Consider the following 41731-nt stretch of genomic DNA (forward strand, 5'->3'; position numbering starts at 1 on the left):
GTCCACCACCTGATCCACCGACAGCCCAACCCGCACGAACCCGTTCCCCGCCACAGACCCCCGGACCCGCCGCGCGATCACCCACGGATCAACCCCCAGCCGCAACGCCACAGGACTCTCATAAACCCCGGCACCCCGGCTGAAAACAACGACATCCTCAGGCACCGACACATCAAGCTCACCCTCGGCCACGGCGTCCCGCACCGCACCCGCAAGGGCACCGCTCACATCGGCTGGAGTCACACCGGTGAGACTATCCGGCAACCGCGGCGAGCTTCCGCACGGTCTGGATCAGCTGATTCGGGTCGAACGGCTTGGTCACGTAGGCGTCGACCCCGATCTCGTTCCCCCGGCGCACATCGTGCTCCTGCGCCCGCGCCGTGATCATCACGACCCTGATGTGCGCGGTCTCCGGATCCTCCCGCAGCCGGACCGCCGTCACCCACCCGTCCAGCCTGGGCATCATCACGTCCAGCGTGATCACGTCGGGCCGCACCTGGGCCACCTTCTCCAGGCAGTCCTGACCGTCCACCGCGGTCGACACCTCGAACCCCTCCAGTTGCAGGTTCACGGCGATGAGCTGGCGGATCACCTCGTCATCATCGACGACCAGCACGCGTCCCAGTGGCTCGGTCACGGCCTCGAAGTTAGCCCACTCCACCCCCGTGTCGCACGGCGAACGTCCACGTGCGCGTCACCCCGCCAACCCTGGTAATCTTCTACCGCGCCGCCCAAGGGCGCACGCCCCCTTAGCTCAGGGGATAGAGCAACGGCCTCCGGAGCCGTGTGCGCAGGTTCGAATCCTGCAGGGGGCGCCCAGAAGATGGGAACAGGCGGCCGTCGTTTCGGCTCTGTTCCATCTGCATCTCAGATCCTCGTTCCGTGATGCTCTCTGTGGTCTTGGTGAGCATCCTCACCGTATCTTCTCGGACCGTCACGCGGAACGTGGCCTCGTGGCTAGTCCGGTTGTAACGGATCTGAAGCTGGAAGGCGTCGTAGAGCTGGCGCTCCAGGTTCTCGGGCAGCTTCGATAGGTTGAGGCGGAGTTGCGGGATGAGGTTGAGAAGGTCGGCGTCGTCATTGGCCGGGGGCGTGTCGGCGTTGAGGCGGTCAAGCTCTGCTTGCTTGGTGCGCCGGGTGGCGTTCAGCTCAGCGAAACGTCGCTGGATGGACTGCCGGTAGTCGTGGTCGGAGTCGGCATCGCCGGTGGTTTCGAAGCCTTCTAGCTGGGTGATGAGGTTGTCCTGGCGGCGCCGCAGTTCGGTCAGCTCCCGCTTGAGTTGGGTGCGGCGCTTGGTGGCCGAAGAGTCCGCCTGCCTGGTGGCTGAAGTCCGGAGTTGGTCGCGAAGGTGCTGCTGACGGCGAGGGCCGAAGATCCGTTCGGCGAAGAAATGGCGGACGCCGTCCAGCAGGGTCTCCTCCCGGATCCACAGGCTCTTGGGATGGTCGCGGTACCAGTCGGCGCGGTCCTTGTGGTGCTGGCGTTCGGGCTGGCAGGCGAAGTAGGCGATGCCGTGCCGGGTCTTCCCGAACATCCGCCGCCCGCACAGGTCACAGCAGACATACGAACGCAGGCGGTAGGAGCGTTTGGTCTGCGGGTGTGTGCTTCTGGCGTTGGTGGGGCGGGAGCCCTGGCGTTGCTGGGCCACTGGTGAGGCGGCTTCGAACAGGTCTTTGGTGACCAGCGGCTCGTGTGTGGGACGGGGTGACCAGATCCATTCGCCGGGCTCGTTGTGGCGTCCGCCCTTTTTGGAGGCGCGGCGGTTCCACACCATGTAGCCGGTGTACTTGGGGTTGGTGAGGATGCCGCGGACCGCCGAGCCGGTCCAGCGTCCGACCGCACGGCGTGGGTCGACCGGTTCTGGGGGTGGATGGCTAGCGAGATCGGTGTTGAGCCGGTCGGCGATGTCCTCGTAACCCAGGCGCTGCAGCGCCCGCATCTGAAAGATGGTCGTGACGGTGGGGCCTTTGGCGGGATCGGGGATCAGGCGTGTTTTTGTCTTGCCTTCTGCACGTCTAGCCGGCACAGGGTGGGGGCGCCTGTCGGCCATGTAGCCATAGGGCGGGCGCCCGATGTTCCAGCCCTGCTCGGTGTGTTCACAGAAGCCATCCCAGGACAGTTCCAGCATTTGCACGACGTACCATTCGGCGATGGCCTGGTTGATACGCCGGGTGAGGATGGGAGCCGCACGCTTGCGGGCACGTCGGCCGTTTCCGCTGTCAGGAAGGATGGGCTCGTTGGCCGCCAGTAGAGGGACGCCGTTCTGTTCCAGCTCGTATTCAATCTTGGTGCCAAAGTAGGTGCGCCGAGCGACCCGGTCGATTCCCTCACAGATCACCGCCACGAACCGGCGGTCGGTGCGGGAAGCCTCTGTCAGCAGGTCCTGAATTCCGCCATCCCGGGGGATCGGAATATTGAACTGTTCGTGCGCGCGGCCGTAACCGCGGTCGTCGAGGTCTTTGCGGCCGGACTCCACGTCGTAGAAGTGCGCCACGATGACGTAGCCGCTGGGCAAGGCGTCCCGGGACTTACGCAGTTGCCGAGGAAGCGACAGCGACGGGTCCTGCTGGTCATCGGTGGATGTACGTCCCAGCCACGCGACCGGTACTGGTAGCCCGGCCTGGGATGCTTCGCCAAGCGGATCGGACTTGTCGTCAGCCTCAAGCCATGGGAGGACCACTTCCCCGTGGCCGTTGTCTCGGTGATCTACTCCTGCTGATCGGTATGCTGGCCTAGCCATTGAAGAATCTCTCGGATCACTGCTAGTTGAAGGGCTTCCAACGCTTGACCCTCGCTGCCGCTCACTGCGACGAATTCGACACGAGTCGAGAGCTGCCGTCCGTCTCCCTGGTCAGCGCCGATGACATCCTGAGAGTCTGCAGCATATTGGCTGTTCGGCGCGTTGCATCTAACCAAGTGGTTAGGGTCTTGTCCCGCTGGGCTCATCGCATATCGCTATCGCCGTGGCCACTCTTCGCCCGAAGCCTGCGCTCTGCAACGCGGCATAGTTCCAAGTCTTGTTCCACGCCGATGAAGGGTCGGCCGAGGTGCCGGGCGGCAATTCCAGTAGTGGCGTCTGCCGCGAACATGTCCAGGACAGTGCCGCCTGGACGGCACCCCGCGGCGATACAAGTGAGCGGCACCTCGATCGGCAGGGTGTGCCGCTCCGGTCGCGGCGGCAACGACCAGACGTCGCCAACGGGTTCGAACGGCAACACTTCGGGTTCTTGCCGCTTTAGCGGCTGCCGTGCCGCACGGTCTCGGTCGCGGCAATGGCCGCTCACTCTGCCATCCCTGCTGCTTCCGTCCCGATCTGCGTGCCGCCGGTTGTGCTGCCAGCCAGAGTCAGGTGCAGACCGTTCGCGGCCGTGTTCGGAGGATGGATTGTCGCCGAGTCCGGGTTCACCGGTCAGGCGGTCCGGAGGGCGACAGACGGTGCCACGGTCGAAGTAGTACCGGTCCGACTTGACCAGCAGGAATATCAGCTCATAGGAGAGCGGGAATCGGTCGGTTGCCGCAGACCGGCCGAGAGAGAACTGCTGCCAGACGATGGCGTTGCGAACGATCCATCCATCGTCCTGGAGGGCGAACGCCAGCTGCCATGGCAGGCCGATCAGGGAGGTGGCGGGCACTCCCCTCATCGTGTGATCGCGGATCCGGCGACGGTGTCTCCCCTCCTGTAGGCCATCCGATCCGGTTTGGTCGGCGTAACGGTCGCCGGTAATCAGCCAGGCGGTCCCCCGGTCGTTCAGCACCCGGTGAGCTTGGGCGAAGAGCCGGCGCAAGGCGGCGAGGTAGAGGGCCGGGGTGGGTTCGCGGCCGTAGCGGCTCGGGCTGGCTGTGGGCTCATCGCGCGGTGGTGGTGTCCACAGCGGTGGGCTGGTGATGATGCAGTCGGCGGATTCGGCCGACATCTCGGCTAGCACCTGGCGGGCGTCTCCGGTGTACAGGGCGTGGGTCTTGTCGTGCCAGTAGGGGTCGCGCACCTGATCGGTCCCTCCTATGCATTGAATGGTCTGCGGTATCTGGGCGCGATTGTCGGCACGGGCCACATAGGAACCTCTTAGAAGGGGCTCTACCTCGGCTGTTTGCCGTGCCGTCGTGCTCCGAGCCGGATTGCCGTTGCCGCCGCACTGTTCGGTTCGGCAATGGATTGCCGTCCGCAGCGCCGGAGTCGTTGCCGTCCTCGCGGACGCTGATCTGACGTTGCCGCCGCGGCACCGACGATCAGGGGCCGTGCCGTGCCGCGTGTCAGGAGAACTCCGGCCGACTGCCGAGCACCGGCAAGCCGGAATTGAGTCTGGTCGTGCCATGGGCTGCTCTGCGGCCTCATAGGCGGCATATGGCCGTCGGAGTCAGGGCGTTGAGATGTCGCATAGGCCCCTCTGACCGATCGGTGGACCGCGTCCGTTCTGAGGTCTCTATGCGGGGGTGTGGCGTCCTGGTGAGCGCCGGGGCCCTGCCAGCGGCCGATCCGCCCGCCCCATGCGGGCCGGGGCCACCCTTCCGGCCACATGACCGTGGCCGGAAGCCTCCGCTGGCCCGGCCCGCATCCCCCCGGTCGCTGCGGGGCTCCGGCCACGTCCATCAAGGAGGTGGCTGGATGCGCTCCACGATGTTCCGGTGGGTGGCGCTGGCTGCGGCCGTGCTGGCCGGTGTCCTGCTGGTGTTGTTCGCGGCGCCGGACGCGTTTGCCGATGGGTTGGCGGCGCCGCCGCAGGATCTGAACACGGTGATCAACCGGATCACCAAGTGGCTGGTGGGGTTGCTGGTGGCGCTGGCGACCTTGTTCCTGACCGTCGGCTTCACCCGCTATCTGCTGGCCGGTGGTGATCCGGGCGAGGTCGGCAAGGCTAAAGACACCTTGAAGTACGCCGCGATCGGCTACGGCGGCGCGGTGATGGCACCGGTGCTGGTGGCCATCCTCAAAGGCTTTGTGGGCGGTTGAGCAGCGATGTCTACCGCTCTGCGCGCCCGCGCCGCCGTCATCGGGTGCTGCGCTGCCGCATTGATCGCGGTGGCTGTGGCCGACGTCCCCGCACACGCCACCGTGACGACCGTGCCGGTGGGCGAAGTGGCCGCCGAACCAACGCCCACACCGAGTTCCCCGCCGGCGCCGTCGGCTCCACCAACCAGCCCTAGCCCCTCGACATCCGCTTCTCCCAGCCCGACGACCTCGGCGCCAGGCAACCCGAGTTCCCCACCGGGCGTGCCGACAAGTCCAGAACAGGTTTCAGGCGAGTGCGGATGGTTCGACGTCGCGTGCAAGGCCAAAGAGGCGATCAACAACTGGTTCAAGGACCTGGTCTCCTCCGCGATCAATCCGGTGTTCGGGTTTCTGGGCAAATCTCTTCTGGTTACTCCGCGGCTGGACCAGACCAGCCGGGTGCAGGGATTGTGGACCGGGTCGCTGGTGGTGGCCAACTCCTGTTACGTGCTGCTGGTGCTGGTCGGCGGGCTGACCTTGATGGGCCGCCAGACCCTGCAGAACTCCTACGCGGTCAAGGACATCGCGCCTCGCCTGGTGGTCGGCATGGTGGCCTCCAACACCAGCCTGATCTTGATCGGGCAGTCGATCGAGTTCGCCAACGCGTTGTCGGCGGCGCTGCTGGGTCAGGGGGTGGATCCGCAGCAGACGGCCGATCAGCTCCAGAAGATCATCGTGCACTCGCTCAACCCCGGGGACGTGGGGATCTTCATCGTGCTGGTGACGATCTGGGCGGTGTCGCTGGGTGTGATCCTGCTGCTGATCTACATCACGCGGGTCATGCTCACGATCTTGCTGATCGCCGCCGCTCCGCTGGCGCTGGCGTGTCACGCGCTGCCGCAGACCGAGGGGCTGGCCAAGCTGTGGTGGCGCTGCTTCTTCGGCGTGCTGGCCATCCAGGTCGCCCAGGCGCTGGTGTTCATCGCTGCGATGCGGGTGGTGCTCACCACCGACATGGTCACCATCCTGGGCTTTCGTACCCCGGGTGACCAGGTGGACCTGTGGACGACGATCTGCCTGCTGTACGTACTGGTGCGCGTCCCCTCTTGGATCTCCCGTCTGATCTGGCAGGGCGGCGTGATCAGCCGCAGCCCGATCAGCCGAGCGGCCAAGATAATCGTTTCGTTCTTCCTGTTCCGTGGTCTGCTCGGACGGCTCGCCGGGTCCCGTGCGGGCGCAGGCAAGGCGCCGCCTCCGCCCGCTGGACGCCCCACGGGACCGACGGTCCCGGCGCTTCCGTCAGGGTCGGCAACTCCGCCTGCTGCGGCGCGGGGTGGGTTGGCTCAGCCACGCTGGAGCCCCGCGCATGAACGGTGGATGCCGCCCGATCCGGCCTGGCACGAGCGCGTGTATGACGGGCGTCCGGCGCCCGACAGTGTGGGTGAGCAGCAGCGCTGGGGCCGCCCGGAGACCACCTGGACGCCCCCGCACGCCGGGGACTGGCGTGCGCCGCCACCCCGTCCAACGCGATCTCCCCATCCAGCGCCGCATCAACCTGACCCGCACCGGCCATGGAAACGGCCCAGCTGACGGAGGTGGTCACCCGTGCCGTCCGACGAACACAGCGTCCGGATTCCCGCCGACGTGGAAACCCCCGACAAGATCCTGGCCGGTCTGACCGCCCGCCAAGTGGCCATCTTGGCCGCGACGGGCGCGGTGCTGTGGCTGGCCTACACCGCCACCCGCAGCCTGGTGCCGTTCCCGGTGTTCGCCGCGGCGGCGTTCCCGTTCGGCGCGGCGGCCGCCGTGCTGGCGCTGGGCCGCCGCGACGGGGTAGGGCTGGATCGGCTGCTGCTGGCCGCGATCCGGCACGCCCACTCCCCGCGCCGCCTGGTGCTGGCCCCCGAAGGGGTGGCCGCACCGCCCGCCTGGGCGCAGCAGAAGCAGCAGCCGCTGCCCGCTCCCCTGCGGCTGCCCGCCACCGCGATCTCCGCTGACGGTGTGATCGATCTGGCCGCCGATGGCGCGGCGGTGGTGTGTCAGGCGAGCACGGTGAGTTTCGCGTTGCGCACCCCTCAGGAGCAGGCCGCGCTGGTGGGAGTGTTCGGGCGCTGGCTGAACTCGCTGTCAGGACCGGCGCAGATCGTGGTCCGCGCGCAGGACGTCGACCTGGCCCCGCTGATCTCCGGGTTGCGCGAGCATGCGCCCACGCTGGCACACCCCGAGCTGGAACAGGCCGCGATCGAACACGCCGATTTCCTCACCGACCTCGCGCGGCGCCGCGACCTGCTGCGCCGCCAAGTTCTGATCGTGCTGCGCGAACCCCACCAAGGCCGGGCCGGGGACGGCGCCGCCCAGCGCGTGCTGCGCCGCGCCGACGAAGCCGTGCGTGCGCTGGCCGCTGCTGGAATCACCGTCCGCGTCCTGCCCGGTGGCCATGCCACCGCCGTGCTGGCCGACTGCTGCAACCCCTGGCACGCCGCCCCCGCGTCAACGACCGGCCGGTGGGCGGCACCCGCCGAAACGATCACCTCCACCGGAGAACTGGGATGACCCTGCTGAAAGCCGCCCGCTCACGTTTCCGCCCGGCTGCCGGTTCACGCCCGTACACCGGCCCAGGGGTGGTGGGGCCGGACGCGATCGAAGTCGGCACACGCACCCTGACCCTGTCCGACGGGGTCTGCGCGTCGTTCGCGATCACCGGATACCCCGCCGAGGTCGGGCCCGGGTGGCTGGAACCGCTGCTGACCTACCCGGGCCGGGTCGAGGTCGCGGTGCACATCGACCCGACCCCGCCGACGGTGGCCGCCGACCGGCTGCGCCGCCAGCTCGCCCGGCTGGAATCCTCCGCCCGCTCCGACGCCGAACACGGCCGCCTGGAGGACTTCCAGGCCACCGCAGCCGCTGAGGATGCGAGGGGCTTGGCCGCCGCGCTAGCCCGCGGGCAGACCAAGCTGTTTCGAGTCGGCCTGTACATCACCGTGCACGCCCCCGACCAGGAGGCGTTGGAGGCCGAGTGCTCGCAGGTGCGGGCCCTGGCGTCCTCACTGCTGCTGGACGCCGCACCGGCCACCTTCCGGCCACTGCAAGGGCTCACCACCACCCTGCCGATCGGCGTCGACGGTCTGCGCATGCGCCGCACCTTCGACACCCAGGCACTCGCGGCCAGCTTCCCGTTCAGCTCGCCCGACCTGGACGCGCCGGTCACCGACACGACCGTGCTGTACGGGATCAACACCGCCTCCTCAGGCCTGGTGCTGTGGGACCGGTGGGGCCTGGACAATCACAACTCCGTCGTGCTGGCCCGCTCCGGCGCCGGCAAGTCCTACCTGACCAAGCTGGAGGTACTGCGGTCGCTATACGCCGGAGTCGAGGTTGCCGTCATCGACCCCGAGGACGAATACGCCCGCCTGTGCGGCGCGGTCGGCGGCTCCTACATCTCGCTCGGCTCCCCTGGCGTCCAGCTCAATCCCTTCGACCTGCCCGCCTCCAACACCGGGACCGACGCATTCACGCGCCGCGCGTTGTTCCTGCACACCCTCATCAGCGTGCTGCTGGACGAGCCGCTGGACCCGGCCAGCAAGGCGGCACTGGACAAGGCGATCGTTAAGGTCTACGCCCGAGCGGGCATCACCAGCGACCCGCGCACCTGGACCCGCCCCGCCCCGCTACTGGCCGACCTGGCCACTGCGCTGCGCGACGACACCGAGGCTCCGAGAGCCGGTGAGGTCGCCGCCCGGCTCGCTCCGTTCGTGACCGGCACGCACCGGGACTTGTTCGACGGCCCCACGACCACCCGGCCGGACGGGCACCTGCTGGTCTTCTCGCTACGGGATCTGCCCGACGAGCTGCGCGCCGCAGGCACCCTGCTCGCGCTGGACGCGGTCTGGCGGCGGGTGTCCAACCCCCGCGACCGCAGGCGCCGCCTGGTCGTGGTGGACGAGGCATGGCTGCTGATGCGCGAGCCCGACGGTGCCAAGTTCCTGTTCCGCTTGGCCAAGTCTGCGCGCAAGTACTGGTGCGCCCTGGCGGTCGTCACCCAGGATGCCGCCGACCTGCTCGGCACCGAGCTCGGTCAAGCCGTCGTGGCCAACGCCACCACCCAGATCCTGCTCCGCCAAGCGCCCCAAGCCATCGATGCGGTGGGGGCCGCCTTCAACCTGTCCGAGGGCGAACGCCAGTTCCTTCTGGCCTGCTCTCGCGGCGAGGGCCTTCTGGCGGCCGGCTCCCATCGGGTCTCGTTCCAGGCCATCGCCTCCCCCGCCGAGCACAGCGTGATCACCAGTGACCCCGCAGAACTGGCCGCACTCGACGCCAGCTCTCGTGCGGACCTGCCCATCGACACCGACGACGGACTGGACATCGAGCCATGATCTCTACGCCATTGGGCCTAGTCCGGCTCCGGCCGTCCCAGAACGCGTCCCAGAGCCGGTCGCCGCGTCCGTCGCTGACCGCTCCGACCGAGCCTCCCGGAGAGCCGTTCCTACGTGACCCGGACGCGTTCATCAACAGTCTTATCCACAGGGCAGAGAACTTTGTGGGCAGTTACGGGTGGCTGTGCGGCGTTCTGCTGGTCTGCGCGGTGACGGCGTTCCTGACGGTGCGGCACTGGTGGTGGCGGCGCCGACACGACCGGCTCGCCGAGGGAGCGCGGCAGATCACCGTGCTGCCGCCGCCCGAGGTGGACCCGGATGCCGCACATGAGCTATGGGCCAACCTCCTCGGCCTGTTGCGCCCGGCCTACAAGCGGCTGCTGACCGGGCAGCCGCACCTGGCCTGGGAGTACGCGTGGGACACCGCCGCCGTCCAGATCCGGTTGTGGGTGCCGGGCACGGTGCCGCCCGGATTCATCGAGCGAGCGATCGAGGCGGCATGGCCCGCAGCCCGCACTGAGACCGCCCCGGCCTCGGCATCCCCCTTCCCAACGGGTGCTGTCGCGGTGGGCGGCCAGTTGCGGATGGCCCGTCCCGACTGGCTGCCGCTACGCGCCGACCACCGCGCCGACTCGCTCCGCGCCTTGGTCGGCGCCGCCTCCGGACTGTCCCCAGGTCAGTGCGCGATCGTGCAGATCTGCGCCCGGCCCGCCACCGGCCGACGGCTGGCCAAGGCCCACCGTGCCGCCGCCGCACTGCGCGGCAGCACCGCATCGCAGCGGCCCTGGGGATGGTTGTTCGACCTGATCACCCCGTCCGCGGCAGCGCGGCGTCCCACAACCAGCGCTTACGTGGCCCACCCCGAGCGCGCCGCCGAGGTACGCGCCATCTTGGACAAGGCTCGGGAGCCGCAATGGGAGACGACGATCAGCTACGCGCTGGCCATCAGCCCAGACACCGTGCCCGTGACCACTCTCGACACCGCCGCGAAGTCGTCCTCGACCACATCAAGTTCGGACGGCGCGGTGACACCCCGGCAGGGGGACCGTGCGGTGCGGCGTGAATTGCGGCGCGGGCTACGCGGACGCGCGCACGCAATCGCCTCCGCCTACGCGCTCTACGCGGGCCACAACTACCTGCGCCGCCATCGACTCTGGCGTCCCGAAACGGCGCTGGCGCGGCGGTGGCTGCGGCGCGGCGACCTGTGCTCGGTCACCGAGCTGGCAGCGCTAGCGCATCTGCCCTGGGATTCCGCCGTCCCGGGGCTGTCGCGAGCGGGCGCCAACGCGGTGCCGCCACCCCCGGGCATTGCCGCGCCGGGCCCGGATGCCAAGCAGTTGGGAGTCAGCGACGCGGGAATCGTGCGGCCGGTCGCGCTGGGCGTCGCCGAGGCACGCCATCACATGCATGTGCTCGGCGCCACTGGGTCAGGCAAGTCGACTCTAATGGCGCAGATGATCCTGGCCGACGCCAAGGCCGGGCGCGGCGCGGTCGTCATCGACCCCAAAGGGGATCTGATCGTCGATCTACTTGCCAGGCTGCCCGAGGGCGTCGCCGACAAGGTTGTCCTGTTCGACCCCGACCAACGTCGACGTCCGGCGCTGAACGTCCTGCAAGGTCCCGACGCACATCTGGCCAGCGACAACCTGGTCGGCATCTTCCACCGGATCTACAAGGACTTCTGGGGGCCGCGTACCGACGACATCCTGCGCTCGGCCTGCCTGACGCTCTGGCACGCCCCCGACGCCACCCTGGCCGACATCCCCCGGCTACTGGCAGACCCGGCCTACCGCGCCCCCTACACCGCCCGGGTCCGCGACCCGATCCTGGCCGACTTCTGGGCCTGGTACGACGACCTGTCGCCCGGAGCACGCGCGCACGCCACCGGCCCCGTGCTGAACAAGTTGCGCGCGTTCCTGTTGCGCGACTTCATCCGCTCCACCCTCGGCTCCGGGACCTCCACCTTCGACCCCACCACCGTGCTGGACGGCGGACTGCTGCTGATCCGAGCCCCCAAAGGGATCCTGGGCGCCGACGCCTGCGCGGTGTTCGGCTCGCTGATGCTGGCCAAGATCTGGGAGACGGTGTCCAACCGGACCCGTCACGGCCAGAGCGCCCGCGCCGACAGCGCGCTGTATGTGGACGAGTGTCACAACTTCCTCACCCTCCCGCACGGCCTGGCCGATCTCCTCGCCGAGGCCCGCGCCTACCGGCTCTCGGTGGTGCTGGCGCATCAGGACCTGGCGCAACTGTCACGTGAACTACGTGAGGCGATCTCGGCCAACGCCCGCAGCAAGGTCTTCTTCGCCGTCTCCCCCGAAGACGCCCGCGCGCTGGAACGCCATATGGCCCCCAACCTCTCCCAGCACGACCTGGCGCATTTGGACGCCTTCCAAGCCGGCGCCCGGCTGATCGTCGACGCGGCCGAGACCTCCGCCTTCACACTGCGGACCCGGCCACTACCGCCTGCCATCCCCGGGCGCTCCAGATTGATCCGCCGCGTCTCCGCCGAGACCTACGGCGCCCGCCCTCACCGGGTGCCTCACCGGGCACGCGCCCACGACCCTCGCGCCGATCCGCGCACCGCCTCGCCACACGGACCCGACGCCACATCCATCTGACCCGCCTATCCACCGCGACGACCGCATCCCACGAGGAGGAAAAGGCGATGACCCGCTACGTTCCGCCGGTCCCCCGATCGCTCCCGGCTCCCGCCGCAGCGAACGGTGGTCTCAAGCACCTAGTGCCGATGCTGCTGGCCTCCCGGCTGACCCAGCGCGACCGCCAGGTCCTGCACGCCCTTTGGGACCATCACGTGCTCACCACCGGGCAGCTCGCCCAGCTCGCCTACCCCAACGCCGATCGCGCCCGCCGCGGCATGCTCCGCCTGGCCAACCTCGGAGCAGTGGAGCGGTTCCGGCCGCTGCTCCCCCCAGGCAAGGGAACCGCACCCCTGCACTACACCATCGGCGAAGCCGGCGCCCACGTGATCGCCGCCGACCAAGGCATCCCGTTCTCCGACCTGGGCTACCGCCGCGACCGGATTCTCGCCTGGGCGCTGTCACCCCAGCTCGCACACCTGATCGGCGTCAACGGGATCTTCACCGCCCTGGCCGCCGCCGCCCGCCATCACCCCGCGGCCGACCTGGTCCACTGGTGGTCCGAACGCCGCTGCGCCCAGACCTGGGCGCCCTACATCCGCCCCGACGGATACGGACGCTGGTGCGAACACGGCACAAACGTCGACTTCTTCGTCGAGTACGACACCGGCACCCAGCGGCCCCTGAAGAAGGTCGTCGACAAGCTGCGCGGCTACGCCAACCTCGCCTCCGCCGACGGTTTCACCACCCCCGTGCTGATCTGGACCAGCAGCCAGCGACGCGAAATCAACCTGCACGCAGCCATCGGCACACCCCCGGTCCCCGTATTCACCACCACACCCGACGCGATCAGAGACTCACAGCTAGGACCAGCCGGGCCGATCTGGCTCCACGCCACCTCCCGCGGCGGCCCCCCACGGCTGCGCCTCAGCACCTTGGCCCGTTACGCCCGCCCACTCCCGCGCCATGGAGACAGCGATGAGGAGACCTGAGCGCTCCTTCCCTGGTCGCGCCTTGGCGATCACCACCAGCCTAAGCGCATCACTGCTCACGGCCTGCGCACTTCGTCCACCGGTAAACGACGGCCACACCACCACACCTTCATCCGCCAGCCCCACCCCGGCCACCACCGGCGCGACACCTGCCAAGGTGACCGACCTTCTCCCGCTCACCCACCACCAGCTGAATGCCGCGATTCGGCTGGCGGCCGACTTCACCACGGCCTACGGCAGCCACCGATACGACCAATCCGCACAGGCCTATCTGGCGCGACTACGGCCCATCACCACACCGGAGCTCTACGCGGCCCTGGCCCGCGCGGCCAGCACCCCCTCCATTCAGACGCAACGCACCCGCGACCACGAGACCGCCACCGCGCACGCGACGGCGACCAAGATCCGCACCATCGGCCCAAGCTCGCTCATCGTCCTCGTCGACCTGCATCAGGACATCACCACCACGGCGGGCCGCCACCAGCGCACTCAGCATCTCGCCGTCACCACGATCAAGACCGGCCAGAACGACTGGGACATCCATGACATCCAGCCCGCCAACGCCGGCAATGCCGGAGACACCGATGCGAGCGCCGAGTAGGCAGACGAGGGGCTGGCGGCAGGCCGTAAGTGACGACACCGGAGCGGCCCAGCTTTGGTTGGCCGCCGCCGTCGGAGCCCTCATGGTCCTGATCGCGGTGTTCCTCGGCGCCGGAACCGGCAGCGACACCAGCACTGTCGGCTGCCAGCCCCAACCCGGCGCCTCAGACGAAGCCGAAAGCACCATCCCCGCCCCCTACCTCGCCCTCTATCGCAAGGTCGGCAACGAATCCGGTATCGCCTGGGCCGTCCTGGCCGGCGTCGGCAAAGTCGAATCCGACCACGGACGCGATCTGCGTCCCGGTTCCGGGGTACGTTCCGGAGCCAACGGGGCCGGAGCAGCCGGGCCCATGCAGATCGGCATTGGCGGAGAAGCCACCAACAACTGGGGCGGACCGCCCCGCCACCGTTGGCAAGGCAGCGATCAGAGCGACGGCTTTGCCATCGACGCCAGCGGCGACGGCTGGGCCAACGTCTACGACCCGGCGGATGCCATCCCCGCGGCAGCCAACATGCTCAAGGCCTACGGCGCCCCTAACGACATCCCCAACGCCCTGCTGCGCTACAACGGCTCCACCGAATACATCGGCAAGGTGCTGGCCTGGGCCCGCCGCTACGCCCACGAGACCGTTCAAGCGGTTACCACGGCCGACGAGTCCTCCTGCCAGCCGGGTGGACTCCCCGTTCAGCCCGCCAGCGGTGTAGTCGCCAAGGTCATCACCTATGCTCGCGCGCAGCTCGGCAAGCCCTATGTCTGGGGCGCCGATGGCCCGGACGCCTACGATTGCTCCGGGCTGACCATGATGGCCTACCGCGCCGCCGGCATCAGCATCCCCCGCACTACCTTCGACCAATGGCGCCACGGAGCCCGCATCCGCCAAGGCAACCAGCAGCCAGGTGACCTGGTCTTCTTCAACTCCGGCCCCGGCAGCAGTCCCGGCAACCCAGGACACGTCGGCATCGTCCTAACCACCGAGCAAATGATCAACGCCCGGTGCACCGCCTGCCGTCCGGGCATCGCCACCGACTCCTACGCCCGGCGCAACGACCTGGTCGGCTTCGTCCGACCCACCCAACGGTGACCGGCTCTCGTCAGTACCATCGGCTCTCATGGCCACCACGGATCCAAGCAACGGCGCCGCGATCGGGGATCGTGCAGTCGCAGCGACTCCCTCTGGCTGCGCGCTCTGTGGCGACGGGACGTTCTGGCGGCTCATGGATTCAGGAAGCGCGTGATGATGTCCAGGACACGTCCCATGCCCTGGGTGCCCCGGATGTCCAGGTCGATCTGGAGGTCGTCGCTGTCCTTCTTCCTCTTGCGGCGAATGCTGAACCTGGGGCGCAGGATCGCGGCCGACGTCGCTATCGCCAGGACGCTCAGAGCGGTGTCGTGATCGATCGGCAGGGTTCGCTCGGACTCTGCCCTGGCGACGGCGGCGTCGATGACCGGGCGGGTCTCCGGGACGGCCTCCGCCAGTGCTGCGATGAGGGCGCGGACCTCCCCGTCTTCGGCCGTGGCGGGCGAGGGGTCGGCGGCCGCCAGCTCGCCGAGGAACTCGCGGTCGGCGACGATCCGGGCGTCGATCTCGTCCTGGGTGACCGCCGGGACCTCGCTGTCGTCGAAATGGCTGAACAGGTGCTGCAGCACCTGCGCAACCTGCGCGTCGGTGAGCGAGGCGAGGCGGGTCTCAAGCTCGGGCATGGTCAAACCCCTGTCAGTTTGAAGGCGGCCCAGTGGTAGGGATGCCGCCAGGCGTCGCCGGACTGGTACACCGAGCGCTGCGCTTCGGTGAAGGCGCGCGCCTTGGTGACGCCGCCCTTCAAGTAGGACTCGTAGAAGCGGGCGATCAGTTCCGTCGATGAGCGCAGGTCGACGTCCCACATCGGGGCGAGGACGCTGTCGGCGCCCGCGAGCAGGGCGGCCCGCGCGGGCCCCCACTGGTCGTCGCTGGCGGAGACGACGACCCGTCCGAGTGAGCACGCCTGGAAGGTGACGTGGGCGGCTGCCATCGCACCGCCGAGCAGGTCGCGCCCGGACAGCTGGCCGTCGTCGGTCTTGGTCCGGGAGAGGGCCAGGCCGGAGTCCATCGCCTCGGCGTTGTCGCGGTACCAGCCGTGCGCCAGGACGTGGGCGAGATCAGTCTTCGCGAGGATCGACATCACCTCATCCGGTGTGGCGTCGCGCGCGGACGGCTCGTCTACGCGGACGCTGGAGCTGCGCAGCGCCGCGGTGATCCGCTCCCGGCAGTCGGCGAACAGCTCCGCCTCGGCGGCCCGCGCCGGGACGGCGGCGACCGCGGCGGCGGCGATGGCGGCCGGGCGCTCCGCGGCGCGGCGCAGCATGTCCTCGGCCACGCCGATGCTGGGCACGTAGGTCAGGGCGGGGTTGCGGCCCGTCTCCCACAGCTCGGGCAGCAGCAGGGCATGGACGGGGATGTTGTGCCAGGCCGCATGCGGGGCGATCATGATGAGCGGCGCGTCCCGGACGAACGGGACGAGTTCATGCAGCCACCATCCGAGGTCCCGGAAGGGAGCATAGAGCCGGTCGTCCACGTCGAACGGGCGGTCGGGATCGATGCGGCCGTGCAGGCCCGTGCCGGAGAACGCCGCCTGCAGGGACACCGCCGCCCGGGTGAGGCCGTCCAGCGGCACCTCGATCTGGAGGCTGACGCTGCGGTGGGGCGTCATGCAGACGACGTGGCTGAGGTCACGGGCGGCGTAGAAGGACAGTAGCGCGGTGCCCTCAGGGAGCCGGGAGCGCAGCGCGGTCAGGTCGAAGTCGGGGAACGCCTCGGCGAACACGTGCAGGTCCTTGAGGCCGGTTGGGGATCGTGCCTCGGGCGGGAGGAGGGGTTCGGAGTCGAGACGGCGCCGGGCCGTACGGCCTGCGGTGACCTCGTCCTGGGGGGCGGGGAGATCGGCCTTCCAGGTCAGGCGTTCGTCCAGGCCCTCGTCCGCGCTGCGGACCGGCGAGTAGACCAGGCTGCCGTCCGGCTCGGTGCGCAGCCCGCGGTTGAGGTCACGGCGGAACCAGCGGCCTTTGGCGCTCTCGGTGACGAGGACGCGGATCCGGCCGGTGAGACGGGTGTCGGGGGTGTCTCCTTCCCGCGTGGTGATGAGCAGCGACAGGCGGTGCAGCCGCGCCAGGGCGTCGATGGCGAGCCAGCCGGTGTGCCGTTCGCCGGGGCGCGGCTGCCGGATCCGCTGCCGGTCGGTGACCAGCTGGATCCGGTGGGCGAGGAGGGCGTTGGCGAAGGCCTTGTAGTCGTCGCCCTGGCCGGCGAGCTGGTCGGCGCGCAGGGCGAGGTACACGCAGGCGCGGTCGCCGCCGAGGGACTTGGTCTCGGGCCCGGTCAGTGCCTCGGCGTAGCGGTCCTCCCAGTCAGGGTCCTGATCGGCGAGCTTGCACAGTGCCATGAGCCGGAACAGCACCGCACTCTGCCGCAGCGGCCCGTGCTCGTCCAGGGCGGGGTTGGCGAGCAGGTCGGCGAGGCCGGCCGCAGCGGCCCCGTGCTCTCCGGCCAGGTCGCGCAGCCGCCACCGGTAGACGGCGACGGCGAGCCGGGCCCAGCCGCTGCGCTCGGCGGGTTCGGCGACGACGAGCTCGGCGGCGCGGTCGAGGCGGCGGGCCGCCTTGCGCAGCAGCGCGGCCATCCCGGGTTCGAGGTCCTGCCGGAACAGGCCTTCCGGCTCGTGGTCGCCCATGAGCCGGACCGTCGTCGTCACGAAGTCGAGGTTCAGGTCGCGTTCCAGGACGGGGTCGCCGAAGGGCTCATCGATGGCGAGGGCCTGCTCGTAGTGCAGCAGCGCCTCGGCGCGCTGGGCGAGGGACTCGCAAGCCATAGCCGCCAGCCTCAGCAGGCGCCGCCGCATGTCGTGCTCGGCGAACCGCTCGGCGAGCGATGCCGCGCTGGTCGCGACCCATTCCGCCAAGTCCGGATGCTCGCCTTCGTACAGCAGCTGCCCGACGACCATCGCTCCCGCGAGCGTGTACCGGGCGTCGTCGGCGGCGTCGGGGCGGGTGATCCGGGTGTGGAGGGCAAACTGATGGAACGCCTCCTCCAGCTGGTCGTCCTGCGCGAGCTGGACGGCGTCGCGCAGGTACCTGTCGGCGTGCATGTGCTGCAGGGCGTCCCAGGCCGCCGCGAACCTCTCGACGACGAAGTCGTTCGGCGGCCATGCGTCCAAAGTCGCGAACGTCCAAGGCTCGTCGTCATCGCGGCGGTACTGGACGGCGTGCCCGCCGTCGCCGTCTGGGCCAAGCCATCGGTACGTCAGCCCGGCGTGTCGATGGAGGGTCGTGGCGGTCAGCACGGAGCGGCCGAGCTCGGCGGGCGTCAGGTCGGCGGGCGAGGACGCCGACGCGAGCGGCTCCGGCACGAATGTCCACGGGACGGCTGGCACGGGATGCTCGACAAGCCGGCTTAGGCCGCCCGTGGACTCGGGCGCGGCCATCACGTCGTGGAAGAGGCGGCGCAGCGCACCTGGGTCGTCGTCCGTCACCACCCAGTGGCTGCGATCCCCGGTGACCAGCGCGAACCGCTGCGACTGCCCGGCCAGCTGTCCCGAGACGACGAAGGCGACCGCCGGGGTCCAGGGCACTTGGTACGGGCCGCGCGCCGTCACGGGCTCCCCGGTGTCGGCAAGGGCGTTCCCGGCGAGCACCTGAGGATCCGGCGGATCCGGCAGGACGTACGGCAGCGACCGGTACTGCCCTTCGTCGTCGGGCTGTTCGACAAGGATGAGCGCTTCGCCGTCCGTGGTGTAGGACCGCCGGGCGCCCTTCCCGGCCTCCTCGCCCCACAGGCCGGCGAAGAGGTCGGCGAGGATGTCCGCCGGCATCGTTGTGTACGGCACGGTCCGCCCGGGAGACGCGATCACGACAAGGTGATGGGTGCGGCCCCGGCGTTGTGCCGTGAACACGACCGCCTCCCGGTCGTCCTCAGCGCGCACGGTGAGGACCTGGCGGGCGTGCTCGAACCGCGGGCTTCTACGGAAGATCGGCATGCAGCTCCTCGGTCCGGTCCAGGGCGGCCCGCATCGTGTCGAGGCCCGGGGCGCCGGATCGGGCGGACGCGGTGGCGGCTCGCCCGATCCGCAGGGCCTCGTCCAGGTCGCTGCGCGCGCCGTGGACCGTGTACCGGTCGGTTAATAGGCTCACCAGCAGGACCGTGTGGTGCAGCGCCATCCGGCGGGCGGGGTCGGTAAGGCTGACCGCTTCCCGGGAGGCGAGCACGGCCTCCTCGAAGCGGGCGAGGTCGCGGGTCGCATCGGCCAGCGAGTCCAGCGACAGCGCTAGGTTGTGCAGGCAGCCCGCCAGCGAGGGGTCGGTAGGGCGCGCCGCGTCCACCGCGGCGCGGTTCGCCTCCACCGCCCGGTCAAGATCGGCGCGTTCACCGGCCACCATGTACCGCCGCCACGAGATCAGCCCGAGCCGCGACAGCGGCACCGGGCCGCGTGCCTCCGCCGCGGCTTCGGCGGCCATGGTGACGGCCCGGTCGAGGTGCTCCCGCTCGCCCTCGTGCTGGTACCGGAGGTCAAGGGCGACGGCCAGCTCCGACACCAGCAGCGGACGCACGGGATGACTGAGCGGCAGCATGACCGTCGCCGCGTCCGCGATGTACGTGGCGGCCTCGGCGTACTCGGGGCCGGAGGCGACCAGGCCGGCCACGTTGTCGAGCAACTCGTCCGGGGCCTTCTCGACGAGGCTCGACTGGGTGAAGCTGTCCCCGACCTCCCGCAGCTTGCGCCAGAGCGGTTGCGGGACCGCGGCGCGGTCGACCGCGTAGACGGGGGCCAGCACCGCCAGCACGGCGACGAGGTTGGGGGTGTCGGTGCCGCGGGCCCCGCCGCCCACGCACAGGTACCGCTTCCAGAACAGCCGCCCAGCCGCCGTCAGCCCGGGCAGCGCGTCGGCGGGGTACTCGCGCGCGTACTCCACCAGCTCGGCGACGTCGCGGACGGCCTCGTCGTCGAACAGCGGCGCGGCGTCCCCGGACCGCTCGACGGCCGCCAGCCGCCTGCGGACGTTCGACAAGGCGACATCACGCCGAATCCAGTCCACGCAGGCCTCACCGTCGCCATTGGAACGTCAACCAAGTATGTCGCGCCGCGCGCCCGCGACGAGGCGAGAAGCCGGAATGGCCTGGTCAGGCCAACCGGCCCGGCGAGCGCCTCACCGGACCCTAGCGAGAGCTGACCTATGACGGACTGCGGGCCGAGATCAAAGGCAACAAGGCGGGCGCCATCCCGCGCTGATTTGGGCTCTTCGGCTAGGTCTCGCCCCAACAAGGACTCATCGCCATCAAACGAGACAACACCTAACGAACAACCCTCTGAGAACCTTCCGCAAGGATCCTGCCCGAAGGTGAGATCAGCCCGGCCCTGCTATTCCTGATCGCCGTGTTGGTGCATGAGTGCCGTGCCCCAAGCCGTGCAGAGCCAACGAGAACAGTCCGCCCGCTCAAGCGGACTGGCTAGCGGCATCCGCCCGACCAAAGCAGATACAAGCCGGGAGCGAAACCAATTCATATTCGCACCTGCAGCCATTCTTCAAATGCACCTAGGAGGTCATAGCGGCACACCCACTAGGGGACCCACTTGCCCGTCTACTTAGGAATGGGTGGGCACACGAAGGCTTTCAACCAGGTCAGGAAAGTCGCGTAGCACCTCTAAGGCGCCGCGACTGGCCAGTGGAGCGACACCTAAAGGGTGGATGGGTTGAGAGGTTTGTCGGTATTCGGATTTCGGTTGATGCGAGAGCTTTGATTGTGTTTGCCATTGAGGTGATTTGAGAGAGGGGAGCACAATAGGCTCGATCGGTGCCACCAACACCGATCGCGACGCCGTCATGCGCGACCATGAAATGCCTGGTCAAGAGGGTTGCCAAATGGCCTTTGATATGCCCGATCGAATGTATTGCATTCCCGGCTAATGGGAGGTTTAATAGAAGGCGAGCAGAGCACAGGAAGTGACGCGAAGCGTACGGGCAAGCGTCACGAAACGATCGGAGTCAGATCGTGTCGAACTGGATTCCGGGAAGGGCAATCCCGATCAACGTTCCGGGTGATGATCTCACCCCAGAGGACATGTCCCGAGTGACCCCCGATGATTGGGCGGACGTGCGCACGCTGGCGCGCGGCTACTGCCGCGCGGTCGACGCGACGCGGTCACGTAAGCGCATGGACGGTAGCGCGACCGTCACGCGAAGCGGGCGCGGCGTCTATGGCACGGATGACGTGTCGGATGACGTCACTCAAGATGCCGTTCTGATGTTCGCCTCACGTCTGCGGGACGTGTTGAAGTCCTGCCCGACCGCTTCACTGTGGGTCGACTCCCGCGAGGTGGCTGCCTGGCAGTACCGCCGTAAGGACGGTCAGACCACGATCATCACGCGAAAGACCCTCCTACGCTGGGCAGTGCGCGACGCTGCCGCGCGCAACGGGTATCGGCTGGACGTCCCGCCGGACGAGATCACCGAAACCCCCGGCGCTCAGCGCATGCGCGGCGTACCGCACGCCGAAAACGTGACGGCGCTTGCAACGGCGACCGGCGTCTCACAGCTCAGCGAAGCGATCATGCGCAAGGCTTGGGGCGACGGTAGCGACTTCCCCACGCTGGCAAAGGTGCTGTTCCTGGCAAGCGAAGCGGACGACCTAAAGCGTGCGGGCATCCTGTCGACCGTCGCACAGGCCGAACACGGCGGAGCCTACGGGTCACGCTGGAACGTCCGCCGTACGCGGGACAAGGGACTTCGGGAGTGGGAGACGCTTTCCGAACGCCTCGACGACGCACGTGACGAAATGGTGCACACAAGCATGCGCCCCAGCGAAACGACAGGTCGGGCAGAGCAAGCGGACTAGAAGGGGGACAGTAGTAAGCCCCCTAGGGCATGCCCTAGGGGGCTTACTACTGTCCTGAGACCGTGCGCAAGTCCAAGCGCTTGTTATGCCCTGAATGGCCAGTCTGCGGGGCGTAGCGGCCCCGCGCACCCGAACGACGCGTCTAGACCGGTAGCAGTCTCCGGCTCATCCCACGAAAAGAATCTTGAAGAGTGCCGACGGTTCGGCCGTTTCAGCGCCCGTATTAGAGTGAGAGCGGATTTCACGCACAGCGCGGACGACGCGCTGACTTGGACCGCTCACGGTATTGTCCGCGCGTATCGCGCGCGGCATGTCCTCCGTTGTGCACGCACGCGGGAGACGGAATACGCGGTAACGGAGAAAGCCGTTCGCCGGGCGAGCAAACAATCTTGAAAGTCGCCGACGGTTCGGCCATTCCGGTGCCCGTATTCAAGTGAGAGCCCAAACCGGTGGCGCATGCCGCACGTGCCATGGCGCGTGCGGGTTCGCTGCCGCCGGATATCGGGCTCGCTGTGGCTCTGGCCCCCGCTTGGGGAGGGATGCGTTCCGGTCTCCCCAGCGGCACAGCACCCTTTGCGGGACGCCCACCACTGTTCCCGGCCGCGCGGTTCGGCGGGCCAGGGATCGCGCGCTGGGAGCGTGGTTGGACAAGCCGTGTGCCAGATCGCCGGCACTGGAGGAGTAGACCGTCCGGGCCGACGGGCGGGCAGCGGCAGCACAGCTCCTGGATGGCCATTCCGACACGCCACCTGGTTGTGGCCCAGGTATCGGGCCTGGGCCCCGCCGTTCAGGAGGCTGAAGTGAGTGTGCAGCAGGCGCTCGCGAACATGGTCAAGGACGACCTGAAGGCCAAGACCTTCTCCAGCGGGTCCAAGGGCTTCCACGCCACCGGCAAGATCACCGTGGACGGTGACCGGTACCAGGCGCAGGCTCAGGCCGTGCTGATCGGCTCGAAGGCCAACCCGAAGGTCAAGGTCAACGCCAAGCGGGACGAGGCGGTCTCCGCGCTGGCGGCCATCGCCGAGAACCTGGCGCCCAAGACGTTCTCCACGGGCCGGACCGGCTACTACGCCACCGGCAAGACCGAGATCGGCGGGCAGCGCTACCAGGTCCAGGCTCAGGCCGTGCGGCTCTGACCGCAGGTTGAAGGGCCGGGATGTCGCGTGTCTCCCGGCCCTACCCGTCCAACTGGAGGATCGCCATGTCCGCACCCCGCGCCGGTAATGACCGGTCGCCGTGGCGGGTGTACACCCGCAATCCGGCCACCGATGTACTCGTCCACGATGGGCTGATCTACCGAGGCGAACGCTGCGCCCAGCGAGAAGCCCGCAAGATCAACCGTGTGCTCGGCCTGCCCGCAGAAGCGCGGCCGGTCGACTGATCCCCGATAGACACCCCGCCCGGGTGACCGTGCAAGGTCTCCCACGGGCGGGGCTGGCCCATCCGTCCGGTGAGGCGGGAGGGCTACGGGCCGAGATCAGGGCCCCTCGGCCCCAACTGTGCTCGGTGAGTCTCGAACTTGACTCCGTTCTAGGTGGCTTCCGGCACACCGCCCGCATGCCCGCGGGCGGTGTGAGGTGCGGAGTTACGAGGCGGCGCGCAGTCTCCCGGCTAGTGGACGCGGCCAGTCCACGCCACCGGCTCCCGAGCACAACGCATCACGCGGCCGACGGCCTGCGTGAACGCCGACCTGCGAACAACCCCTCAGTTCCGCAAAGGAGGCGGTCCCGTTGCGGCCCCTGCTTCACCCTCACCTGCACCATGACGACCACCACCGCGCTCACCTGATCGCCCCGGTCGCCATCTTGCTGGCCGAACTGGCGATCATCCTGCACCTCCACATGGTGGCCCTGCACTTGGCCTTGGCGATTGGCGCGTTCGGCCGCGAGACCTACATCACCCTGCGCGGCCGCCGGACGGACAGCCCCGTCCAGTGACCCCATCCCAGCCTCCCGCCCGGGGTTCTCGTCCCCCGGGCGGGAGTCCTCCCCTGCGTTTTGTGAGGTGATCGTGATGGGCAATGTGTCCATCCGCTACGGCGTTGGCGGCCCTGACGGCCCCTTGGCCCGCCTTCAGCCGTTCGATACTCACGGCGCCATGAGCGCCGTGCCCTACGCACCGTCCTCGACGGGACGGTTGCCCCTGCCCTGGGCGCGCAAGTACGACCGTGATAGTCGCGGGCCAGGGATCGTCTACACCGTCCGCTCCTACGCCACACCGATCGCCTGGGTGCGCGCCGACGGACGGACGATCATCCCTCCGGTGTCCTACTCCACCACCACGACCCGGCACCAGAACCTGTGCCGCGCATGGCTTGGCACCGCCGCCACGGTGGACGAAGGAGCGGCAGCGGCATGACCCAGATCACCAGCCCAGTACGGTTCGTGCGGCACTACCACGTGTACGACTCATCCCTCGGTTGCCTGCCCGAGTCTGATCCCTACGTCACCGATGACCCGAGCGACGCGGTGGAAAGGCTGGCGAGTCTCCTGGCCGACGGGGGTGAAAGCGACGACACAACCGACGGCGCGCACGCTGCCGAGGTCGCCGCCGCCTACCGGGCTCCGAATCAGGACGCCAGCGGGAAGGGCCACATTGCACTGAACCGTTTGGAGTGCGGCCACGAGGTGTGCGAGATCGTCGGGTCGCGGTCGTTCGAGATCGCCGTTTGCGACGAACGTGATTGCTTGCGGTACTGCCCTGACGACCGGTGCCGCACCGTCACGCCGGTCACCGACCCTGACCCGTGGTGCTGGTGCTGCGGCACCCCCTACGTGCCCTGGGACGCCTGTCCCTGGCTCGACTGACATCCCACCGTGGCCGTCACCGGCTCCCGCCAACTGTTTCACGCACCCTTTCTATTGAAGTAGGCGCGGGACTTGGGAGCGATTTATAGACCCTAAGGAGGCCAACCCATAAAGGTCCCCGATAGCAAATGAACAAGAACAAGCGACTGATTCAGCTACGAGACCAACTCAACGAACTAGCACGGGATATCAGAGAGTGGGACGCGGATTGCTGGCGCATTTCACATAAAGAGAACCACGAGGGCGGCGCTTTCAGCGATTGGCACGGCTCGGATGACCAAGCTGCGGAGATCGTGCGCCGCGTGCAAAATATTCTTGGCGAACCAACCCGAGCAAAGCCCGTGAAGATCTGCCCTCCGGACGACGAGTGTGGAGACTGCTCAGCTATTGCCGCGTAGCCAAGCTCATCTGATACAGCAGCACGGGGCAGCAACAGTCGCCGCCTAAAGCGCGCCCATTCCGCTCCGCCATTGTCGCCTTCGAGCATCTCCTCGACCATGGGGCGCCACGGCGCTCATCCGGTCACCTCTGCACACCCGCCGATACCGGTTCTCGGTCTGGCCCCACCCTCTCCCTTGCCAGAGGCATGAGCACGTCCGGCCCGTGACCGGGTCAAGGCACGCAGCCGCCGCTCGCGCCCCGTGCGGGCGGGCAATCGATGAGGGGGAATCCACCATGTCCACACCCACCGGCGACGCGATCACCGAGCAGTGGCTGTCTGAGCTGCTGACCGGACTCGGTGACAGCCCCGATCAGATTCACGCGACCCTCCGCAACGCGAAAGTCACTGGTCAGCAAGCCAGCCGATACGACTGCCCCCTGGCCCGTTACGTCGCCGACCATGCCCGCCAGCGGATGCCGTCGGCCCAGGTGAAGGCCCGCGTCTCTACCGGGGAAGTCGTCGTGGAGATCGAGGAATCCGACACCGGCGGGTACCGCGAGGTCGGCGCGGAGCAGCCCGAGGCCACGAAGAAGTTCGTACAGGCGTTCGACAGCGGCTCCTACCCCGACCTGATCGACCAGGCGGCCGCCTGAGGCCGACAACTACTCCAAGGATCCGGCTCATGCGCCGCGCGGACCCGTACAGGGCCCGCCTGATCGTCCCGCAGGTCTCTGGCGAGGGGGTGGGGACCTGCGGGACCCCGACCAATCGGCGCGCCGACGCTCGGCTTTGGCATGCGACGTCCAGACGAACGGGGGTTCCGGTGCGCTCGTACGTGCAGACGCTTCCTGACACCGCAACGTTCGGGACCTACGCCGAGCCGCTGCTGCCGCGAGCCCGCAAACGCACTCTTTCCGATCCGGTCCCGCAGGTCTCGAAGGGGGGACGGGACCTGCGGGACTCCCCATCTGCGGGAGGGATTCCATGACAACGATCGAGGTGAGCATCGACGTCCACCGCCTCGACGATGTGACCTTCACAGTGGACACCGGCGAGTTCCTGGAGGCTATCGGTCCGGTCGACCGCAAGGTCGAGGACGCCCTGAACGAGGCGTTGGACGCCTTCGTCGACGAGCACGCCTACTACCAGTCCGAACGGTGGTACAGCCTGCTCCACGAGCGCGATTCGCAGAAAGTGCTGCACCACGCGCTGGCGACCGCACTCGGAATCGACACCGACGAGGTATCCACCGACTACTCGTTCTGTACCTGCAACTTTGAGAACCATCTGTCCGAGGACTTCGGCGGCACCGTGTGGGATATTACCGACGGACGCCGGTTCTTGACCATCGAATCCGGTGCGCGTGGGTTCATGAACGCCAGCGTCGAGGTGCGCGCGATCACGTGCGAGGAACCGTCGTACGTCATCGCAGTCAACTCCACCGAGGTCCAGATCGGCTGCACCGCCTGCGAGTTCACGCTGGACACCGGACATGAGCGCGTCATATGGACCGACCTGACTCGTGAGGACGAGGACGGATGGGCGCGCGACGGGCTCTTCTGCCCGCGTTGCCAAGCCCCGCTGACCGCCGAGGTCGGGACCTGACCTGTCCCGCTTCCTGGCCGAGCGGGTGCGCTCCTTCCGGGAGCGCCTCATGGGGACGGAACCCGAAGGGGCGAAAGCCGCTGTCGGGAACGTGGTCCTGGGCGGACGCCCAGAAGGTGGGGTTCGACTCCTCCCGTCCCTGCTCAACGCACTTCACCACACGCACGGGAGGCGGAATCCGTGAGCGATTACAGCGTGACGCTGGATGTCCCCCAAGGAACCGACGGGCTACGCGTAGAGGTACGTCACCCCATTTGAGAACACCACGTACGCCGGGAGGCCGAACAGGGTCACCGCCCGGCAACTCCGGGCCGCAATGACCGTGCGCCAGGCCCTCGACTGCCGCGCCACCCGTCGCCATGACGGTGCCCGGCCGCTGGTGTGGTTGCCCAGCCTCCCCGGCTGTTCGTGAAGCCGACCAAGCGACCTCCGGGCAAGGGCCGACACCACAGCACAGGAGGGTGATCTGCTGATGATCGAACTTCCACATAGCAGCCTTAGCGTGCCGCATACCGACCTGCACGTCGTCAGCCTGCGGGAGGCCATGCACGCCAGTGGCGTTTCCTTCACCGCTGTCTTGGCGGTGGGACGGCGAATCGTCGGCGTCGCCGAGAACAACGGGCGCGGTGGTCCCACGAGTTTCCAACCCGGAGCGAGCGACATTTTCACGTTGCGGGACATGGAAGCGTTCGCCGCGCAGTGCCGACATGGCGGCCAACCGGTAGACGTCGGTGAGGTGCTGGATTGCCTGGTCGACGAGTACGACCTCGCTCGGCGCCTCGCCAGCGCGACACGGCTGCGGCGGACCCTGATCCGCGCGATCGTCGTGGATCGATACCCGCTCAACGTGGTCGAGGTCGCCCCGCCGGCAACGGACACCCAGCGCGCCGCCCTGATCGCGCACCTTGCCGACGTGCCCGTGCCCGACGGCGCCCGCTGGGAGATGTGGGACGGCCACCGCTGGTCCCCCTTGACCGGCCAGACACCGTAACCGACCGGGCCCGCAGGCCCCTTGTTCGGCCGCAGCGACGTGATGCCAGGCGCACGCTGCCCCGGCGAGCGTTCTGGAGACGCCGCTACCGATCGCAATCACACACGGAGGGAGCCGATGAGCGATCACGAAGTGTTTCAATTCCTGTCCTGGCGGTGGGATATCACCAAGGCCCAGGAGATCGCGGCCGAACTTCCAGTTCAGCGGGTCGACCCGAAGCCGTGGTTCGGATGGCTCGGCGCGATCGCGCTGAACGAGGATCACATCCCCACCGTCGCTCTGGACCGCCCGATCATTGCGGTGCGGCTCCGCGAGCTCGACGGCGCAGCAATGATCATCGACGGCTGGCATCGCATCGCCCGCGCCCAACGCGACGGTGTCACCGAACTGCCGATCGTGGTCCTGGATGAAGACCAGGAATACCAGGTGCGGATCTTCGGCGGCGACAAGCTTCCTTGCCCACCGTGAACCGGAGGTTCGGTGCCCGCTGGGAGTTCACTGATTACCGCGCCTAGCGCGACGAATACGTCCTGCAGCGCCCTGGCATCTACGCGGGGGTGACGGCCAAGGCGACACTGCACTGCCGTCCACCAGGGCTCGGCGCCATCGTCGTGGATGCCCGCATCCACATCGACCTGCGGGCCCGCACTACCCGCATCGTCACCGGCTGCCTGGTCCGAGGTCCGCGAGCAGGCCGACATCAAAGCCACGCAGCCGCGGCCCTTCTTCTCGCTCAGGGCGCTCGTCACCAGGGCAAACCAGAGCCGGTGACCGCGCACCAGGCGCGACATCCAGGGACGTGACGTCGCATTGCCGGGAGGAGAACGGCTCCTCCCCGTCGCACTGACTTTGCCCGATGACCAGCCAAGCACCGTCACCGGCCCCAGCCCGGAGAAAGGAGCCCCTTTGTCTTCAACCACGACCTACCGCGCGCAACGGGCCCTGACCCCTGACGAGCTGATCGCCATCAGGGAAGAGATCGAGGCCGCCGGAGGTCCTGTTGAGATCGTCGCCAGGGTGGCGCGCGCGGTGTTCACCGCCTTGCTGGCGCCGCTGGGCGAGTCGCTGGACGACTACAACCGCGACCGCCAGCTCTTTCCCGACCAATTCGCCATCCCGCAGACGCAATGGCAGTCGATCTGCGACGCGGCGCTGGACCGGGCCGACGCCTTCGGCGCCCGCGCCCTGCTGGCGCTGGAGCTGATCGACGTGATGCCGTGCAGCTGCCAGAACCCGGACGCGCCCGTCCCGCCGGTTGAGCGAGTCGATCAGCGCCCCTTTGAGCATGTGGTCACCGTCACGCGAGAGGCCACCGACGTCATCGCCGCCGCAAGTGCGCACTGCGATCGGCTCGCCGCCAGCTTTGGCATCGACTCGCAGGAATACCGCGAGGCGGTCACCACCTGGCAACACGGTCTATCCCGACTGTTCGCGATGGGCCTGGGTGCCCGGACTTACGTCACCCGCGATGGTGATCTGTCACTGCTGGTCCACTGCGAGTCGGGATTCCTCTACGGGATCGTCTTCCACCCGGTGCGGCGACGGTGCACCCGGGACGGGTGCCGCGCCGTGATCAACGACGACGGCAGGGCCTGGACCTACCTGCCTGACGACCCGAAATGCCCCGACGGCGACCACACCGCGTCCTACCCGCTGGACGGGCCCCATCCCGGGACCTGGCAGTTCCATTCCTGACCGCCCGTCCACGTCCAGCCCAGCGGCGAAACGCCCGACCAGCGCCGCATCGGCTGGCCGCTAACGCCCCGAGTGCTTGGGCCCTCGGGCGTGCTTGTCTCCCGGGGCGTCGCCGCCCACGCGGGGCCGCCCATGCAGCCGTCCGCCCCTTGCTGGGCCGCCCACGCGCTGGCCCGCGGCGTCCCGGGTCCTTCCCATGGAAAGGGAGTTCCGCATGTCCAAAGAGACCGTGAAGTGGCTGAACGAGAACACGCTGATCGGGTTCACCGACAAGCGCGGCACGGCTTGGCACTACCGGGCCGATCTGCAGAGTGCCGAACCCAACCACTATCCGGGCGCCATACCAGTCGGCGACGTCAGCCGTCGGCTGTTCAACTGGGAACCGGTCGAGCAGCCGATCTATGTCCCCTCCTCGGGGATGGAGTGGACGCCGAACGGGCACGTCCCGATCCCTGGCTCAGTGGAAGCGATCACTGATACCGGAGTGCTCAAGCTGGCCCCGCTCCCAGACCGCAAGGCCATCCAACGCTCCGACACTGGCCACACGATGGGAATCTTCACCGACTCCTACCAGCCACACGAATACAACGAGTGGCTGATCAACACCATCGCCACGCTGCTGGACGACGACCTGTCGATCGGATCGGCTGGACTGCTCAGGAACGGCGCGGTCGCGTGGGTGTCGGTCGAGGTCCCTGACAACGTCACGACCCCGGAAGGGGTGCAGTTTCGTCCCCACCTGTTCGGCGCAACGAGCTTCGACGGGTCGCTGGCCACCACGTTCAAGCGGGCCGTGACCAGCATCGTGTGCGACAACACGATGGCGGCCGGACTGGGCGAGACCGGCCAGCAGATCAAGATCAAGCACTCACGGCACTCCAAGCTGCGCATCGGCGAGGCCCGCGAGGCGCTCAATATCATCTACGAGGTCGCCGACGACTTCACCGCCGAGGTCACCGCACTCTGCCGCACCAGCGTCAGCGACGCCGAGTGGAGCGCGTTCCTGGACGCCCACGTGCCGATGCCCGACGAGCCGGGCCGCTCGCGCACCCTGGCCGAGAACAAGCGCGACACCCTGGCCCGGCTGTGGAACCACGACAACCGGGTCGCGCCGTGGAAGGGCACCGCCTGGGGCGTGGTCCAAGCGGTCAACACCTACACCCACCACGAGCAGACCGTCCGCGGCGCGGTACGAGCCGAACGGAACATGCTCCGCGCCGTCACCGGCGGCGTCGACGAGCTCGACCAGACCACCCTGCACACGCTGGCCACCGTGCAGAGCGACCCGAAGCTCCTTGCTGCCTAGCTCCCCGCCCGGAACGAGTCTCGGTGGGGTGCCCGTGCCCGGTGCGGCACAGCACCTCACCGAGCCGCAGCTGCGCCACACCCAATCACGTGTTACCTGGCAATGTGCGCCGCGAATTGAACGGCAATAAGGGCAAGGCCTTAGGAGCGAAATATCAGTCGACCGTACGTGATGCCACAAAGACGCGTCGACCATCGGATGCTACGGACCAAAGGAAGCCGTGAGGAGTGAAGCCATGAATGGCTGGGTCAAGGCATACGTGACGATCGATGGTCACGATGTCTTTCCCGCCGAAGTTGCGACTTGGACATCGTGGAACGGTGCCGCCTGCCCGCGTTTCACCAGACAGGTTGCCGAACGAGTCGTCGAGGCTGTCAGCACAACCAATCAGCGAGGCCCTTACGAGGACGCCAGGGAGTTGTCCTGGCAAGAGGACGTGATCATTTGCCGGGTCCCGGGAAGCGAGGACCAGGAGGGGTACGAGCCCGAACGGATTGAGCCCGACCACGACGGCAGGTACGCGATCGGGTGGAAGGCGTGGACCTGGTCGGAAGTGTGGTGTCAGGACGACACCCACTGCGGCGAGCCCGATGACCTAGCCGCCCCAGTGGCGATCCTCACATGGAGCGAGCCTGACCGGACCAGGCCCGATGCACAGCCCACCCTGACCGACGCAGCCTTCTGCGCTCCCTGCCTGGAGCGAGCGCGAGCCGCGCACCCAAAGGCCACCGTCACCACCCTGCCCCCGCTGTAGCCCACAGTGCCCCGCTTGGAGGCCAGGTGTCGCCAAGGCGGAACATGCGGCCGAGAACCGCCAGCCCCTCACAGAACAAGCCACACAAATACGCATCGGTGATCTCCTGAACCGCTGCCAGGTGGCTTCTCGCTTCAGAAAGGGGACGTCGTGAACGTTACCGTAACGGTCGAGATATACCACAACGTATCGAAAGACACAGCGGGCAGACCGCTGGGTTTTGATGGCTACCGGCAAGGTCATCCCGTGGTGAAAGTGTTCGAGTTTCCCATGGAAGCCAACGAGAGCACCGAGCCGATTCTCTTCGCAGAGACGGCGTTTCAGATCGGCAACGAGGTCCATGAACTCAGCGCGGACTATTATCGCCGCCGCCTTCGCTCGCTCAGCGTCGGAGACGTGGTCAAGATCGGGCTGCTTTGGCTGTCGTGCGAACCGGTCGGCTGGCGGCCTATTACCGATCACACCCCCATCGACATCACCGCCACCCACGAGGGCGAACACGGCACGCAACCGTGGAGATCCTGATCGCGTTCGAGAACGTCAGTCGGGGCCGCCTTCGGTGAACCGACATGCGGATGCCGGGTGCGTGATATCGAGAACCGCCCTAGGGGTGCGCGACTCAATGAGGCGAACGCAGCCCAGGAATCAGGCACCGCGCGGGCCACCAAGGGCAATCTAAGAAAGGGGGAAGGACTAGTGAGTTTCAACTGGCCTGCATCATCCGGATGGCAAGCCACCAACGGCGACACCATCAAACACCTCATCGCCTGGCAATGGCAGGCCGGTCAGCTGATCTGCGTGTCATGCATGCCGATCGGGACCGGGCTGGAGCTGTCCGACCGATTCCCTGAATGGTCTGACGCGATCGGTGAGGTCTATCCCTGGACCATCGCCGACAACGCGGTGCAAGACAACTTGATCTGCGACGCTTGCGGTCAACCGATCGCTCCTCAGACCGCTTAGCAAGACCGGGATCGGCGCACGAATTTTCACGAAGTCCGCCCTTATCTGGGTCTCCAGCCAGGTGGTATCAGGATCCAGGATGCCCGCTCCTGTACCGAGATATCTGAGAGGCGTGTCGATGATCTATAAGAGTCAGGTCACCGAGGACTCACCACGAGCGGTCCGGGAAATGCTCAAGACACTTGCCCGGCTGGCAGGCGAGCGTGAGGATGACGCTGCCCGTTGGGCAACTACGCTGAACGATGCGGAAAGCAAGCACCAGCGATCGCGGACGACAGATACCTGGAAGCGACTGAACGACGAGGCGCGCATCGCGCGGTCCAAGGCCGACACTGCGCGTCATCTGCTCATCCAGGCATGGCTTGCGGCCGGGTACGACGACGAGGGCCGACGATGGATCTCCTACACCGAGGCCGAGCGATTCGCCGACGCAATGATCAAGGTCGCACTTGCCGAACGCTGCACCTCCGGATTGAGCCTGGATTTGGACGATGTCTTCACCGGCAGGATCGAGGTGAATTGACATGCTCCGGGGGTCCAATCGAGTCGGCTGCTGTCATTTGGCCTGTACGGGCGTGATTGAGGCGTGGGCGCCGTTGTGGCTCAGTCTGCACGCCGACGGAACCTGGTCGGTGTACGGGGTCGGAGACGAATCGGCCGAGATCATCTGCGACGAGCACGGCCACGACAACCTCACCACGGTCCTCCACAAAAGCCTGACCGCGTTCCTGGACGAGTTGCTGCCCAACGCCACCTGGGAGGGCGCACGGCCCGCACCGGGAGACGTGCCGGATCTGTGACCTCGTCGCACACGCAAGGGCGCGACGCCAAGTGTCAACAGGTCCCAGTGGTTTCGATGCTCAGCCCCGAACATGAGCCACGTTTCGGTGACCACGGCGCTCAACAATCTGCGCGACGCCGCTGACCACGGCTACCACTGGCTCGTATCACGTTGAGCAAAGCAACCTCATCTTCAGCTTGGAACGCGGCATCCCGCCAATACCCGGCGAATAGGGCCATCAGACGAATAGCTGAGCCCAGATTCCAGATACGTACGGAGTTAGGGGGATTGGTATGCCCATTGCGATCAGGCATAACCGTGAAGACGGGACCTTGATCGATGGATCGGAAAGGGGCGACGGCGTCTATGAGGTCCTGCGCGGCTTGCGGTGTGGATGGCGGTGGATGCCCTCGATCGGCAGGATCGGACTGCGATCCAGCCGGTTCAAAGCGGCCAAGAGGTACGAGATCGAGCAGGCCGCGCAAGCATTGCGGGCGGCTGGGCACGATGTAGAGGTCGACATCGACGATGCGACGCTGCCTGCGACCGGCTTCGCCGGGCAGGAGGCCGAGCGGTCCCAACGCGCCGACCAGCGCACGGACCGCTACGCCGACTACGCAGACAACGCGGCGGCGCGCAGCGAGGCGGCGTACGCGCGCTACCGCCAGTCCGCCGACAACTGGCCCTTGGGGCAACCGCTCATCTCCGGCTCGGCGCGCGCCGCGCACCGGCGGATGATGGGCGCCCACGACACCTCCATGGCCGAACGGGACAAGGCCCGGTACTGGGCAGGAAGACAGCGAGCCGCCCAAGCCCACCAGCACCATCGGGAAGCGCTGCCAACCGTGCTGCGCCGCATCGAGCGGCTGGAACAACAGCGCCGGCGCCTGGTGCGGCTGCTTGAGGGCGAGTACCGATGGATCGACGACGACGGTGGCCCCGCGCTCATGCGCCGCAGCGGCGACATCTACCGCAAGGTGGCCCCCGCACCCGCCGATGCCGCCCGATGGACCGCCGACCTGATCCAACTCGACGGAGAGCTTGGCTACTGGCGTGACGTGGTTGCCGACAAGCAAAGGGCCGGGCAGAAGGTCTGGACCAAGAACGACTTCAGCGTGGGCGACTTCGTGAAGCAGCACGGCACCTGGTTCGAGGTCGTGCGGGTCAACAAAAAGTCGGTCACGGTGCCGTGGATGATCGGCGGAGTCACCCGCGGGATCTACACCGTCGCCGATGCTCGCCGCCAATTTCCGCAGGACAAGAAGATCAGCACCGACACGATTCCCTATGACAAGGTCGAGGGCCGCGCATCAGCAAAGGAGATCCAGGAGGCGATGACGCGCACCCAAGCCAAGAACCGCCATTCCGGGTCTGATCACTAGCCAACGCAACCCGAGATGGACCCACCCGCTCGTCCCGTCGTGTTCAGGATAGTAACGCCCGTGAGTACCAGCAATCTCGTAACTTCCTTTGTGCGCTGGTACGAGCAGCGAAGAACCTTTATTTCACCGAAGCTGATCCCGCCTTGTGGCATCTTGCTCGTCTCGCCCTACGCAAACGAAAGGATTGATGTGCCATGGATATGGGCCGTACTCGCGCGATCGCGCTGCTGGGCGTTGAGGGCACCGTGGTGGATGTCGAAGCGTCGATTACTGATGGGACGGCTGGATTGCACCTGATGGGGCTTCCTGAAACGGCGCGTGACCAGATCCGCGATCGCGCCCGCGCCGCCATCTTCAATTCCGACCAGCACTTCCCTCACCGCCATGTCGCGGTCAACTTCTTCCCGATCAGCCTGCCCAAGCACGGCAGCGGCTTCGACCTGGCCATCGCCGTTGCCATCCTGACGGCCAGCGGCACCATCCCCGCCCAGGCGTGCATGAGCATGGTGCTGATCGGTGAGCTGGGTCTGGATGGTCGGGTTCGGTCAGTGCCCGGTGTTCTGCCCGCCGTCTTAGCGGCCGTCGACGCTGGTGTGACCGTGGTGGTCGTGCCCGACGCCAATGTCGCTGAGGCATCGCTGGTGCCAGGCGTCGAGGTGATCGGCGTCTCCTCGCTGCGCGAGCTGATCGCGCACCTGCGCGGTTTGCCACCGCCCGATGACGGCGACGACGTTCACGAAGGCACCCCTCACACAGCACACCCCGCCGCTGGGCTACCCGGCGCACTGGATCTGGCTGAGGTAAAAGGGCACGCCAGCGGGCGCAGGGCGGTCGAAGTGGCCGCCGCAGGCGGTCACCACCTCGCTCTGGTCGGCCCCATCCGCACAGGAGCGACGATGCTCGCCGAGCGGCTGCCCGGCCTGTTGCCCGACCTCGATCACGACGCCGCGCTGGAGGTGACCGCCCTTCACTCCGTCGTAGGAGGTCTCCCTCTCGACGAGCCCTTGATGACCCGGCCTCCGTTCCGCGCGCCGCACCACACGTCGTCGCGAGCCGCCATCCTCGGCGGCAGCAGGAGCCACACCGTTCACCCTGGGGCGGTATCTCTCGCCCACCGAGGAGTGCTGTTCCTGGAGGACGTCCCCGAATTCGCCGTCCAGACGCTGGCGTCGCTGGTCCGGCCTCTTGAGGACGGGACGGTGCGCGTCAGCGGAGACTGCGGGATCGTGGCCTTCCCAGCTCGTCCGATCGCGGTGCTGGCCGCCCACCCGTGTCCTTGCGGGGCACCGACCTCGCAGGCGTGCACGTGCCCGTCCGGCGTCCGCCAGCGCTACCTGGCCCGGCTCCCCCAGTCACTTCTGAACCGCGTCGCAATCAAACACCGGCTCGCCCCGGCATCGCAGGCCGATCTTCGCCGTGACCTGGCCGGAGTCGAGTCCAGCAGGCGCGTCGCCGACCGGGTCAAGGCCGCCCGTGACCGCGCCGCGCACCGGCTGGTGGACACGTCGTGGCGCACCAACGACGAGGTCCCCGGCCCGGAGCTGCGGCACCGTTTCACCCCACCGGCGCAGGCGACCGCGATGCTCGATGCCGCGCTCTCCGATGGCCGGCTGACTCCACGCGGCCTCGACCAGGTGCTTCGGCTGTCTTGGACCTTCGCTGATCTCGCCGGTAGCACCGCACCGAGCCCCGAGGACATCACCACGGCTATGCGTATGTGGGACGGCTTCAGCGTACCGTCGGCCAGCTGAATCGAATAACCCCCTTCCACCCTTATATCGCCCTGAAGGGGGTTATACACGCATGCGTAAGAGTGGTCTGGTCGTCGGGAGATTTTTCGCACGGTGTCGACTCGCCTACCGAGACGACACCAACCAGGTACATCTATGCGACACGAAATTCGATAGTCCGTCCGAATTCGTAAAACACATGGCGGACGTGCACGCGCGTACGCAACCCCGGTCCCCCAGGGAGCGCAAGTGGCGACGCCCGCAACGGTCCCGACTGCTGTATGAGCCAAAGGAGTTCGGGATTGGCGCCTGGGTCACGTTCGCGGAAAGCCGTGACGGCAAGGTTGTCCTGCGGCGTGGACAGGTGTGGTCCTTGGGCCCGCCCCGAGTGGGCCACAGCCGGTGGGTGGTCCCCGACGACGGTGGCGATGCGGTCGTGGTGAGGATCAATCAGCGCCCGGTCCTCAGCAGCGAGACCCTGCTGGACGTCGTCCCCGGCTACAGCGTGCAACGGCAGAACCTGCGGCGCGCAGAGAATCTGCGCCGTTTCGGTCGGCTGTTCCCTGTGGTGGTTAGCAAGGATTGGGAATACACACGGTCCGGGGGTAAGACGCTGGTCGAGACCTGGTGCTGGCATGTTAACCCGAAGTGCCCGGACGCGGTCGGCAAACCGGCCCCTTCTGAACAAACCCAGCCCTTTAACATCAATCAGGTTGTTCTGGATTTGATCAACGGACGGATCAACGCTTCAGCCTCGCGCTTTTGCCGCCGCTGTTTCTGGCTCGACGGCGCCGGTGGCATACCTGCCTGACCAAGTGAACTGCCTTAACCGAGGCCAAAGCGCTAGCGCACGTGACGCAGCACCCAAAGCCCGGGAGAGCCAGCGGGCCGCAGTACCGGTCGCCGCTCACGGCGATCTGTACCGCCATGGAGGGGCCTCCCCGACGCCCGCAATGTCATGGTGCCACTGGCCAATCACAGCGCTTTGCGTCCGATGCTGGCCAAACAGCTCGTCGTGGAACTCCGCAATGTCCGGGGAAGTGGGAGACCGCACCTCCGTACAGGTGGCGGGGCCCAGTAACACGGACCCCATGCGTCCCCCTCCTTTTCTTGCCCCTTCCAATCGACGTAGAGGATGTGAATTCGTATGACAAGCGAACCTGAGCCGAGGCCGTTTACTGCCGCGTCGAAGGACACAGAGGAGAAGGTGGGCGACGGAATGGAGCCCTCACGCCTTGTCGTCACCGCCCCGGTGGACGCGATCGCATTGGCGGCCTACATGGTGGGATTTCACCCGTCGCTCAGCCTGGTGGTCGTCGGTATCTCCGACCAGGGACGTTCGATGGTGATGCGGCGAGATCTTACGCCAGCATGCCGAGTCACCGACGTCGATACCAGCGATCTCGACCGTGAGGGAGCCGAGTCGATCGATGAATGCCTGGTGTCGATGCTTGAACGCAACAAGATGTCTTCGGTGCTTCTGCTCGGGTACGGACCCGAGGAGCAGGTGACGCCCGCGCTGAACAGCGTTCTGCAATTCGCAGAGCAGGCCGAACTGCGTGTGTTGGTGGCGTTGCGCGTCGACCAGGGTCGCTGGTGGTCCTACACGTGCCAGGACCCCGATTGCTGCCCACCGGAGGGCACCGCTTATGACATCAGCACCAGCATGGTCGCCGCACAGGCGACGCTTGCCGGACACGTCGTGCTTCGCGACCGCGACCAACTCATCGATTCGGTCGCGGCTCTCGAAGGACCAGTGCGTACGGCAATGCGGCAGGCGACCGAACGCGCCGAGCAGCGGATGCGTGAACGGATCGCCGTTGGCGATACTCCCGCCGACAACGCTGCGCAGGTGGTGGAGGAAGGCCAGAGGCTCATTGCGGAGCTCGCCGACCGGATCCGCGGCGAGCGGGTCCAGCTCACCGACGATGAGGCCGCCTGGCTCGGGCTTCTGCTGCTCAGCAGTCGGCTACGGGACGAGGCGTGGGTCCGCATCGACGTCGACCACCTGCGCCAGCACATCGCGTTCTGGCAGGACCTGACCCGCCGGGTACAGGAGCCTTATGTCGCGGCTCCGGCGAGCCTTCTGGCCTACGCAGCTTTCGCGAGTGGAGACGGTGGACTAGCCAACGTAGCTCTTGACCGTGCCGAGGCTGCCGACCCGTCCTACACGATGGCGCGCCTGCTCCGTGAGGTCATTGTGGCGGGCATCCCCCCGGAACACGCACGGCTGGACATCACACCCGAAGACCTGGCCGCTGCCCGCAGCGAGCAAGGACCTGCCCAAGGCGACGAGGGCTCCAGTAGTCCGTCGTAGTTGCGAATCACCCTTCATCCGCGGCACAGGGACTGCTCCGTTGATTCGCCAGTCCGGGCCCGAGGCGGCAGTGGCGGGGCGGATCAGGGGTCGTGCAGGTCGACTGGGCGGCAGGAAAGGCACCGGACGGGTAGTCGCGAGAGCCCGAGCTCGTACGGGGCGAGGCGGGCAGCAATCTGGTCGGCCTGGCTCCCGCGATCGCCGTGGTCTCCAGGATCCGTCCCGCTGGGGCCGTCACGGACCTCCCTGCTCAGATCAGCGATCCTGGGCAACTTCTACGCCTTACTCGATACCGCCCATGACGGGCTCACCCGCAACCCGAACGGCACGATCGCCTCGATCGTCGATGACTTCGAGGCCACCCGCCAAGCCCGACCGAGCTGGGATCGGCGCACCCCGCACACGCTGCGCTCTAGTGCGCCGGTCCGCATGGCGCGCGGCGAGCCGGTCGGCGATGTCGTCCGCCTCAGCCCGGCGAGCGGCCTGCAGAGGAGTCGGGCCGAGGGGTCGCTGGCCGTTGAAGGCTGAAGCTAGCTTCTGCACCAACCGAAATCGGAGATTACTGATGAAGGACTTCGCCCTTAATGAGAAGGTGGCGCGGGACTGGCTGACCGAGCTTGCCGTGGCCCACGAGTTGGCTGGTCTCGATTGCCCAAGTGGGAATCGAGATGGAGGAGCGGGACCCCAAGTTCATCTTGCCTGGCAGCCCCGCGAGCCCGGCCAGGAGGACGTTGTCTCCCGCTTGATCGAGGGAGCCCACGAGCAAACGGATGTCCTCTCCCATTCCGAACACGCTGCGGTTGGCATTGAGTTCATCGATGACGGGAATGATTGGTGTTACCGATTTCTCCTGCACATCATCTCTCCCGTCTCGGTGACTCTTGCCGCCCCAGCAACGGAGGTTGCTCAACTGGGTGATGATTCGGTGTACGGAGTTGAAGCAGCGATCAGCATTCTCCGCGAGGCCCAGCGGTCTGCGAACTCACTCCTCGGCCAACTCCAAGGATTTGTCGCAGCGACGAGCCATGATATTTAATGCGTTCACGTCACCCGCGCACAGAGAATCGGGAGCTGGCCACCGCCACCGAAGTCGAGAGGGTCGGCCCCGCATACGGAGGGACCGACCCCTTTGATCTAATCCCTACCTAGTTGAGCAGAACACAGTAGGAGACCGATCGTCACCATGGTAAGCCTTCGGCTACAAGACCGCTAAGGCTCATCTGGTCACTGCCATACGCGACCGTCCCGGTTGACTTTGGTCACGAGTAGCTGCCCGCAACGCCGATCGCCAGCCCGGCCCCTAGCTCCTCCACGGCTCCCGTTCCCGACCGGGAACCTTGCTCCCGTATGGATGGGGTGGAAGGGTGGTGCCAGATGAACGACGACCTTGCGGCGGTGCTCTTCGACGTGGTGGAACGCCAGGAGCGGCACATCCTGGCCGACGAGTACCTGGCGATCGCCGCGCTCGACGGGGAACGCAGGTTGATCCTCAGTGACTACGACTACCTGCGAGACCGCGCCGCCGCTGTCGCGTTCGAGCAACGAGTGGCCGCTCACGGCCGCCGGGTTGCCGCGGTCCGATGGGTCCTGGCCGTCCCCCAGGTCTGGGTGATCAACGAGCGTGACGTGGCCGCTCGTTCCCCCTCCCCTCACCCGTTGCGCGCCGACGAGGAGGAGTGCGTCACCTGGATGGGCTTTGATCAAGAAGACGGTATCGACTACGGCCTCGTGCCCTACGCGCGCCGCCCTAGCGGCCAACCCGTCTTCGACGAGCCCAAGGTGTTCAACGTACCGCTCATCCCCGGCGACCTCATGCCAGGGCACACACTATTGCGCGCATTTTTGGACGATGAATCTTCGGCTGATTACTAAGGTCTCAGCGACGGCCACGAGGGTTGAGAAGCCGCCACAGGAGTTGTTGAGTTTCCTCGCTCGGATCGACTGCTAGATCCTCCAGGGAGGTCTCCAAGAGGCGATAGGTGCGCCGTACCGCGTCTGACCGCCCGAGCTTGGCCTGCAGAGTCATGATGTGCTGGTAGATCTCCTCGGCGTAGCGGTCGAGCGAGCGCGCGCGTTCGAGGACACTGAGAGCGCGCTCGGGTTCGTGACGCTCGTAGAGGATGGCCAGGTGGATCAAGGCTTCGCCGGCTTGGCGCCGAAGCGTCTCCCGCTCGGGTTCGATCCATTCGTATGCCTGCTCAAATGATGCCTCAGCGGCCAGGTGCCCCTGGTAGATGTCGGCGGCCTCCTGCAGCAACGCCGCCTGATCCTGGTCGCGATCGGCCTGTGACGCCTCATGCACTGCGGTGTGGAAACGCCACAGGTCAACGCTGATGAGCTCGGGATCGATGGCGTAGCGATCCGCGGTCCTGACGATGAAGTTCTCGTCGATTCGTCCGGTAGCTCGTTTGAGGGTCTGGCGGGTCTCGTGCAGCAGGGCGTGAAAGCGCATCACGGCATGTTTGTGGTCGACGTCCGGCCACAGCGCCGCCACGATCGCGTCGCGGCTGGCGCCTTCGGCGTGGACGGCCAGATGGGTTAGCAACTCCCGGCCCTTGCCACGTATACCGGTCTCCAGAATTTCGCCGTCGACTCTCACAGTCGGATGCCCTAGAACCTGCAAACGGACAGGGCAATCCCCGATCGACTGCGCTGCTTGGGGTGCCGGTGGCACCGGCCGCGCCACGGACACCGCCGAGCGCGCGACCGTCGTCGTCTGCGTCGCGGGCTGGGATTCTGGTTCACGCTCTGGGGCACCGTGGGCGCTGCGGATCAGTTGGAGGACCTGGTCGGCGTCCTGTTGCTCGACGTGAAACATGCGTAGTCCGTCCCAAATGTCGCTGCCCGCACCAGTCGAGGAGGTGACGTGTGCCGCGTCATCGAGATGCACCGTGGGGCCGGCCGGGTGTTCGCCGAGCGTGATGATGGCGATGTCGTAGCTGGCTGCCGCCACCGTTACGGCTTCCAAGCGGTGCTGATGCTCCGGGGCGGAGGTAGCGACCAAGACCAGACGGGGCAAGGGCTCGGTCGGGTCGGCGTGGCGGATCGCCGTTAGGTCCTGGTTGTCGGTTGCGGTGTCGAGCAGACGAGCACGGTGGATGCGCTCGGACTCCAGCAGCTGAATTGCCGCATTCAGATCAGCGGTGACGTGCAGGGCATGGGCGTACTGGGTGAGCTCGTCGACCTGTTCGGGGTTGAGTGCGAGCACCTGGATAGCCTCGCCGCGAGGGATGATGATCTCCACTTCGTGGTCGCCCGCGTGCATCAGGAGCGTCAGCAGCAGTGCTCGGGCGACCGCGATCCCGCCAGGGCCTTCCAGTCCGACGACGAGTCCGCTGATCGGAACCGCGATCTCTTGGTCTTCACGTACTCCCAGGACAATCCGACCGCTGGATGGCAGCGGAAACAGGTGGAGCCGGTTGGGCTCGCCGGGCGGCGGTTGAGGATCGGTGTTTCGGGCTTCACGGCTGAGGTCGACGCGCCGTAGCCGTCGGATGGTCGGCGGCGGGGGCGGCTCGCTGCGGCTCAGATCAGGGCCGGTGGCGGGCGTGCGGTGCCGGCGGCGCCGGTGCAGCCGGGTGACTACGAGCGCGGTCCCGACACCGGCTGCGAACGAGAGTCCGACGACGGCACCGGACGGGAGATCCACCGTGAATGGGTGAT

At 67.4% G+C, this 41731-nt stretch carries 40 protein-coding genes and 1 tRNA gene; 34 read left to right on the top strand and 7 right to left on the bottom strand.

What is annotated here, in order from left to right:
- Together E1264_RS44510 and E1264_RS09085 are read right to left on the bottom strand one after the other, a co-directional pair.
- Positions 1–243, bottom strand: a 243-nt coding sequence (locus E1264_RS44510; RefSeq protein ID WP_207935806.1) for a hypothetical protein, incomplete at its 3' end; no start/stop codon positions are given.
- Positions 244–253: 10 nt separating this feature from the next.
- Positions 254–616, bottom strand: coding sequence for a response regulator (locus E1264_RS09085; protein ID WP_132171651.1), 363 nt, complete (start codon positions 614–616; stop codon positions 254–256).
- 127 nt (positions 617–743) lie between these two features.
- Here E1264_RS09085 and E1264_RS09090 point away from each other — a divergent pair.
- Both E1264_RS09090 and E1264_RS44515 read left to right on the top strand, forming a co-directional pair.
- Positions 744–815, top strand: a tRNA-Arg gene (locus E1264_RS09090).
- Positions 816–1046: 231 nt separating this feature from the next.
- Complete coding sequence (locus tag E1264_RS44515) at positions 1047–1226, top strand: hypothetical protein (protein ID WP_207935807.1); 180 nt, start codon at positions 1047–1049, stop codon at positions 1224–1226.
- 1717 nt (positions 1227–2943) lie between these two features.
- Here E1264_RS44515 and E1264_RS09100 read toward each other — a convergent pair.
- On the bottom strand, positions 2944–3987 hold the full coding sequence (locus E1264_RS09100; protein ID WP_165964079.1) for a site-specific DNA-methyltransferase: 1044 nt from the start codon (positions 3985–3987) through the stop codon (positions 2944–2946).
- A 617-nt stretch (positions 3988–4604) separates the two neighbouring features.
- On the opposite strand from E1264_RS09100, the gene E1264_RS09105 reads away from it, so the two are divergent.
- The 8 genes from E1264_RS09105 (at position 4605) to E1264_RS09140 (ending at position 14575) form a co-directional block, all read left to right on the top strand.
- The gene (locus E1264_RS09105; protein ID WP_132171583.1) at positions 4605–4949 is read left to right on the top strand and encodes a pilin; all 345 of its coding nucleotides are present in this window, start codon (positions 4605–4607) and stop codon (positions 4947–4949) included.
- 261 nt (positions 4950–5210) lie between these two features.
- Positions 5211–6518, top strand: a complete 1308-nt coding sequence (locus tag E1264_RS09110) for a hypothetical protein (RefSeq protein ID WP_132171585.1) — start codon at positions 5211–5213, stop codon at positions 6516–6518.
- A 15-nt stretch (positions 6519–6533) separates the two neighbouring features.
- Positions 6534–7481 carry a PrgI family protein gene (locus tag E1264_RS09115; RefSeq protein WP_132171587.1) on the top strand — a complete coding sequence of 316 codons (948 nt, stop codon included), beginning with the start codon at positions 6534–6536 and terminating at the stop codon, positions 7479–7481.
- Entirely contained in the window at positions 7478–9301 is a 1824-nt protein-coding gene (locus E1264_RS09120; RefSeq protein ID WP_207935808.1) for a conjugal transfer protein TraC, read from the top strand. The genes E1264_RS09115 and E1264_RS09120 overlap by 4 nt, the downstream gene beginning before the upstream one ends.
- 164 nt (positions 9302–9465) lie before the next feature.
- Positions 9466–11922: a type IV secretion system DNA-binding domain-containing protein gene (locus tag E1264_RS09125; RefSeq protein WP_132171589.1), complete on the top strand. Its 2457-nt coding sequence runs from the start codon at positions 9466–9468 to the stop codon at positions 11920–11922.
- A gap of 47 nt (positions 11923–11969) precedes the next feature.
- Complete coding sequence (locus tag E1264_RS09130) at positions 11970–12893, top strand: replication-relaxation family protein (protein ID WP_132171591.1); 924 nt, start codon at positions 11970–11972, stop codon at positions 12891–12893.
- A 22-nt stretch (positions 12894–12915) separates the two neighbouring features.
- Positions 12916–13494: a hypothetical protein gene (locus tag E1264_RS09135; RefSeq protein WP_132171593.1), complete on the top strand. Its 579-nt coding sequence runs from the start codon at positions 12916–12918 to the stop codon at positions 13492–13494.
- Positions 13495–13576: 82 nt separating this feature from the next.
- The gene (locus E1264_RS09140; RefSeq protein WP_243710831.1) at positions 13577–14575 is read left to right on the top strand and encodes an NlpC/P60 family protein; all 999 of its coding nucleotides are present in this window, start codon (positions 13577–13579) and stop codon (positions 14573–14575) included.
- A gap of 131 nt (positions 14576–14706) precedes the next feature.
- Here the strand turns inward: E1264_RS09140 and E1264_RS09145 are convergent, their stop codons facing one another.
- The 3 genes from E1264_RS09145 to E1264_RS09155 are packed head-to-tail and all read right to left on the bottom strand — an operon-like array spanning position 14707 to position 19557.
- Entirely contained in the window at positions 14707–15195 is a 489-nt protein-coding gene (locus E1264_RS09145; protein WP_132171597.1) for a hypothetical protein, read from the bottom strand.
- 2 nt (positions 15196–15197) lie between these two features.
- Positions 15198–18500, bottom strand: a complete 3303-nt coding sequence (locus E1264_RS09150) for a CHAT domain-containing protein (RefSeq protein ID WP_132171599.1) — start codon at positions 18498–18500, stop codon at positions 15198–15200.
- Positions 18484–19557 carry a hypothetical protein gene (locus E1264_RS09155; RefSeq protein WP_132171601.1) on the bottom strand — a complete coding sequence of 358 codons (1074 nt, stop codon included), beginning with the start codon at positions 19555–19557 and terminating at the stop codon, positions 18484–18486. Before E1264_RS09155 ends, E1264_RS09150 begins: the two co-directional genes overlap by 17 nt.
- A 955-nt stretch (positions 19558–20512) precedes the next feature.
- Between E1264_RS09155 and E1264_RS09160 the strand changes: the two genes are divergently transcribed.
- The 24 genes from E1264_RS09160 (at position 20513) to E1264_RS09270 (ending at position 39940) form a co-directional block, all read left to right on the top strand.
- Positions 20513–21355: a hypothetical protein gene (locus E1264_RS09160; RefSeq protein WP_207935809.1), complete on the top strand. Its 843-nt coding sequence runs from the start codon at positions 20513–20515 to the stop codon at positions 21353–21355.
- A gap of 800 nt (positions 21356–22155) precedes the next feature.
- Positions 22156–22491 carry a hypothetical protein gene (locus E1264_RS09165; protein ID WP_132171605.1) on the top strand — a complete coding sequence of 112 codons (336 nt, stop codon included), beginning with the start codon at positions 22156–22158 and terminating at the stop codon, positions 22489–22491.
- Positions 22492–22556: 65 nt separating this feature from the next.
- Positions 22557–22736 (top strand): hypothetical protein, encoded by a 180-nt coding sequence (locus E1264_RS09170; RefSeq protein WP_132171607.1) that lies wholly within the window; start codon positions 22557–22559, stop codon positions 22734–22736.
- Between the two features lie 349 nt (positions 22737–23085).
- Positions 23086–23292: a hypothetical protein gene (locus tag E1264_RS09175; protein ID WP_132171609.1), complete on the top strand. Its 207-nt coding sequence runs from the start codon at positions 23086–23088 to the stop codon at positions 23290–23292.
- Between the two features lie 160 nt (positions 23293–23452).
- Positions 23453–23713, top strand: coding sequence for a hypothetical protein (locus E1264_RS09180; protein WP_132171611.1), 261 nt, complete (start codon positions 23453–23455; stop codon positions 23711–23713).
- Entirely contained in the window at positions 23710–24162 is a 453-nt protein-coding gene (locus tag E1264_RS09185; RefSeq protein ID WP_132171613.1) for a hypothetical protein, read from the top strand. Before E1264_RS09180 ends, E1264_RS09185 begins: the two co-directional genes overlap by 4 nt.
- A 128-nt stretch (positions 24163–24290) precedes the next feature.
- Entirely contained in the window at positions 24291–24560 is a 270-nt protein-coding gene (locus E1264_RS09190) for a hypothetical protein (RefSeq protein ID WP_132171615.1), read from the top strand.
- 277 nt (positions 24561–24837) lie between these two features.
- Positions 24838–25197, top strand: a complete 360-nt coding sequence (locus tag E1264_RS09195) for a hypothetical protein (RefSeq protein ID WP_132171617.1) — start codon at positions 24838–24840, stop codon at positions 25195–25197.
- A 331-nt stretch (positions 25198–25528) separates the two neighbouring features.
- Positions 25529–26149 (top strand): hypothetical protein, encoded by a 621-nt coding sequence (locus tag E1264_RS09200; RefSeq protein WP_132171619.1) that lies wholly within the window; start codon positions 25529–25531, stop codon positions 26147–26149.
- Positions 26150–26621: 472 nt separating this feature from the next.
- Complete coding sequence (locus E1264_RS09205; RefSeq protein ID WP_132171621.1) at positions 26622–27140, top strand: hypothetical protein; 519 nt, start codon at positions 26622–26624, stop codon at positions 27138–27140.
- A 117-nt stretch (positions 27141–27257) separates the two neighbouring features.
- Positions 27258–27608: a ParB N-terminal domain-containing protein gene (locus tag E1264_RS09210; RefSeq protein WP_165964080.1), complete on the top strand. Its 351-nt coding sequence runs from the start codon at positions 27258–27260 to the stop codon at positions 27606–27608.
- A 438-nt stretch (positions 27609–28046) separates the two neighbouring features.
- On the top strand, positions 28047–28835 hold the full coding sequence (locus tag E1264_RS09215) for a hypothetical protein (RefSeq protein ID WP_132171625.1): 789 nt from the start codon (positions 28047–28049) through the stop codon (positions 28833–28835).
- A 214-nt stretch (positions 28836–29049) separates the two neighbouring features.
- Positions 29050–30141, top strand: coding sequence for a DUF932 domain-containing protein (locus E1264_RS09220; RefSeq protein WP_132171627.1), 1092 nt, complete (start codon positions 29050–29052; stop codon positions 30139–30141).
- A gap of 235 nt (positions 30142–30376) precedes the next feature.
- Positions 30377–30895, top strand: a complete 519-nt coding sequence (locus E1264_RS09225) for a hypothetical protein (protein ID WP_132171629.1) — start codon at positions 30377–30379, stop codon at positions 30893–30895.
- 150 nt (positions 30896–31045) lie between these two features.
- Complete coding sequence (locus E1264_RS09230; RefSeq protein ID WP_132171631.1) at positions 31046–31420, top strand: hypothetical protein; 375 nt, start codon at positions 31046–31048, stop codon at positions 31418–31420.
- Positions 31421–31477: 57 nt separating this feature from the next.
- Positions 31478–31858: a hypothetical protein gene (locus tag E1264_RS09235; protein ID WP_132171633.1), complete on the top strand. Its 381-nt coding sequence runs from the start codon at positions 31478–31480 to the stop codon at positions 31856–31858.
- 112 nt (positions 31859–31970) lie between these two features.
- Positions 31971–32381: a hypothetical protein gene (locus tag E1264_RS09240; RefSeq protein WP_132171635.1), complete on the top strand. Its 411-nt coding sequence runs from the start codon at positions 31971–31973 to the stop codon at positions 32379–32381.
- A gap of 109 nt (positions 32382–32490) precedes the next feature.
- Entirely contained in the window at positions 32491–32658 is a 168-nt protein-coding gene (locus tag E1264_RS43230; protein WP_165964081.1) for a hypothetical protein, read from the top strand.
- Positions 32659–32932: 274 nt separating this feature from the next.
- Positions 32933–34021 (top strand): DUF3560 domain-containing protein, encoded by a 1089-nt coding sequence (locus tag E1264_RS09245; RefSeq protein ID WP_132171637.1) that lies wholly within the window; start codon positions 32933–32935, stop codon positions 34019–34021.
- 194 nt (positions 34022–34215) lie between these two features.
- Positions 34216–35772 (top strand): YifB family Mg chelatase-like AAA ATPase, encoded by a 1557-nt coding sequence (locus E1264_RS09250; RefSeq protein WP_132171639.1) that lies wholly within the window; start codon positions 34216–34218, stop codon positions 35770–35772.
- Between the two features lie 385 nt (positions 35773–36157).
- Positions 36158–36562, top strand: a complete 405-nt coding sequence (locus E1264_RS09255) for a hypothetical protein (RefSeq protein ID WP_132171641.1) — start codon at positions 36158–36160, stop codon at positions 36560–36562.
- A gap of 408 nt (positions 36563–36970) precedes the next feature.
- The gene (locus E1264_RS09260; protein WP_165964082.1) at positions 36971–38068 is read left to right on the top strand and encodes a DUF4192 domain-containing protein; all 1098 of its coding nucleotides are present in this window, start codon (positions 36971–36973) and stop codon (positions 38066–38068) included.
- 565 nt (positions 38069–38633) lie between these two features.
- The gene (locus tag E1264_RS09265; RefSeq protein ID WP_132171645.1) at positions 38634–39104 is read left to right on the top strand and encodes a hypothetical protein; all 471 of its coding nucleotides are present in this window, start codon (positions 38634–38636) and stop codon (positions 39102–39104) included.
- A gap of 338 nt (positions 39105–39442) precedes the next feature.
- A complete protein-coding gene (locus E1264_RS09270; RefSeq protein WP_132171647.1) occupies positions 39443–39940 on the top strand; it encodes a hypothetical protein in 498 nt (165 codons plus the stop codon).
- A gap of 4 nt (positions 39941–39944) precedes the next feature.
- On the opposite strand, the gene E1264_RS09275 is transcribed toward E1264_RS09270, so the two are convergent.
- Positions 39945–41731, bottom strand: a 1787-nt coding sequence (locus E1264_RS09275; RefSeq protein ID WP_207935810.1) for a BTAD domain-containing putative transcriptional regulator, incomplete at its 5' end; no start/stop codon positions are given.

Source organism: Actinomadura sp. KC216, from assembly GCF_004348535.1.
Taxonomy (GTDB): domain Bacteria; phylum Actinomycetota; class Actinomycetes; order Streptosporangiales; family Streptosporangiaceae; genus Spirillospora.

Excerpts from the sequence above, each read along its gene's own strand:
- E1264_RS09190 (WP_132171615.1), top strand. The coding sequence starts at position 24,291 with ATGAACAAGAACAAGCGACTGATTCAGCTACGAGACCAACTCAACGAA.
- E1264_RS09265 (WP_132171645.1), top strand. The coding sequence starts at position 38,634 with ATGAAGGACTTCGCCCTTAATGAGAAGGTGGCGCGGGACTGGCTGACC.
- E1264_RS09105 (WP_132171583.1), top strand. The coding sequence starts at position 4,605 with ATGCGCTCCACGATGTTCCGGTGGGTGGCGCTGGCTGCGGCCGTGCTG.
- E1264_RS09150 (WP_132171599.1), bottom strand. The coding sequence starts at position 18,500 with ATGCCGATCTTCCGTAGAAGCCCGCGGTTCGAGCACGCCCGCCAGGTC.
- E1264_RS09205 (WP_132171621.1), top strand. The coding sequence starts at position 26,622 with ATGATCGAACTTCCACATAGCAGCCTTAGCGTGCCGCATACCGACCTG.
- E1264_RS09260 (WP_165964082.1), top strand. The coding sequence starts at position 36,971 with ATGGAGCCCTCACGCCTTGTCGTCACCGCCCCGGTGGACGCGATCGCA.
- E1264_RS09145 (WP_132171597.1), bottom strand. The coding sequence starts at position 15,195 with ATGCCCGAGCTTGAGACCCGCCTCGCCTCGCTCACCGACGCGCAGGTT.
- E1264_RS09210 (WP_165964080.1), top strand. The coding sequence starts at position 27,258 with ATGAGCGATCACGAAGTGTTTCAATTCCTGTCCTGGCGGTGGGATATC.
- E1264_RS09120 (WP_207935808.1), top strand. The coding sequence starts at position 7,478 with ATGACCCTGCTGAAAGCCGCCCGCTCACGTTTCCGCCCGGCTGCCGGT.
- E1264_RS09225 (WP_132171629.1), top strand. The coding sequence starts at position 30,377 with ATGAATGGCTGGGTCAAGGCATACGTGACGATCGATGGTCACGATGTC.
- E1264_RS09250 (WP_132171639.1), top strand. The coding sequence starts at position 34,216 with ATGGATATGGGCCGTACTCGCGCGATCGCGCTGCTGGGCGTTGAGGGC.
- E1264_RS09245 (WP_132171637.1), top strand. The coding sequence starts at position 32,933 with ATGCCCATTGCGATCAGGCATAACCGTGAAGACGGGACCTTGATCGAT.
- E1264_RS09195 (WP_132171617.1), top strand. The coding sequence starts at position 24,838 with ATGTCCACACCCACCGGCGACGCGATCACCGAGCAGTGGCTGTCTGAG.
- E1264_RS09180 (WP_132171611.1), top strand. The coding sequence starts at position 23,453 with ATGAGCGCCGTGCCCTACGCACCGTCCTCGACGGGACGGTTGCCCCTG.
- E1264_RS09270 (WP_132171647.1), top strand. The coding sequence starts at position 39,443 with ATGAACGACGACCTTGCGGCGGTGCTCTTCGACGTGGTGGAACGCCAG.
- E1264_RS09200 (WP_132171619.1), top strand. The coding sequence starts at position 25,529 with ATGACAACGATCGAGGTGAGCATCGACGTCCACCGCCTCGACGATGTG.
- E1264_RS09140 (WP_243710831.1), top strand. The coding sequence starts at position 13,577 with ATGGTCCTGATCGCGGTGTTCCTCGGCGCCGGAACCGGCAGCGACACC.
- E1264_RS09220 (WP_132171627.1), top strand. The coding sequence starts at position 29,050 with ATGTCCAAAGAGACCGTGAAGTGGCTGAACGAGAACACGCTGATCGGG.
- E1264_RS09170 (WP_132171607.1), top strand. The coding sequence starts at position 22,557 with ATGTCCGCACCCCGCGCCGGTAATGACCGGTCGCCGTGGCGGGTGTAC.
- E1264_RS09185 (WP_132171613.1), top strand. The coding sequence starts at position 23,710 with ATGACCCAGATCACCAGCCCAGTACGGTTCGTGCGGCACTACCACGTG.
- E1264_RS09130 (WP_132171591.1), top strand. The coding sequence starts at position 11,970 with ATGACCCGCTACGTTCCGCCGGTCCCCCGATCGCTCCCGGCTCCCGCC.